Here is a 45,721-nt window from a genome sequence, read left to right on the forward strand (position 1 = left end):
CGGAATGTGGGCCAGAACATGGAGCGCATGATGCCGCTCTACGAGGCTAAAATGATTCATCACTTTGACCATCGGTTCTCCACATACGAAAGCGCTACTGAAGCACAGCTCAACAAAGGAAAGGCGTCTCGCGTAACGCCCGACCAGCACGCCAACCCTGACCGCGTTGTGCTCCCACGTTACTGGGTTGAGGAAAAAGAGATTAACGACCGGCTCGACAGCCGCTGGGACAGCGACTGGCTGCTCGGCTGGCGCGACATCACCCGTAGTTCCGACGAACGAACCATGATCGCAACTGCGCTACCGCGTGTCGCGGTAGGCCACAACTTGCCGCTGATTATGCCAAAAAAACAAGGCCCGCTACTACACGCCAACCTCAGCAGCTTCGTACTTGACTATGTCGCTCGACAGAAGTTCGCTGGTACGTCTTTTACATATTTCATCCTCAAACAGCTACCAGTGATTCCACCAGAACGATACGGCCAACCGGTCGAATGGCTGAGAGGCGACTCTTTGGCAAACTGGATCAAAAAGCGGATGCTAGAGCTCACATATACAGCCTGGGACATGGAGTCGTTCGCTCGTAACCTTGGCGACGATGGACCGCCATTTGTATGGAACGAGGAGCGTCGCTTCTCGATACGCACTGAGCTTGACGCCGCATACTTCCATCTCTACGGCGTGGAACGCGACGAAGCCGTTTACATCATGGATAGCTTCCGAGCATTTCGGAACAACGACCCAGTTCGGTTCATGCACACCAGGGCGACAATTCTTGAGACCTACGACGCGATGGCGAATGCTGCAGCATCACGCAAGCTGTACCGAACTCCCCTAGACCCGCCCCCCGGTCGAGGACCGCGCCACCCAGAGCACTGATCCAAGCTGACATAGTCCGGGAGTCTGACCGTGAGCAATCCCCCCCACCGGCAGCAGAGCCTTTCTGATCGCCACATTTCGGCGCTAGTCGAGGTCTTGCGCGTGTTACCGAAAGGCAACTGGACGACCTACGGTGAGATCGCGAAGCTTCTTAACACGTCAGCGATCGTCGTCGGCCGCTATATGACCGATTCAAGGATCCCCAATCCATACCGCGTGCTTAATACGCGAGGAGAGATCGCCACGGGCTTTCACTGGGGTGAACACGCTCGTAGCGATGCTCCCCAAGATTTGCTGGAGCGTGAGGGGGTTGCCTTCAGTGCAGAAGGCCGCGCCGCCAAGGATCAGCGGGTGAGCGCAGCGCAGCTTCGCGATCTTCTTGGAGACCGACACGATGAGGTCCTTGGCCCAGTGGCGCGACGTACACCCGCAGACAGACGCCGCCGTCCAGTGATCCGGATCCAGCCCCTTCCTAATGACGACGGCGTAGCCGCAATGGAACAGGCCATCAAAGGTCGTGCCGATCTTCGTAAGCATGAGTACGGGACGAACGGCAGGTTACTCTTTGCCGCCGAGCTCATCCTCGACATCTCCGACATTCACACGGTCGCTGCCGAGGCGCTGATAGACGGCGGCGAGGACAAGTCATGTGATTTTCTGTATGTAGACCCTGACGCCGGACTTGTGGTCTTGGCCCAAGGGTACGAGGCCGAGCAGACCAACAAGGATCGAGCCCCACAGAAAAAGGCCGCGAGTCTCCATCAGGCCGCAGCCTGGATATTCACCCACGATATCGCGCAGGTGCCTCAGCGGATACGCCCTGCTGTCGAGCAGGTCCGCCAGGAAATTACTGACGGCATGATCCGGGAAGTCCGCATTTGGTACGTCCACAATTTACCGGAGTCGAAGCACGTCGCCGACGAGCTCGCGGCCGTCGAGACTCTGGTGTCGACTGTGCTCGATTCCGCGAAGACGGAGGTCGATGTACGGGCCGAAGAGATCGGGCGAAACACCTTAGCGGCGTGGTACAGGACATCCGTGACGCCAATCCTCGTGACCGAGGAATTTGGTGTGGACGTGGAATTTTATTTAGAAACTGATGGCCCTAAATGGAAAGCGCACTCGGTAACAGTCCCCGCGAGCTGGCTGCAAGGCAAGTACTGGGAATACGGCGACCGGTTGTTCTCGGCTAATGTTCGCGGGTTTCTCGGCAAACGCAAGAAGGTCAATGCGGATATCAGGCGCACCTTGAAGCATGAGCCATACAACTTCTGGATATTCAATAACGGAGTAACCGCGCTTGTTAACGACGCGAAATACGACCCCAATGCGAAACGGCTCCTCATCAGCGGGTTGTCCATTGTTAACGGAGCACAGACCACAGGCGCCCTAGGAGAGTTTGAGGACTCGAACGCGCTAGCGGACGCGTGGATCCCAATGCGGTTCATCACCTGCGCGGACCGTACTACGGTCCGCGATATCATCCGTTTCACTAACCAACAGAACCCGACGGAACCATCGGATTTCCGCAGCAATGATGCGGTACAGCGCCGCCTGGTCAAGGAATTCGACGAACTTGGGGTGACCGGCTACACCGGCGGCCGACGTGGGATCGAGCCGCGACGAACTAGCGACCTTGATGTCGAGACCACATCAGCGGCCAAAGCGCTCGTAGCGTTCCATGGCCAGCCAGGAATCGCACTCCACTCGCGGGGTCGCATTTGGGAGGATGACGCGCTCTACGGGCGGCTCTTCTCAAGTGCAACCAGCGCATCACACATCCTATTTTGCTGGGGGCTGTTGCGCGCGGTCGAGCAGCATAAAGGATCGCTGCTCGGGAAATCGTTGAATGAGCTGCCCACCGGCAAACAGAATCAGCGGGAATTCTTCAATCGGCGAGGCTCGATTCCGCTTATGGTCACCGCCGTGGGTGACTGCATGGAGGACCTACTTGATCGCAAAATAACACATTCATTCCGCCTCAAATTTCATACACATCTATCCGCCGCTGAAGTGATCGGCGCCTGGCGACCCGTCGTAGCGAAGCTAGCACCGTTCGCGCATCATGAACTCGGCCGCGTACTTGATAAGGGCGCACTACCGCGCGACTTCGACAGCAAGGATCTGTTGAAGGGGTGGAGTATGCGGGTACAGCCGATCGCAGGCGATTGGAAAGACTTACGCGATGCGCTGCGCAATCAAATCGTCGGCTGGCGCTGAGTTCTCGTGTCTACCTCAGTATGGGGCTGAGCTGGAGATTGCCACACCCTCAAGTCACTGATACACATCAGGCTACTGAGCCGATCATAAGTTTTGGTACGTGCTGGGTGGCGGTGGGAGATCGAGTTCTGGCGGGCGCATGCTGGGGGTATGGCCAGAAAAGGTCGCAGAGCGACGTTCGAGGAGAAGGTCTTCGTCCTCCGGTTGCTGGAGGGGGGCATGTCACCGGATCGGGTGGCCGATGCGCTGGGGGTGGGTGTCGACGTCGTTCGAACCGTGACCCCCTATCGCCAGATGAAAGCTGACCCCTGTCGTGTACTTGATTGTTACTGGTCGTTGCTGGGATTGGCCGCTGGCACGCGGCCGAGGTCACGGTTTTTGAGGCGGTAGCTGTCTCCCTTCAGACTGATGACTTCGGCGTGGTGGACCAAGCGGTCGATCATGGCGGCGGCCACGACATCGTCGCCGAACACCTCTCCCCAGCGTCCGAAGGGCTTGTTGCTGGTGACGACCAAACTGGCCCGCTCATAGCGACTGGAGACCAGCTGGAAGAACAGGTTGGCCGCTTCGGGTTCGAAGGGGATGTAGCCGACCTCGTCCACGATCAGCACCGGGATCCGCGACAGTTTGATGAGCTCACCCTGCAGCGTGCCGGCGGCATGAGCATCAGCCAGCCGGGCCACCCATTGGGCAGCGGTGGCGAAAGCGACCCGGTGGCCGGCCTGACAGGCCCGGATTCCCAGGCCGATGGACAGATGGGTCTTGCCGGTGCCGGGCGGGCCGAGGAAGACCACGTTGTCCTTGGCGGTGACGAAGTCCAGCGTGCCCAGATGCGCGATGACCTCGCGTTTGAGAGAGCGCTGGTGGTCGTAGTCGAAGTCCTCCAACGCCTTGCGGGCCGGGAAGCGGGCAAAACGGATCCGGGCCTCGCCGCCGTGTGATTCCCGGGCGGCAACCTCGCGTTGCAGGCAGGCGGCCAAGAACTCCTCGTGCGTCCACGATTCGGTCCTGGCCCGCTCGGCCAGCCGGTCGACGGAGGCCGCCAGGGACGGGGCCTTGAGTACCCGGGTCAGATAAGCCAGCTCGGCCGCGACGTTGCGACCGCTGGTCGCGGTGGCGCTCGTGCCGGTCGCGGCCATCACGCCACCCCCTCGATGCCGAGCAGCGCGTCGTAGTCACTCAGCCGGCGCTGCTCGACCTCAACCTCAGCGGGGGCCTCGGCTGTGGCCAGGGTCGTGGCAGTGCGCAGGCAGGTGCGGCGCATCTCAGCGGCCACCTGCGCATGCAGCGCATCGGTGATGGTCTGATGCGGCGCCCAGCACCGCCGGTGGCGGGCCACCACCTGCCCGCCGCAGGTCACCGTGACCTCCTCCAAGGAGGCGACCACCTCCACCAGACGGCCGATCACCGACGGGTGCACCGAGTAGTCACACGAGGCGATTCGCACGTAATGATCACGCGCCAGCCGGGTCGAGGTGCGCCAGCCCACGGCCGGAGCCACCGGCGGCAACGCCACCATCGCCGCCAGATCGGCGTGCAGCCGATCCAGCGGCCGGCACTGGATGCGCCGGTGATGGCGGTCGTTGGCCACCGGCAGCCAGTCGGCCAGCTGGGCGTTGAAGTCCTGGGGTGAGGAAAACTCCCTGCCGGGCAGAAACGAGGTCTCCAGATAGCCGTTGGCCCGCTCGACCAGCCCCTTGGCCTCGGGATCACCCGGACGGCACTGCGCGATGCGCACCCCCAGCGCTCCGCGAAAGGCGTTGGCGTCCGCGGTGAGCTGCGGTTTGCCGCCCCGCCACTGGCCGATCGCGGACTCGTTGTCCCACACCAGCGTCTTGGGCACCGCACCCAGCCCCGACAGCAGCGCCCAGTGCCCGGCGAACAGGTCCCCTGCGGTGCGTGAGGGCAGCATCCGGGCCGTCATCCACCGCGAGTATCCGCTGACGATGACCAGCACCGGCGGGCTGGCCAGGTGTCCGGCTCCCACCGGCACCTTCACCGGCGGGAACCACAGATCACATTGGGCCAGCTCACCGGCCTGATAGGTGGTCCGCGACGCCGGATCGACCGGCTTGAACTGCGGCCGCAGCACCCGGATCCGGTCTTTGAGGACCGTGAGCGAGCGCTCCCAGCCGATCCGCTCGGCAATCACCGTCGCGGGCATGGTCGGAAACTCTGCCAGCAGCGATCGGATCTGCGGCTCGGCCGCGTCCACGATCGATCCCTTGCTCGGCCGCTCGTACTTCGGCGGGCTGTCGGCCGCCAGCGCCCGTTTCACGGTGTTCTTCGAAATGCCCAGATGCCGAGCGATCGCCTTGATCGGCATTGTCTCGGCTCGATGCAACCGGCGGATCTCCGCCCAGTCCTCCACCTTGATCACCCTCCAGAGTGACTACAAGGGGGTCACTATTCGGCCGTCGCCAGGGGGTCACCGTTCGCGCGTCGTCAACACCTGCTCGGAGGCAGTCCCATCCTCGATACATCTCGCCGTCTCGATCGCCCATGCAGAGAACTTGAATGACCTGCACAATTTGGCAAGGACAATAGAATCGGCCAGCTCAGGATGCAGGGTCCGGTCTCGGGGAATCACGTCGGCAACCGTCTCGTGGACTAGCCAAAGCTTGTTCGGCGAGCCGAGCGTGCCTGCGCCAGTCAGCGTTGTGGGCGACGTGCAGAGGTCTTTCTTGTGGCTGGCGTTGAGTTCGGTCCTGCACGCATCTAGGGCGGCCGCGAACCGTTGCTGGCGCGGGAGGTCGTGCAGTGCGTCGGGGAAGCCCGGGTAATAGAGTGCCACCTCGGTGGCTGTATCGACCTTGGTCGCCAGTTCCCTTGCACTCGCGCCAGCGCAGCGCAGGCGGACCAGCGAGTTGACGGTGAACGCCTTGCCTCCCAGTTTGGTCGCCATCGCCTGGGCGTCTGGCCGCGAGGCGAAGCTGGAGTGCAGGAGGCCCTCCGCGTCTAAGGTGTCGGCAGCGAAGGTCGCGAGCGCAGGGCTGACCGGGATCGCCAACGACCCGACTGTGGTGCACACTGGTCGCTTTGCGCGGCCTGTTGTCGCTTGGGTCGGCCAGCACGGCTCGTTACGAAGCAGTCGATCAATCTCCTCGCTTAGAACAGGAACTGTGGACGAGTCGGCAGACTGCGGGTTGAAGGCGAGGAAAGCCTCGGCGCCGAATTCAGCGAACAGGCGCTCGGGGAGCAGTCGAACGGCGAACGCGGCGGATTGCTGGAGAAGCCAGGCGTTCCAGTCGCTGTTTTGGGGATCGACAAGCTGGCTGCGGTCCTCGGTCATCTCGAACGGGGCGCTGATGCTGAATACGAATCCCGTCCGCGACCGCTTGGCACCGATCGGGTAGTAGAAAATCCCGGACGTACGCAGGTCCAAGCGACCGCGCCGAGTCCGGACTGAGACGCCCAATCGGATCCGGCCTCCTGAAACCCGGAAGTAGCCGGGCACATTCGGCCTGGGGAGCCCGGCTGGCGGCATCAGGACATGCTGATACTCCATCTCAGTGATCGTTTCAGGCGCGTGGCCTAGCGACAGGCCGTGCTCCTGCAGCCGGGCAGTCCGCCTTATCAGATTTGGGCCCGACGACCCGGCGCGGGCAGACTGCCGCCACCGCAACTCGTGCCCAAGACGTACGGAGCGAAGCACTACAGCCTGCAGATTTTTCCCTCGCCCGGGATGCGCCAACTTGATGAGCGTAGGCGCGAGCTCGCCAGCAATGGTTTTCAGCGCCTCGGCCTCACGACGCTCGTCAAAGGCCCGCAGTGACCCATCGTCAACCTGACGATACGGGACCACAAGGGTCACCCCTGGCTGGGCTCGCGATTCCGGATGGGCCAGCGGTGCAGCCAGCGCTCCTTCTGAGCGATCAAGGATCGTGTACCAACCCCCGGACATGATGTGGATACGGTCCCCGAACAAGAACAGAGATCGGAGACCGAAGTTCTTCGACCCGATGCCGTTGGTCTTCGGCTCGACACGGTCAGCTGCACCCGGTACCAGACCGTGGCCGAGCATTACGCTCAGTCGTTTCCACCCCGCACGGTCGATGGTCTTCCCGCTGCCACGGACGATGACAGCATCCGAGCCGAACTCGATTACCAGTTCGGCTCCTCCTGCGTCGTACTCGTTCTGCACCAGCTCCCGCAGAACGTCCGCCGCGGTATGGCTGCGCGCGAACTCGGTGAGCACGCTCGCACCGACGCGGAACCGGAAGTCGAGGTCCGCAGAGTTAGCGGGGATTGGGGATTGATCAGGCACGTCTGTTTCCATCAAACCGCTCCAGGGATGAGGATGATGATGCCAGGCCTGCTGGCAGAAACGGTCACCCGACCATCCTGGGACACTGCATGTCGTTTCGGAGATCGCCCTGGATTGCGGGGACAATCATGGAATCACGCTCCGCTCTACGGCCGTACTGGTAGAGCGCTACCAGGGCCGCCAACGCGACGATCCAGCGCGCGTTCCTGATTCTCAGGAATAAGACTTCGTACCCTATACGACGGCGGAGGACTCGCCGTCGCTACCTGATCGCCGGGTCAAGCCGCTCCGCCGCGGCGTCCTGAACGTCGAGATCCTCCGCCGGGTCGTCACGAAGCAGAGCGAGCCTTTCCAGGGTTACATCGTGGAGCGGCGTCAGCGTGGCAGCCAATCGGCGCGTCATACTCTCGCAGTCCCATAATCCTTCCTCCGCGTACGGTGCCGCGGAGGAAGGATCGATCCGATGGATCGCTTCGAGGATCTGTCTTCGCAGTGAGGAGATCCGCGTGGTCCGCCAGGCCTCCCCCAGGATTGGCAAGCTGTCCAGAACCGGAAGCCTGGTCAGCGCGTCCACGAGGGCGAACAGCGAGCGCGGCCACTTGTCGTTCTGGACAATTGCCGTGACCCCATCCACGAGTGCTGGCGCGTCGCCGAGGGTGCCGTGCTTGGCCAGGATGCGGTAGCCGTGCTCCATGCCAATGTTGGGCTTGGCGACCCATGCGCGGGCCATGGGTAGGAGCTTCTCCCCGAGGCTATCGATCACGGTCGTCGTGATTGAGCTGTGGGTGATGGGGTTCTTGCTGTACAGCTGTTGCACCAGCCGAAGGGCACGCAGGTCGCCTCGGTTCCCCAACTCCACGAGCGCGCCGTTCACCGCGGGGCCGGTCCCCGTCGCTATGCCGTACAACTCCTCATCGGAGAGGTGTTCCAGCGAAGGCCTTGGCCGGTGCCGAAACTGCCGGCGATGTGCTTGCTCGTTCTCATATGCCTGCGCGATACGAGGCCGAGCCTGGATCCAGGCTCGCATGGCGTCGTTATCTGGTGACCCCAGGATGTCGGGGATCGACTCGTCATTGTCGATCTCGCTGAGCAGCATCTCATCGAGCCCCTCCATCAGGGTCGGGTCACCGAGGAAGAACAACGCGCCCAGCGCTTCCTCCCAGTTGGCGCCCTTGCATACATAGCGATGCAGGTGCTCTCCGGCGCGCCGATACCCGAGCTGTACCAGCGTCATCAGCACGTCGATCGCGAGAGAAGTCGGCTCACACCCGTTGCCGGTCGCCTCCGTCTCGAAGAGATGAGTAACGATCGGGTCGAAAGGCAGACCCAGGTCCACGACGAGCCGCGCGTAGTAGAGGCCACGAGATTCCATGGAGTCACCTCGTGGATCTCGACTGATGCAGTCGTAGACGAGGTCTCCGGCGCCGCTCTCCTTCAGCGCCTGATGTACGGCTCCGCCCAGTCCGCGCTGTAGCCGGCCGTGGAGGCTGTCGGCAGACTCCATGATCTCGTAGGTCACGTTGGTGAAGATTGCATATTTCGAGGGAAATTACGAGACCAGATCGGCGGCATTCCGTATGCCTGTAGTTTCCCGGGTCCGGGACGACCAGCTCGCGGTAGCCGGAGTCGATGATCCGCTGTCGGAGCCAGTCCGCGATGACCTTTGGCCACATTTGAGGGCACCCGAGAGCAACTGACCAGATTCCGCCGCGGATCCTCAGCCCGCCGAGAAGAGCGTGATGGGCTGCATCGACTTGTCGACGAGCCATGGGCCGACGGTCAGCACCCGAGGATCGAGCGAGGCAGAGTACTGATGCCAGGAGTCGGGTGAGTCCCTCAGGTCGAAGGCCCAGCTAAAGCGGGTTGCCGTGAGAAGCGCATCAAAGCACTCGCCAATCGCGTCAGCCACGACGACCGGGTCGTCTAGCGCCGAAAACGACAGGTCAACGTTCGAGGGACCATCAAAGCAAGCGAATACGATGTGATCTTGTGCCCGAGAACCCTGGATGTGCCAGTCCTTCCAAAACTGCACGGTATCCGCACCGCCGCGCACGCTGAAGGTCGCGTGCCAGAAGTATCCCTCCCGGCCGGTTACAGCAGTGCCCTTCTCGTACTGATTCGCCCAGGGGCGGCGGGAAAAGTGGAGGCGGAACGAGGTGTCATATTGGTTCTCAGCATGCTTAATCAGCCGCTGTGCTGTTGGGTGCGCCTCGCGCACCCAAGCATCAACGATCGGATCCGCTAGATCGGGCTTCGGCCAGTAGCAGTCGTTGAAAGACGTCACAGCCCGAAATGTTCCTTTCTCGAGGTCGCGGAGCATCTGCTCGACGCGGGCAAGATCATCAGTGTGCGGCCGGCGGCAGTGGCCGATACGGTGCCGGATCTGGCGCAGTTCTTGGGTCCGGCCCATCCACGCGGACTTCTCGATCAACGAGCCCTTGAAGAGCTCCCACTTCGCGTCGACGAGGCTGAATAGGTCAGCCAGGTCGAGGTAGGCGAGGATCAGCTCCGCATCGGGACTGGTCATGTAAGCCAGCTTCGCCTCGTTCTCAGCGAACCGTCGGGCTTTATCGGGGATCTCGTCCAGCCACTTGCTGCCGTACTTCGCGCGAAGCTCGACGTAGGCCAGGGAGCGCAGCCAGGTCTCGAACTGCCACCAGCGGGCATGCAGAGCTGATGCCTCGGAGGGTACGTAGTTACGCCATGCGCTAGCGAGGGCGTTCTGTGTCGCTGCTGGAAGCCCGTCCCATGGACGCTCTCTGGTCATGCGACGAACATAGCGATGACGGCACCGATCGACCTTCCATTTCAGCAGTCACGGCATTCAATGCTGGTGGAAGTTGAGGGCTCGCAGCACGGCTTCGCTGTCCACGATGATCCGCGATACCTGAACCCGCAAAGCCAGGTGTGCCAGGCGTTCGTGATTCGAACAGCGGGTCACGTCCAGTGGGGTGATGTACACACCGCCTTAGACGGCAGATGCTCCCAGAAGGAGACCTGTGAGAAGTTCACCAGCCGCCGCCCCGGTTATCCTGGCGCGTTCGGCCCTACCCAGTCAGCGCCGTAGTTCAAGATATGCGGCGCGGACGGCGTTTATGGTGCGCTGCCACCATGACCGGCGTGGCCTGATTGGAAGAGGTTTGGCCAGTGCCGCCCGTACGGTTACGCAGTCGCGCCGCACGGTGTCCTCAGACGTGATCAGAACGAGCAATGCATACGCGCGGAGCACGAGCGCGGCGGTGTGCCGATCGGTTTCGTCCATGAAACCGTGAGCGATGAAGTTCCGAACGTTGGCTCCGTCTGACAGAAGAAATGTACGGAGGAAGCGTTCCCAATCCGGATCGAAGCCGTTAGCGGTGAGGTGATCGAGGAAAACTCCCAGCCCAGGGAACTGCCCAGCTGCGTCTCCGACTGCCGTGCGATAGACGGGCTCGTTCAGTTCTAGGAGCAAGGCACGGGCTGCCGCCTCGATCTTGGGTGCTGCAAGATGGGCGCTGGCGGCGTATTCGCCTATCCAGTACAACCGTAAAGCCTGGGCGAGCGTCCGCGCTAGCGCAGGATGAGTGTCGGGGTAATTATCATCGATGAAAGTTTCTAGATCTTTGAGCTCGGGTACGCTGAATCGCGCCCGGGTTAGGTCGAGCGCTTTCGCGAGAAGGGTTCCGTAGATGCCGACACTTGTAGACTCAATCCGGACGAGTTCCTGCTTATACGCCTCATCATCGCCGGTGACGACTTTCCTCGGAAGGTCATTTCCGCTATAGAGCGTAACTCTCGCGATACGGAAAACAATAGATTCGTTCAATGCTGCCTTAGCAGCGGCCTCATTGCTGACATGATTTCCGCTGGGTGAGTCGGTGGAAAACCACTCTACCAGTGCATCCCGCCAGCCCTGAGCATATCGGTAGCTATGCATGAAGCGGTTGACGAAAAAAGCCGGGTATTCAATCTCCGTTTTGATCGTGCTCCATTTGACGGGCGGCGCGGCCTGTAGTCGGGAGACCGCTACCCGCTCAAGGTCGGATATCCCCAGCTGACGCGCCGTCGACGCCGCCTCGTTGAGATGGAATCGGATGGTAAGACCGTCAATGGCCTTGTCCGCCTCGGCGAGCAAAGCCTTTATCTCAACTCGGCTCGCGTGCTCGGCGCGCGCAGGATCACCTGCCGAACGCTTTCGTATCAGTGCAGCCAGATTTTTGATGACGAGCGGCTCGGTATAGGTGAGCAATGCTCGATCCAGGAGAGCGTTTGCTCGAAGGGCTACCGATGGCGCGTTACCCTTCCGTTGCGGTGCGGTCAGCGCCTCCAGCAACGGGACAGCCGCATAGGAATCTTCGACACGAAGCACCAGGTCATCGGCCATGTCCACCATGGCTGATGCTATTTTCGCCTCAAGGACAGTGGAGCCGACCGAGCGCACCAAAGTCCACGCCCGCAACAAACCAAGGCTCTGTTCTCTGCGTTGCAGACTACCGCCAACGGCGGCGAGGTAGGCGCGCGCGGCTCGTTCCGCGCTGTCTCGGCCGTTCTTCGCTATGCGCAAGGTAAACACAATGTCAGCGCAGCGTGCCTTTGCCACTGGATGCGATACCACATCCGCCAGGTCGGCCCACAGCAGTCGCACTTCTTCATCAGCATCACGCAACGCGCGCGGGTAAAACGAATGGCCATCAAGAGGGCTCAACGAAGCTCCAGGCTGCGCGGAACCACTATCGTCGATCTCCAATAGATAGGAGAAAGTGTACTGTAACTCCCGCACGGCTACCGGGTCCAAGGGAGGCACACACGTAGCGGCAAGCTGACGTATACGAAGACTCACCTTCAGGAGGTGAACTACTCCCTCACATGCTTGATCGACAAGCCGCGCCAACTCGGCGACACAGGCGGGATCATGCCGGTACGGCATGATCCCTGGGGACTCCTCGATAGCTTCGACCTCCATTGCCGCACAGTCAATCAGATGCGATACCTTCGTCGCCTGCCCTTTAAACGCTGCAGCGCCGCTTCCAGTGCTAATGACGGTCGGGTGGCCACAGGTGCAGACCCCGCCTTACATAACCACATACCACCGGCTTGTACCTACCGCCCGATCAGGCTTAGACCCCGTTGACGAGGCGTCTGCCCCTGCCTACGGATCACAAGTTAGGGGTTTGAGTCTTCCTGGACACGCATAGCTAAACAGCTCGCGAACGATATTCGAGGTCAAGGCGCACATGCGGTAGCGACTTCGAACCGCCCTTTGGATTACTGTAATGACATTACTACCAATGAAAAATTCTTACGACTGTTTGCGAACAGCACCACTGGTGAACCACTGGACCAGAGTGACGGCCGCGTGCAGGGCAGTCTGCGCGGCCTCCTGAGTGGCAGGCTTCATCGACGGGCCAGCATGCCGGTCTCTCTGCCCGTGCCACAGCAGACCGATCAGCGCAATCACGGCTTCGAGCGAGGCGGGCTGGCCTGACTTGTCGTCGATGGCTAAGTTCCACTTCGCTTGGGTGCTTTTCATGTGCGCGAGTGCCTTGCCCAGCGTCGCTATGCCGTCGTTCGGGATAGTCATAGGGATGACCACCGCTTCAACGGCCTTGACAGCCTCACTGTAGGCCACAGTTGGATCGGGTTGAGGTCCATATGCCGCCCCCCATGCCTTCCGCAGATGTTGGGCGGCATCACTGGGCGCGTCCTTGATGACGGAAAGAGCGGCCGCGGTAACCATCACGTCGACCCGCCGGGTAAGCCCATCTAGGGTGTCGTTGACCCGCCACGCTGAGCCGCCTTCTTTGAGCATGGTGTTCAGGTCCATCACTAGAGCTACCCAGTAGTTGAACACTATGCCTTCGACGCCGGGAGGGCGCTCGTCAATGCGCCACTTGCCCAGATCCAATGTGGCGTCGATCGCCTCAAGGAGGTCTTCGCCGGTAAGGCTTACAATCTTCTTGCCACCCTCCGTTGAGACGATGTCCCGTCGACGGAGTCGTAAGCGCAACATCTTTTCGACGTCGTATTCTTCGCTGGAGAAGAGCATTTTTGCGAGCCATTGTTGAAGCGGCTCCAGCAGGTAATCTGGGGTGCTTTCAACTAACGTGCGTTCGCCGGCCTGTGCAGCTACGCGCTCCCTAAGCGGACGCCAGGAGGCAGTCATGTCCGTCACCTTAACAAATATAAAGGACATCCGAATCGATGTCTGACTCGATTGAGACGGCAAGCGAAAGCGAGACCTCTACTGCTCCTGAGGTTTGTCGATGGTTCACGGCGAGAACATTTCCTATCCGAAGATAAATAAGCCGTAAGTCGACGACCTGCAGCCTCACAGGTACAACGAGGACACAGTACCGAGAAGCGGCCAGAGACGACAGGACATAATGAGAAATGGGCCAGCAACCCAGGGGAGTGATCATTATAGACGTCCAACTGTTGGTCGATGCAGCACAGCAAGTGCGGGATATGCGCGGGATGATCTTGCAAATGATTCAGGTTACGTGAGGCGTTTGCGCAGTTCAGGCCGCACAGTCCGTCCGTACCGCCGCCGCTCTCCTAAAGCGGGTGTCGAATGTTCGAATCATTCCGGGGCACTCTTCTAACCTTGCGATCTGCCCCTTGACCTGAGAGTTCTTTCCTGAAGCGGCATACGCCCCTGTGAAGCATGGGGCATCTTGATAGGAAGCTTATCGGGATGCTCCTTGTCATGATCCCGTACGCGATTCGCTCGTCGATCTCGTACCTCATCCGCTTCAAGCATCTCGCACTCAGACGCGCACGTCCGCGGTGTGAGCGTGCCCACGGCTGCCCCCCACCTCCACCTTGAGCGCCGTCCTGGCCCTGCGCACGCTGCGGTCGCTTTTCTTGATCGACTTCACCGGCCAGGGCAGTGTGATCTTCACCTCGTCAACGGTCCTGGACGGGTCGGAGAGCGCGAGCCGTACCCGCTCACCTGCGCGGTGGACCAGCAGGGTGCAGGGGCCGTCGACGGTGAGCGGTCCGTCGGGGGTCTCGACGGTTCCCGCGCGCCAGAAGACGGCGGCGATCATGCCGTCGCGCGCGATGGCCTGTACCGCGGCGGAGTTGGCGAGGATGTCGATCCGCCCGTCGTAGGCCTCCATCTGGGTGATGGAGGCGTCGGGCAGTACGGCGTAGGCGTAGCGCGCCTTGCGGGGGTCGACGCCGTGGTCGATGAGGATCGTCGTGTAGTGCCTGGTGACAGGGGACGCGTCACCCCCGGTGGTGGCGCCCTTGTCGATGTCCCGCCAGCGGCCGGTGCGCTTCGTGCGGATCACCTTCGCGTCGGCGCCATCGAGCAGCGCGTAGCCGGCCACACCGTCCAGGTGGATCCAGCCCTCGCCCCGGGTCAGCGGCGGATGCCCGTCGTGGGTGTTGCGGTTCTCCACGACGGTCTCGATGCGGCGGCCGTCGGAGGCGGTGATGCCGGCGCCGAGGGCGATCACCGCGTCGTCGAGCAGGAACCACGCCTTCCTGGCCCGCAGCGAGGACCCACCGGCGACGAGTCTCATCGCGGCCACGCCGTACTCGCCGTCGAGCGCCACGCCGCCCGCCCACGGGGTGGGAGGCAGACGACGGTGCTCGTGCGGGAGGTCGGCGCGCCTGCGGGTGTCGACCGTCGTGCCCGGCAGCCGGTACGGGTCGATCGTGGGCCACAGGTCGTCGTTCCAGTGGGTGAGGTCGCCGGTGTAGAGGTAGGTCATGCCGTCGCCGGTGTACCAGCCGTGCAGGTTCTCCCGGTTGATGGCCTCGGCGGCGCCGATGCGCCGCGAGCTCATCGCGATCGCGTACGCCCAGGTGGGGCGGCGGTGCACGACCCGGTCCATGTCGGCGAAGACGTACGTGCCCGTCGTGCGCGGGCCGACCGGCACCGACGGGTCGGACAGCAGGGCGGTGGCCCTCGCGATGCTCGCCGGCGGTGCGAGCGTGCCGTAGGGGACGGCCTGGTTGCGGGTGAGCCAGCCCTTGACCAGCGGTCGCCAGCGCCGGGCGTGATGCTCGGGTGCCGTCTCCAGCAGGGTGAGGACGGCCTCGACCGCCTTCTGTCCCGAGTGGTGGTCGCGGTGGCCCTGCACGGAGATCTGCCGGCCGCGTACGCAGTCCATCATCAGCCCGTCGAAGACGAACGGCACGAAGGAGCGGTCCACGAGGTCGTAGACGTTGTCGATCCCGGTGATCTCCCACGGTGACCCGGAGAGCATGGCGATCAGCTTGGCCACGCTCTCCAGGTAGTCCACGCCGTAGCTGCCGTTGTAGGGGTACACGTCGTGCTGGATGAACGATCCGTCGCGGTAGAAGCCGTCGCCCGGGCCTCGTGTCGGCCGCAGCAGGTCGGAGACGGCGTTCCTGGCCCGCCTGACGAGGCGGGCGTCGTGGGTGAGCACTCCGCGCATCGCCACCGCCATGGCCTTGCCCGCGCGGTTGGCGCCGGTCTCGACGACGCCGGGGTGGCTGACGCGGCGCTCCGGGTCGGGGCACCAGCGGCGCAGGGGGCGCAGCCAGCGCTCGACGCGGTCCGGGGGCAGGCCGTCGTACAGCAGGGCGCATGTGTCGGTCAGCGCGCGGGGGACGCCGATCTCCCACCAGAACCAGTTGCTGCCCCGCCGGTCGAGCCCTTCGTGGTACGCGTGCTCGTAGAGGAAGTCCAGTGCCCTGACGGCGGTCCGGGCGACCTGGCCGTCGTGGTGCATGGCGGTGCCCGGGGTGGCCCAGGCCAGTGCCAGGGTGCGCATGCGGTTGTAGGAGCGGTTGAAGTTGCCCGTCCGGGGGTTCGACAGCGGCAGGTCGGGCCACAGGCTCGGGCGGCCGGCGGCGGGTCTCAGCTTGCGCAGCACCGCGTTGGCCGACCCCTCGAGCGCCTGTGCTCTGTCGGTGTACGTCCTGTCGGTACGAGCGGGGTCGTACGACCCGCCGGCCAGCAGGTTCACCCACCGCTCACGCGCGGCGTCGAACGTGGTGGCGCCGATCGCCTCGGCCGGTCGCTCCCACAGGGCGAGACCGGCCACTGCCGCGGCGCTCAGCAGCGCGGACCGCCGGCTGAGGGGGTGGGTCATAAAGGCTCTTCCGGCGTAGGACAAATATCAGACGAAAAGATCCTAAGTCGACATGCGGATGGATGGTCCGGCTCTTCTGCCGGTGAGTGGGCGTACGGACGTCGCTTTCCACACGAACGGGCTCTCGGACGGGCACAGCACATCCCGGCCCCGCACGCAAGATCCCGTCCGGCACGCTCGGCTCGGCGAGCGGAGAACCGATGCGCCGAACGGCACCTGGGAACCGACGAGGCCCCGCGGCAGGGTTGAGGCATGGCAGGCACAGCACTCTTCCCGGATTGCTGGAGCACGCCTCACCCGTACGCCCCAAGGAGTCATTGACGTGAGAACCACAGCAGTCCGGTCAGGGATCACCGCCGTCGCCCTGTCGCTGGCCACCGTCGCGACGATCGGCACGTCGGCCTCGGCCGCATCGTCCCCGTTAGGCGAAGAGCCCAAGTGGCGCGTGTCCGGCACGGCGAAGATCTACTTCGAGCCGGCGGCCGCCGACGACATCACCTTCACCATCGCCGCGCGCGGCGTCTTCACGGAGGCGAGGGGCACCGTCAAGGTCGCCCATTACAGCCCCGACGGCAACGGCGGGGGATTCGAGGCGGACGTGGACTGCCTCGTGGCGGGCGGACCGGTCGCGACGGTGACCGCCGTCATCACCACCTCCACCTCGTTCCCGGTCGGTGAGAGGATCGCGGTCAGCGTGTACGACAGCGGGACGGACAGGTCCGGCCGCAGTCATGATCGGATCGGCTGGAGCTGGTCGGTGCCGACCGGCGAGGTGCAGCCCTGCATGGCTCCCGCGACGTTCGGCGCCGTCACAGGGGGCGGGTTCACCGTGGTCGCCAAGGGCTGGCCCAAGCCTCCCGCGCAGACCGGCACGGGGAAGTAGCACCGCCGTCGGCGGTTCCTGTCGTCAGGCGCGTCTGCGTGCCGTGAGGAGAAGGTACTCCCACTCCATCGCCGTTCCTCCCTCGCCTCGCTGGTGGCGTCGGGCCAGTTCGGTGAGGGCGTCGTCCAGGGCGGCGGCCCGGTGGGGGTCCCCGGCCATCCCCCGGTAGACGGCGACGGTCGGGCCGTAGTTGGCCTTGAAGTAGTCGAGGAACGCGCCGGGGTGGGCGAACCGGTCGACCGTGACCGTCTGCCTGCGTACGACGACATCGGTGACCGCGTCCCCGAGCAGCGCGCGGACGTGGTCCTCGTCGCCCCACAGCGGAGGGGGCTGCGCGCCGGGCGGGGGCGGGGGCGCGTACGGCTTCATCGTCGCGAACATCTGGCCGACGAACCCCTCCGGCGTCCAGTTGAGCAGGCCGATCGTGCCGCCCGGGCGGCAGACCCGGACCAGCTCGCCGGCGGCGGCCCGGTGGTGGGGGGCGAACATGACGCCGAGACAGGACAGGACCGTGTCGAACTCGCCGTCGGCGTACGGCAGGGCCTCCGCGTCGTCCTGCCGCCACTCGATCTCCGCGCCGCGCCGCGCGGCCAGGGCCCGTCCCGCCTCCAGCAGTTCCGGGGTCAGATCGCCGGCCACCACGCTCGCCCCGGCCAGCGCCGCGGGAATGGCGGCGTTGCCGGACCCGGCGGCCACGTCCAGCACCCGGTCCCCGCGTCCCACCCCGCACGCCTCGACCAGGATCGCGCCCAGCTCGGGGATGATCTCGGTGGCGACCGCGGGATAGTCGCCCATCGCCCACATCGCGCGGTGCCTGGCCTTCAGCGCACGGTCGGCTTCCAGCGCGTCGCTTTGTACGTTCATCGTGCTTCTCCCTCATCGCCGCGGTGGCCTGGAATCGACGGTAAGGAGGGACGGGTCCGCCATCCAGTACACGATCTGTACCGGCACCCGCCGAGCCCCGGTCCGCTGTCTCCGACGCTCACGGCGGCGGAGCTTAGACTCGGGGCGTGGGCTCCTCGTATCACCAGTTCTGCCCGGTCGCCAAGGCCGTCGAACTGCTCGACGAACGCTGGACGCTGCTCGTCATCCGCGAACTGGTGTGCGGGACCGAGCGTTTCAACGAGCTGCGTCGCGGCCTGCCGCGCATGTCCCCCACGCTGCTGTCCCGACGGCTGCACCGGCTCACGCACGCCGGAATCGTGGAGAGGCGCGTCGAGGACAACGACGTGCGCTACGTCCTGACCCAGGCCGGCCACGAGCTGCGGCCGGTGGTCGAGGCGCTCGCCGCCTGGGGCGTCCGCTGGGTCGGGGAGCTGGGCGACGAGGACCTGGACCCGAAGCTGCTGCTGTGGGACATGCACCGCAACGTCGACCGGGCCGCCGTTCCGGACGGGCGGACGGTCGTCGAGTTCCTCTTCCCGGACGTGCCGCCCGGCAGCCGCCACTGGTGGATCGTGATCACACGTGACGAGGTCGACGTCTGCGACACCGACCCCGGCCACGCCGTGACCGTGACGGTGACCGCCGGTCTGCGCAGCCTGGTCGAGGTCTGGCGCGGCGACCTGAGCTGGCCGGACGCGCTGCGGGCCCACGCGGTCGAGGTACGGGGCCCCGAGGCGCTACGCCGCGCCGTGCCCCGGTGGTTCACCCTCCCGGACTGGGCCTCCGTGCCCCGGCCCGCCTGACACGCGAACGTCCCAGGCCGCCGGTCGACGGTGTAAATCGATCTTCATCGGTCAAGGTCCGACGGCCTTCGAAGGTGATGGCGGAGGCATTCAAGACGGCTCTCCACCGCATGGGACACGGGACGGCGGTCAGAGGTAGAGGACCACCAGGACGGTGAGGACGATGCCCAGCACCGTGAACTCCGGCGTTCTGGGCCGCCGGACGGCCTCCTCGCGTGAGGAGATCACCAGGACGGTGATGACGGCCACCGCCGCCAGCAGGTGCAGGCCGTACCAGAGGGGGATGGGCAGTTTCCCGAGGACGGTCCCGGACAGCAGGTCGTCGGCGGATCCGTAGCCGGCCAGTGCGGCGAGCGCCCCCAGGCACAGCGCCGCGAAGGCGTACCGGAAGCGGCCGAGCAGGGCCCAGAGGATCGTTCCTCCGACGAGCAGGACCGAGGAGGTGTGGTGCAGGGTCCGGACGAACACGAATTCGTACATGTCGAAGCTGAGTCTCAGGAGCGAGTCGGTGGCGGCGCTCATGGGGACGCCGTGCAAGGGGGTGTAGGAACCGGTGTAGGACACCGTCTCGCCGTTGGGCACGTAGAAGAAAGCCAGGAAGCCTCCGGTGAGCAGGAGGATGACGAAGCAGTAGATCAGCATCTCGCCCAGCAGTTGCCTCGCGCGTTCCATTCGGCATATCTCACCACAATGGCCATTTCCCGGCCTGGGATTACAGGGAAAAAGGCAGCCACAAACCGTATGGGCGGCGATGACCGTTACAAGAGTCGGCCGGAGGCGGTGACCGTCACAGGAGGCGGGCGAGGGTGGTGGCCGTCTCGTCCATTCGTTCGTCGGGGATGGCGTCGCCCGTACGGCCCAGTAGGTCGAAGACCCCGCGTCCGCGCAGTTCGCGTGGCAGGTCGACCATGCGCGGCACGATGTGGAAGTGCACGTGGTGGAAGCCCTCCAGTTCGGCGAACTGCACCACGTACGTCTTGGCGCAGCCGGTCACCTCGTGCAGCGCCCGCGACAGGCGGACCTGCCAGGTGCCGAGCCCGGACGCCTCCGCGTCGGTCAGGTCGGCGATCGCCGTGACGTGGCGGCGCGGGACCAGCACCAGCCATCCCGGCAGGGCCGTGCCGATCGCGTGGGCCACCCGCCAGTGCTCGTCGAACGCGATCCTCTCCCGCGACGGCAGCGCGCCGAAGCGCGCCTCCCGCTCGCAGGTGTAGCAGTCCGCAGGCGTCGTCATGAGATCCGATGGTACGGACCGTGACCGTGACCGTGACCAAGGCCGGGAACGGGGCCAGAGCTGGACCGGTCGCGTTCCGGCCGGGCCGAGGTCAGAGGCCGGTGGTCAGCGGTAGCGGGCCAGTTCCCACGGGTCGTGAGCGCTGATGAGCGAGACCTCGTCGCCGTGGTCGCGGACGAGTTCGCGCAACCGGGCCTGGGTGCCGAGCCGGAGGTCGCGGTGGACCTCCGAACTGGTCTGCACGAGGTCGAGCATGGGGTGGGGGTGGGGGTTCTCGTCGAGTTCCCGGTGGTAGTAGTAGGCGTCACCGCAGTGCAGGAGCCAGCGGTCGCCGTCGCGTACGGCGACTCCGGTGTGGCCGGCGGTGTGGCCGCCGAGCGGGACCAGCCGGATCTCCGATGACAGGCCTCTGGGCTGGGCGGAGGTGAACCCGAACCACTCCTCGCCCCGCTCGGGCGTGCAGGCGACCCACTTGGGGCCGTGTGCCCAGTGGGCCGGGCGGTAGCGGAAGCTGGGTGCCTCGGCGGTCGCCGCTTCGCGTTCGGCGGCGAGGACGTGGACCTGGGCGTCCGGGAAGTCGGGCAGGCCGCCGCAGTGGTCCACGTCGAGGTGGGTCACGATGATGTGGCGTACGTCGGCGGGTGAGTGTCCCAGCCGGGTGATCTGGCGGACGGCGGTCTCCTCCTCGGCGAGCAAGGGCTGGGCCATCGCGACCCAGTCGGAGCCGAGGGTGCCGTCCGGGTCGCGGACGTTGCCGAGGCCGAGGCCGGTCTCGATGAGGACCAGTCCGTCGGAGTCGGTCTCGACCAGCAGGCAGTGGTTGACGGCGTGGGCGGGAGCCGGGCCGTCGTAGGTGGCTTCGATCCGCCGTACGGAACCGCAGTTGAGGTGATGGATGTTCACGGCGGCTAGTCTGCGACCTGAAGCGTGGTTCAAGTCAAGGAGGCGTCGTGGTGGAGTCCCTGCTGGACATCGGCGAGGTGGCCGAGCGTTCCGGGCTGGCGCCTTCGGCGCTGCGGTTCTACGAGAAGAGAGGCCTCATCGCCTCGTCGGGCCGTAACGGCCTGCGCCGCACCTACCGGCCCGACGTTCTCGACCGCCTCGCGCTCATCGCCTGCGCCCGCGGCGCCGGGTTCACGATCGCCGAGATCAGCAGGTTCCTGGTGGCCACGCCCGACGACACCGGGCTGCGCGTGCGGATGGCGGAGAAGGCGCGGGAGCTGGAGGAGGACATCGCCCGGCTCACCCTGATGCGCGACGGTCTCCACCACGCCTCGACGTGCACGCACGAGCCGCTCGTGGAGTGCCCCGACTTCAAGCGCACGTTCAAAGGCCTCCCGATCCCCGCACCGTCCTTCGGCCGTTGAAAGGACCCGGGCGGGTGAGCGCGTCGCCCGGCGGCAGGGGCGCGGGCGGGGTGACGAGGCGATCCGGCCTCACCGCAGCGCGTTCTCCGCTCGCAGGTGCGGCGGTCCGCAGGCGTCGTCGCGAGGTCTGACGGTACGGACCGGACTGGCCCGGCCCGATCTCAGGGGAGATCGGGCCGGGCTGTTTCGCGGGGTCCCGGGTCTCACCGGTGGTCGTGGGCGGACCCGGCCGGGCCGGTTCGTGGACGTCCGGGGCTCATCGGTGGTCGTGCAGGCGGGCGCGGAGCAGGTTGGGGTCGGTGGCCGTGGTGTAGGCGGCGCTGAGGACGTACACGTCCTTCCCGCGCAGCGCCACCGAGGTGGGGTTCTGCAGTCCGTCGCCGGCGTCCAGGACGGTGGTGACGGTGCCGTCGGCGCGGACGCGGACGACCGTGTTGGGGGCGTTGAGGGCGGCGAGGACCTCGTCGCCGCGGCCGGTGAAGGCGAAGTCGTCGATGCCCTTCATGCCCGACGCCTTGACCTGCGGCGCTCCCGCACGGTTCCCGGAGCGGATCGGGATGCGCAGGAGGGTGCCGCGGTCGAGGTTGCTCACCCACAGCGCGCCGCGGTGGACCTTCGCGCCGTTGGCTCCCAGGAAGCCGGTCGAGGAGAGTTCGGGAGCGGTGGACCACGCGGTGGGCGTACCGCCGGTGACGGGGACGGTCCACACGGTGCCGAGTACCGAGTCGGTGATGTAGAGGCGTTCGCCGCGCCCGTCCAGGGCCAGCCCGTTGGGCAGGCCGTTCGCGGGCAGGGCGGCGATGCGCTTGGGGGCCCGGCCGGGGCGCATCCGCCACAGGCCCGTCAGGTCGGCCGTGCCGGTCGCGTACAGCACGTACACCGTGCCGTCGGAGGTACGGACGATACCGGTGGCCAGGGGGAAACCGAGGACCGGCGTGCCGGCTCCGCCGTCGGCGGGTGCGGGCAGGGTCGCCAGGATGCTTGTCGTGCCCCGGGGGGTGACCTGGGCCACCTGGCGGCTGGCGGCGAAGGTGACGTTCGCCGTTCCGTCGGGCAGCAGGGCGATGTTCTCCGGCATCTGGCCCGCGGAGAAATCGAAGTGGGTGGCGACCCGCACGTTCGTCAGCGGCCCGTCGGTGGACGTCACGCCGGCCGGGGTGGACGTCGCACCCGCCGGGGCGGCCGCCGTAAGGGTGGCGGCGGCCATCAGAACGGCAGAGGCGGTGATCTTGATGCTTCGCTTGGACATGGTTCCTTCACTGTTTTCTGGCATGCGGCGGCCGCGGCGCGGCGCCGGTATCGGGAGGTGCTGTGGTCGAAGGGGCGTCGTGGTCGGAGGACGCCGTGGTCGAGGTGGCCGAGAGATCGCCCGGGTCGGGGGCGTCCCGGTCGGAAGGCGCCTTGGGGAGAAGGAGAGGGACCGGTCTCGTGGCGTGGTCAGGCCGACGGATGAGAGGCGCAGGTCACGTGACGGTGCAGGTCAGGCGCGGGGGCGGGTCAGGTGATGATGCGAGTCGGGGTAGGGGCGGGTCAGGTGGTGGTGCGGGTGTCGGTGTCGTGGCGCGGCCGGGTCGTTTCCGGGCTCGTGGTGACGTCGGAGGAACGCGCGGTGACGTGGGAGAGAAGGGTCAGGGCCGTCGCGGACGGAGACCCCGGATCCGCCGTGGCCACCACCAGGACCGGGCCGTCTCCCTCCGGGCTCCGCAGCGTCTGCTGGGTGACCGTCAGCGTTCCGACCGTGGGGTGGCGCATCTCGTAGTCGGCGACGTCGCAGGCCAGGACCCGGTGGTCGGCCCACATCGCGGCGAACTCCGGGCTGTTCATGGTCAGCTCGCCGATCAGTCCGGCCAGCAGCGGATCGTCCGGGTGGTGCCCGGCCGTCAGGCGCAGGTTGCCCACCACCGCCCTGGCCTTGGCGGGCCAGTCGGCGTACAGCTCGCGGGTGTGGGCGTCGAGGAACACCAGCCTGGCCATGTTCGGCCGTCGCGCCGGGACGTCCGGGGCGTCCGGGTCGAGATGACCGGCGAACAGCCCGTGGCCCTGGCGGTTCCAGGCCAGGACGTCGGTGCGGCGGCCGAGCACGATGGCGGGTGCGTTCTCGAAGGCCGCCAGCAGTGCCCTGGTCGCCGGGCCGACGCGTTCGGCGGGCGGCCTCTTGGGGGAGGATCCACCGCGTCTCGGCGTACGGGCCAGGGCGTGCAGGTGGGCACGCTCGGATCCGTCCAGGCGCAGGGCGTTCGCTATGGCGTCGAGCACCTCGCGCGAGGCGTTGCGTGACTGGCCCTGTTCCAGGCGGGTGTAGTACGGCGCGCTGATGCCCGCGAGCATCGCGAGCTCCTCGCGCCGCAGCCCGGGCACCCGGCGCCGCTCGCCGTAGGTCGGCAGTCCGACGTCCTCCGGCCGCAGGAGGCCCCGGCGTGCCTGGAGGAAGTCGGCGAGTCGCCCGTGCTCGTTCATGGGTCCAGTATGTGCACGGCCGGCGATCCGTGCCTCACCCCGTCGGGGTAGGGATCGGCGGGGGTGAAACGTCCTTCGACGGATCGTGGGGGCGACCTGGTCGGGCACCACCGGGCACCGCGCGAACCGCCGGCGTGGGCGCACTCGCCAGGAAGAGCGGAAGACAGATCATGAAATGTCCCCGGACGCCGATAGCGTGAGCGGCATGAGCAGCGACGAGATCATCGATTCCCCCACGGGCTGGGTCGCCAAGCACCTCCGCACCTACGTCGAGTCGAACGGCGCGAAGGGCCACCTCTACCACGGCAGGCCCACGCTGCTGCTGACCACCGTCGGGCGCAGGTCCGGGCTGAAGAGGCGAACCCCGTTGATCTACGGTCGCGACGGCGACGCGTACGTGATCGTCGCCTCCAACGGCGGGGCCGACGACCACCCGCTGTGGTACCACAACCTCCTGGCCCATCCGCGGGTCGAGGTGCAGGTGGAGGCCGAGGTGTTCGCCGCCGTCGCGCGGACCGCGACCGCCGAGGAGAAGCCCGCCCTGTGGGATCAGATGGTGGGGATCCACGGCGAGTACGCCGACTACGAGCGCAAGACCGCGCGCGACATCCCGGTGGTGATCCTCGACCATGCCTGAGGTGCTGACCCGGCGCGCGCTCAACCGGGCGACCCTGGCGCGGCAGTCGCTGCTGGAACGGTCGGCGCTGCCGGTGCCGGAGATGGTCGAGCGGGTCGCCGGGCTCCAGGCGCAGACACCGCACACGTGGTACGTCGGCCTGTGGTCCCGGATCCGGGACTTCGACCCCGAGCGGGCCGCCGGTCTGCTGGAGGACCGGACGCTGGTGAGGATCGCCCTGATGCGGTCGACCATCCACCTGGTCACCGCGCGCGACTGCCTGCGGTGGCGTCCGCTGGTCGAACCGGTCATCGGGCGCGTCACCAAGGGCGCGTTCGGCAGGCACCTGCGGGACCTCGACCTCGACGCGGTCGCCGCCGCGGGCCGCGCGCTCGTGGAGGAGCGGCCGCTGACCTTCGGCGCGCTCGGCAAGGAGCTCGCCGCGCTGTTCCCCGGCCGCGACGCCGCGGCCCTCGCCCAGGTCGTACGGGCCAGGGTCGCCCTGGTCCAGGTCCCGCCCCGCGGCATGTGGGGCCGGAGCGGCCCGATCGCCCACACCAGCGCCGAGCACTGGCTCGGCGCGCCGCAGGAGGCGGCCCCCTCCGTCGAGGACTTCGTGACCCGCTACCTGGCCGCGTTCGGGCCCGCCGGCGTCATGGACGTGCAGGCCCACTGCGGGCTCACCCGGCTGCGCGAGGTGATGGAGCCGATGGATCTGCGGACCTTCCGCGACGAGCGGGGCGGGGAGCTGTACGACCTGCCGGACGCGCCGCGGCCCGCCGAGGACACCCCGGCCCCGGTCAGGTTCCTGTACGACTACGACAACGCGCTGCTCTCCTTCGCCGACCGTACCCGCATGGGCACGCTCGATCCCGAGCAGGTCACGCGCGCCTGGCCCGAGCACGGCCCGGTCCCCGGGCCGGTCCTCGTCGACGGGACCGTCGCGGCCACCTGGGCGACCGCCCGCGAACGCGGCACCACGACCCTCACCGTCACCCCGTTCGCGCCCCTTACTGCCCGCCACCGCGACGAGGTCGAGGCGGAGGGCGGGCGTCTCCTGCGCTTCCTCGCCCCCGCCGACACCCACGCCGTCCGCGTCACCGCCCCCTGGTGAGCGGGCCTCACCGCCCTGCCCTCGTACGGTTCTGTGCGATGGGCCGGGTCCGGTGTCCATACGTCCGGTCGGCCCTCGGCCCTCGACCTGTTCGGGTCGCCGTTTCCGGCCACCCGGGAAAGAGGGTGCGCCCGCCGGCGCTCACGACTTCAGTTTGATCCTCTTCCTCGACGCCCCCGGGTACACGACGACCAGGTGCTCCTCCCCCATGTCGCCGACCCGCACGTGGACGCGGAGCCGGTAGCGGCCCTTCCCCGCGATCGCGAGGTTCGGCATCGGGGCGCCCGCGCCCACGTCTCCGCCGTCCTTCTCCGGCACGGTGAGCCGACCGCTGCGGCTGACGATCGGCACCTCGGTGACCCGGTCCCACCCGGCCGTCCGCCGTGGCGGCGCGGCGCGGAATGCCTTCACCGTGAGGCACAGATCGATGACGTCCTCATGGTGCCCGACGAGCACCACGCTGCCGGCCGTCCCGATGAGGGTGTTGTCGTCGTAGAGCTCGTCGATCGCCCGCTCCGCCGCTTCCTCGCCCGTTTCGTCCTCGGGGTCGTGGACCATGTAGCCGTGATCGCCGTCGGCGAACAGGAAGTACTTGGCGGTGGCCTGGGCGACGCCCTTCGTCCGGGGCCAGGGGTCGCGACACTCCGCGTTCTTCTCGGCGATGTAGGCGGTATTCGCCGCCTCCCTCTCCTCGGCCGACCGCAGCAGGTCGGGCTGGGTCGCACCGATGATCTTCGGGCAGATGTAGACGAGGTCCCACGGGTCCGCGCCCCAGGTGGATCGCTCGCTCCCGGCCCGCGTCAGGATCGCCGTCTGCTCGTCGCCGTCCTTCGCACGGCACAGCGCCCGCCCGGACGCGAGGATCTGCTGGTCCGACAGGCTGTCGGGGAACATGGGCGGGACGCCGCCGTCCGTGTTCCGCGCCCGGCACAAGAAAGCGGCGTCGCGTTCCGCGGGTTTCAGGTCGCCGAAGGCGGGCCGGTCGTAGCAGTCCGTCGACCAGCCGGTGTAGGTGAGGTGCGGGGTCTGCTCCGGAGGGATCAACGCGATGATCGGCAGTACGACCACGGTCGCCGTCGCGACGCGGATCGCGCGCCGCCGCACGAGCGGGAGGTCCACCGGACGGCCTTCGGCGGGAGCGGGCATCTCACGGGCGGTCGCCGCGATCCACACGGTGCTGACGAGCCCTAACGCGTCCATCATGACCAGCAGCGCCAGATCGCCGTCGGAGACCCATCCCAGGAGGGTGTTGAACGGGATCACCAGCGCGAGGAAGCCCGCCGACGACCACCCGGCGATCAGCGTGCCGCGGCTCCACCGGCCGTCGCGCCGCTGTCCGACGACCGTGATGACGGTCGCCGCCACCCCGCACAGCATCAGGCCCAGTTCGACGATGTCGCCCGATCCGAACTCGGGGAGGTCGAGTTGATCGAGCAGTTCGTCGGCCGTCCCGGCCAGCCCTACCGCGAACATCACTCCGGCCGCCGCGCGCAGCGTGCGGGACCGCCAGCGGATGACGAGCAGGTAGAGGACGTCGATCGCGATCCACAGCACGAGCTGCGATGCCAGGTGGACCTCGTAGGGAAGCAGCGTGATCAGGTACCACGGCACGAGGGTGTACACCACCGCCAGATACAGCAGCCGGCGCAGCGCCTTCTCCCGGCGATCCAGCGGTCCCGATATGGGGGCACGCAGGATCAGCCAAAGGAACACGGCCTTCACCTAGGCGGCCACGAGCAGCGCCACGGTCGTCAGGGTGTCGAACTCTCCGCTTTCGTAGAACCCGGCATAGGTCGGCGGCGACCATTCGACGGCCGCCCAAAGCCAGCCGTCACCCAGCACCAGGCCCGCGGCCGCCGCCGCAAGGAGCAGACCTACCGATCCGACCCTGATAATCCGCCATAAACCATCGGAAAGCACGGGAAGTGATCTTAGTGCGACACCGCCGCATGGGCGGAGCCATGATCGAAGGGCGATGCCCTCACCCGTGGAGCTCGCGCAGGGGCGTGGTGGGCAGGGCGATCCAGCCCTCGGTGCGTGCGGGGCCGGTCTGCTCCCCCGCCGGGACGGTCGCCAGACCCAGGAGCGCCGCGCGGGCGGTGAGGGCGGCGATGACGGCGTCCGTGGCGTCGTCGGAGGCGCGGCAGACGCGCTCGTACGGGCCGAGGTCGAGCCAGGGCGCCGCCTCCCGCAGCCCGTCCACCAGGTCCCCGAGGGCCGCGAGGTTGGCGGAACGCTTGTAGCCGCGGAAGGGAAGTCCCCACCGTTTGAGCGACGCCGCGGGGTAGACCTCCACCACGACGCCGTCGCCCCGGCGGTCGGCCGGGCGGCCCCGGCGGGTGAGTTCGGCCAGCAGGGCCGCGCAGCGCATGGCGGTGTGGCCGATGCGGTCGGCGGAGACGCTCAGCGGGGTGAGGCCGGTCAGGTCGTGGACCACCCGGTCGGTCACCCGGAGGGCGAGGTTCCTGCGCCAGTCCCGTCCGGCGACGCCGCCGGGCACCTGGACGTGCCCGGCGCGGTGGGCGACGACGAAGTCGACGAACGCGTCCGGCCAGCCGATGGGACAGTCGACACCGGCCTTGTCCGCTCCCATGATCGCCTCGACGATCACGTCGTCGTCCGCCTGGATCTCGATCCGGGTGACGCGGGCACCGTCCTCGGACCAGTCGAGCCATGCCACGGCCGTCCTGACCGCCTCCGCCGCGAGATCGACCCCAACCGTGAGCATCCCCTCACGATAGATCGGCCCGCTCGCCGGGACGGCCCGGGAACTCGGAAGGAGCGGGAAGGCCGGGGCAGGTGTTCCGGCGGCGTTGGCGGTAGGCGAGGGTGGCCACGCCCAGCGCGACCCCCCACGGCACCCACAGCAGGCCGGGCGCGGCGGAGCCGTTGATCCCTCCGCCGAGGATCGCCCACCGCCACACCGCCAGCCCGGCCACCGTCACCGCGACCGTCACCACCGTCGCCGGGATCACGGCCATCGTCACCGGCACCCGGCGTCCGCCCAGGTAGGGCACCCATCGCGGGAAGGTCTCACCCCAGCTCATGGCCAGGCCGGTCGTCAGCAGCGCGCCGCCGACCGCGCCGATCGTCAGGCTGTACGCCAGGATCGGGCTGACGTCCTTGGACTGGAAGTCGGCGGCCAGCGCCCGGACGAACGCCTCGTCCACCCCGAGCGGGATGCCCAGGTTCCAGGCCGCCCGCTGCAGCGCGTACGGCAGCGGGGCCAGCACCGCCACGACGGTGGCCCACCGGCCGATCCGCGTCCAGCGCCGCCGCTCACCGGGGTCGGCGGGCGGGCGTCCGCAGGCGGGGCACGGCGAGCGGCGCAGCAGCTGTGCCGCGGTGGCGGCGAGCAGGAGGCCCCCGGCCACGCACAGCGCCTGGTTGAGCACCGGCCAGTCGACCAGTCCCACGTTCCCGAACAGCGAGTAGGCGAGGTTCTGCAGGATGCGGACGTCCGGGACCACCAGCAGCAGGGGCGTCGCGAGGACGAACAGCACGGCGGCGAGCGGACGGCGCGGCAGGCGCCGTCCCCACGGCATGACCGCCGCCAGCGTGGCCGCGAGCCCCGCCGCGCATCCGGCGGCGACGACGGCGCCGGTGGGACCCGGCGTCGCGGCGGCCAGCCGGCTCCCCATGTCCCCGCCGTTGACGTCGGAGGCACCGAACGGGAAACCCGCTCCGCCGGACGCCCAGTACGCGCCCAGGAACCCGTAGACGAGGCACCACAGCGACGCCGCCCAGGCGACGAGTCTCAACGTCCGGTGCGGTGTGGACGGTGTCGGGTGGGACATCACGGCTCCTCGGTTCGGCCCGCCCCGGCGGGGCGGTCACGGGTCGAGCATCGCGACCGGTGCGGGCCGGTGGATATCCCCCGATCGGCAGACGCGGCGGGCGCCGGGCGTGACCTAGGGTGAGGCTCGTGCCGACCGTCCCGACCATCCCGACCACCGCCGACCAGGCACGACAGGGTGCCGGCCGCCCCGCAGTACGGGCGGGGACGACGGCCGGTGTGACGGTGGCGGTGCTGGTGGCGGCCGCGGTGCTGCGCCCGGACGCCGGGTGGCCGCACGTGCTGCCCTCGGTGGTGGCGCTGGTCACGCTGGGCGCGATCGCGGCCGGCCGGCCCCGTACCGGAAGGTTCGCCGCCGTCGCCTCCGGCGCGGTGGCGCTGGTCTCGCTGGCCGCCACCGCGATCTGGCTCGCGGGCCCGTCCAGGGCCGGTGGCGGCCCCTGGCCCCTGCTGCACACCCTGGCGCTGATGGTCCTCGTCGCGCTGACCTGCCGCTGGGCACCCGTCGCGCACGCCGTGGTGGCAAGCACGCTCGCGGTGCTCGCCATGGCGCTCCTGGGCATCCCGATCACCGGCCTGGCGGCGGCGAGCGGGTGGGAGCTCGTCGCGATCTGCGCGTTCTGGTCGCTGGCCGCGTTCGTCGGCGCGGGAGCGGGCGGGTACCTGCGCTGGCTCGACGCCCACCGGGTCCGGGCGGTGCGTCACGCCCGGCGGGCACAGCGCCTGCGGCTGGCCACCGACCTGCACGACTTCGTCGCCCACGACGTCAGCGCCATGGTCATCCAGGCGCAGGCCGCGCAGGTGCTGCTGCGTACCGATCCCGAGGAGGCGGCCCGGATGTTGCAGCGGATCGAGTCCGACGGCACCCACGCGCTGGCCTCCATGGACGGCACCATCCGGGTGCTGCGCGAGCTGGAGGACGGTGAGGAGAGAGGCTCGGGATCCCGTACGACGTCGCCCGGGGTGGCCGAGCTGCCCGAGCTGGTCCGGCGGTACGCCGGTTCGGGCACGGGCCCGATCGAGCTGGAGACCGACCCCGGGCTCGACGCGGCCCTGAACCGTCAGGTGGGCACGACCGTGTACCGGGTGGTGGTCGAGTCGCTGACCAACGTTCGCCGCCACGCCGTCCCGGGCGCGGCGGTCGTCGTGACGCTCCGCCGGTCCCCGGAGGGGGTGTCGCTGACGGTCGTCGACCGGCCCCCGGACACGGAACGGGGACGCCGCGAATTCGACGGCCCGCAGGACGCCCGTGAACCCGCCGCTCGCCGGCGCAGCGGGATCGGGCTGGCCGGGCTGGCGGAGCGGGTCGAGGCGCTCGGCGGCACGTTCACCGCCGGTCTCCTGCCGCCGGACGGCTGGCAGGTGCGGGCGTGGTTTCCCACCGGTGCCGCGGGCCTCCCCGACATGAACGGGGACACCGACGTGAACGGGGACACCGACGTGACGGAGGCGACGACGTCAACGGAGACGATGTGAACAGGGACGGCGCCGGGATCATCCGGGTGCTCGTCGCCGACGACGAGGAGCGCGTCAGGTTCGGGTTCCGTACGATCCTGAACTCGGCGCCGGACATCGACGTCGTCGGGCAGGCCGCCGACGGTGTCGAGGCGCTGGAGCTGACCAGGAGGCTGCGGCCGGACGTGGTGATCGCCGACATCCGGATGCCGCGGATGGACGGGCTGGAGCTGACCCGCGTGCTGTGCGCGCCCGAGGCGCCCGTCGTGACGCGGGTCGTCGTGGTCACCACCTTCGACCTGGACGCCTACGTGCACACCGCGCTGCGCCACGGCGCGTGCGGTTTCCTGCTCAAGCACTCGGGGACCGCGCTGCTGATCGAGGCCGTCCGTGCCGCGATGCTGGGCGACTCGCTGATCAGCCCCTCGGTGACGGTACGGCTGCTGCGGCAGCTGTCCGGTGTACGGGACACGCCGCAGGCCCCGTCACCGCTCACCGGCCGGGAGCTCGACATCGTGTCGCTGGTCGCCGATGGGCGGACCAACCCGGAGATCGGCGCCGAGCTCTACATCACCCCGGGCACCGTCAAGACCCACCTGGCCCACATCCAGCGCAAACTGGGCGTCCGCAACCGGGTCGGCATCGCCGCCTGGGCATGGGAGACCGGCCACCACCGACCGGGGGGCTGAGCCACCGGCGGAGATCTGTTCCCTTGGTCGCCGTCGAGGGCGGCCCGGCTCTCCCTCGGGTACGTTGAGCCGAATGAGGGATCAGCACGCGGAGATCGCACCGAACCATGAGACGTGGCAGGACCTTCCAGAGCACGGGACGTCGTGGACGTGGGCGGGCCGGTCGCGGGGCAGGGCGCCGGGCGCCTCGTTCGCCGCTCTCGCCGTCGCCCTGACCACCGCGCTCTCCGGCTGCGCCGCGTCGCAGGGCGCCACCGCGTCCGCGGCGGGCGACCGGGCGGCGGACGCGGCCGCGGAACCGGCGCGGACGAACGGACCGACGCCGGCGGATCCGGCCGCGACGGACCCCGCCGCCCCGGGACGGGCCGCGACGGCCCCGGCCGGCGACGGAGCGGCGACGCCTCCGGGGGAGCAGGCCGCCGGGCAGGTGCCCGCCCCGCCCGCGCCGGACGTGGCGATCCCCGCCGACCCTGCGCGCCTGGCCCGTTCCCTGACCACCACCACCGCGCGGCTGCGGACCGCCGTCGACGCGTGGGTGCGCGAGGGCGACCCCGGCAAGGGGAACCCTCCCGAGCAGGTGGTGCTGCTGGCCCTGCACGAGCAGCGCATCTATCGCTACCTGGTCCGCAACCGGGAGGTCGCCGCCCGTACCTTCGCCAGGTTGCCCAAGGCGCTGGCCGCGACGGCGAGGGACAACGTGACGGCCGGGCGGAACCTGCTCTCGCTGGTCAAGCCCATCAGCGGCGCGGCGAAGTTCCGCGTCCAGCCTGCCAAGCCCGCCGACTTCCTGCTCGCCCAGTTCAAGCACGCCGAGCGCCGGTTCAAGGTGGACTGGGAGGTGCTGGCGGCGGTGATGTTCGTCGAGACCAAGTTCGGCCGCGTGCGGTCGCCGAGCCACACCGGTGCCAAGGGGCCGATGCAGTTCATGCCGCGCACCTGGGACGCGTACGGGATGAACGGGAACATCCAGGACACCCGGGACGCGCTGCTCGCCGCGGCCAACTACCTGCGCGCCTCGGGGGCGCCGCGCGACTACCGGCGCGCCCTGTACGCGTACAACCACTCCTACGCCTACGTCGACGCGGTGCAGCTGTACGCGCGCCAGATCAAGCGGGACGTCAGGAACTACTACGCCTACTACAACTGGCAGGTGTTCGTGGTCACCACCCGCGGCGACCGCCGCCTCACCGGTCCCTGACGGAACCGGCCCTTGACGGAAGCGGTCCCTGACGGAGCCGTCCCCCGTGTGACACCCTGCCGGGGAGGAGCCGCCCGGAACGTTCTGACCGGAAGCGGGAGTCTGGGCGCCTCGGAAGGCTGGGAGGACGGATGCTGGCCGAGCAGTTCGGTTACCGGGTGATGCCGGGGGTCGCCCTCGACACCCCCGGCGTACAGGAGATCCTGCGGGGCCGGGAGCGGCCGCTGCGCCTGGGGGCCGCCCTGCTCGCCGTCGAGGCGGTGCTGCTGACGGCCGCGGTCGTGAGCTGGGAACCGGGGTCGGCCGTCGCCGTGATCCTCGTGATCGTCCTTCTGCTGACCGCCGCTCCGCTCCTGCTGTGGCGCCGGGCCCGGCGCCTGGAACGGGCGGTCATGGCCACGTACGGATGGCAGGTGTGGCCGTGCGCCTCCGAGAGCGTGAAGGTGGTCGCCGCGGAGGGGCAGCGGCACCGGGGGCGGCGGTGGGCGCGGCAGGACCGGGTCGTGCTGCTGCGGCCGGACGGCCAGGCCCAGTGCGCGTTCCTCCCTCCCGACGAGGGGAGGCGACCGGACGGGGAGGTCTGGTTCGCCGGTGACACCCGGTTCGGCGGGATGCTCGCGATGCCCGGCGGCCTGCCCTTCCGCTACGTCGTCCGCGCCAAGCCGGGCGGCGCCAGGGGCACCCCCGAGGAGGACCGCGCCGCCCGGGCCGCCGGCCTGATGCCCCGGTCCTGGCGCCCGCGCGGCTGACTCCTCCGACGGGGAAGAGGCACCGGGCCGACGCCTCCCTCGGGGAAGAAACACCGGGCGGCACCAGGCTGACGCCTCCGGGGGGAAGAGACACCGAGTTGACGCCTCCGGTGGGGAAGCGGTGCCGGGCGGTCGCCGGAGCCGCGATCAGGTGCCCTCCGTCGTCGGCCCCATCATCCCGGCCAGGCGCTCCACCTCCGGATGACCGTCGCCGAGCACCAGGCGCTTGATGGACAGCGCCTCCCGGTAGCGCCGTTCCGCCTCCTCGGCGCGCCCCTGGAGCGCGTCCAGGTGCGCCAGGTTCACCTGGCACACGGCGACCTCGTAGTGGCCGGCCCCCAGGCGGTCGCGGAAGATGTCCAGGGCACGGCGCAGCGCGTCCCCGGCCTCGGCGTGCCTGCCCTCGGCCGCGAGCACCGAGCCGAGCACCGCCAGGTCCCCGGCGACCTGCGGGTGGGCCGGGCCGAGCACCCCGCGCCGGATCTCGATCGCGGCCCTGGCGTGCTCCTCCCCTCCCACGGCGCCCCGGGCGTGCGCGAGGCCCGCGAGGTTGTGCAGGGCGTCCGCCTCCATCAGGGGATTCCCGCCGTGCCGCTTCAGGCGCGACAGCGCCTGCCGGTACCAGATGGCGGCCTCCTCGTGGCGGCCGGTCTCCTTGCCCAGCACCCCCAGGCCCAGCCGGACGGTCGCCTGCCGTACGTGGTCGGTCTCCTCCAGCAGGGCGAGCGCGTCGCACAGGCGGATCTCGGCCTCGTCGTAGCGGGCGTTCCTGCGGGCGACGTCACCCATGAGGACGAGCGCGTCGGAGAGCGCGCGATCACGCGACGTCCCGGTGGGGACCCGCTCCAGCGACTCCGCCGCCTGCCGCGCGCACCGGTACGCCTCCGCGTACCGGGTGAGACCGTGCCACAGCGTCGCCAGCTCGACCAGGAGCGGGACCCGCCCGGCGGGGTCCACCCGCCGGACCGTCTCGTCCGCCCGCCGGGCCCACCGCTCCCCCTCGGTGTACCAGCCGCGTCCGCAACAGTAGGTCCCGCGGAGCAGGCGCCGCCGGGTGAGCCTGATACGGCGGCGCCCGACGAACCGCGTGAACCGATCAGGCGGCGTCAAGAGGCGGCTCGCAGTGGTTGGCGATGCGGATGGCCTCCGCCGTCGCCGTGCCGCTCATCAGAACGACGAGGAACGGTACGGCCAGCGCCGTCGCCATGGTCCCCAGGCGTCTCATCATGCGCATGAACACTCCTTCTGTCGTGGTGGTGTCAGGCGTCATCGTGGATCCACGGTCTTGCGGATCGCTTGGGAACGGCTGCCATCACACGACGGCGGAGCGGCCGGCGGGCGTGCGGGCGTGCGTGCGTCACAAGGAACGACCGGCGGGTCCTCCCGTCCCGGGGGCGCCCACGGCGGGGGACGGGGTCACTCCGCGTCCTCCAGTTCGACCATCAGGTGGGTGACCAGCCGGTCAGGTGGCGTGGTCGCGGGGTCGGAGACGTACACCTCGCGCAGCGGGCCCCGGGGGGTGTGCCCGCGCTCTCCCGCCCAGGAGAGCAGCGCGTGCGCGGTGAGGGAGATCTGGTCGTACGGCCCGACGTGGGTGACCGAGGCGAACGACCCGCCCGGCAGGACGTCCCGGGACGTCCCAAGGACGTCCCGGGACGTCTCGGCCGCGACGGCCACGGGCACCTCCCCCGTGAGGTCGAGCGGGAACAGCCCGACCAGCAGCCCCTCGGGCGCCCCCACGGCCGCCATCAGCCGGGCCATGCACGCCGAGGTGACGGCGCCGATGCTCTCCGGGGACGCGACGTCCCGTACGACGACCACCCGGCGGGCGGGCTCGCGGACGACGGTCACCTCCGGCCGGGGCAGGCCCTCGGCGAGGATGCGCTGCAGCGCGGTGACGTTGCGCTCGCGGCGTGCCAGGTCCTCCCGCATCCGGTCGCGCACCCCGTCCAGCACGCCGGACTCGCCGGCCAGCACCCGCCCGATCGACGCCAGGGGCACGTCGAGGGAGCGGAGCAGACCGATCAGCATCGCGGCGCGTGCCTGCCCGGGCAGGTAGTAGCGGTAGCCGGTGTCCGGATCGACCCGGTCCGGGGCCAGCAGGCCCAGCTCGTCGTAGTGCCGCAGCTGCTTGACGCTGAGTCGGCACAGCCGCGCGAAGCGCCCGATCGGCAGGTGTCCCTCGTTCACGTCACCAGCATGGACGCTCCCACGGCGGGAGAGGCCCGCCGGACCGGTGGAACTTCGCCGCGTGCCCGGGGAGCGATCGGCGCGGAGGGCTCACCGGGGCCTACTCGTACGGCTTCAGGGCCTGCTTCAGCGCCGTGAGCTCACGCGACACGACGAGCCCCGGGGTGGCGACGACGTCGGCGACGCTCCGGTGGTTGCCCCGCATGCAGGCCGGGTCGTCCGGCTTGACGATCGTCCAGATGGCAGGCCCGGTGAGCTCGAAAAGTCCCTTGAGCCCTCCGGCGTCGACGACGGCGAACGGCCCCTGTTCCAGGTCGCGGCCGTCCTTCTGGTGCAGGACGACGCTCACCACGCCGATCCAGGGGGCCGAGCCCTCGCCGGTGACGTGTGGTCCGATGCCGAGGGTGAACCGGTCGTGCCGCCCGGACGGTATGACGAAGTTCATCGGCCTGGTGACGGTGAAGGGTGCCTGCGTGCCCTCGGGAAAACCGATCTCGTAGTCGAAGGCGACCTTCAGCGGCCCTCCGAGGGGATAGCAGGAGCGGAGGCGTTCCGATCGCTGGATCTTCACCGTGACATCGGCGATCATCGCCTCCCCGTTTCCCCGGTTCCGGAGGACCAGGTCGATGCGAGGTCCCCGGAGTCCCTTGACCGCCACGTCGGGCGAGCCCGGAGATCGCTCACGGCCCGTGATGTCCTCGGCCACGTACGGACGCGCGGAGGCGACCTCCAGCAGGGGGCGCCGCTCCGACTCGTTCCCCGCGACCTCGGCCTGACGTTCGGAACTCTCGGCCTGACGTTCGGCGCTCTTCGCCGACGACCAGGCGAAGTACAGGGCGAACAGGCTGATGACGAGGGCCGTGACGGCCAGGATCGTCGCCGGTGACGTCCAGTCGTCCCCGGGGTCCCGGGAGGGGGCGGGGGTCCCCGCCCCGGCGACGGCCCCCGGCGCGGGAGGCACAGGAGGTACGGGGGACGCGGAGAGCCGAGGAGGCGGAGAGGGCGCGGGAGGCGGTGCGGGAGCGGGGGTCGTGGAGGGCGGCGCCGAGGGGGGACGGAAGAACGTCCGGCGGGCGAGGAGCCGCATCAACCGGCGCAGCCGGTCGAGCCGTCTCATCGCCGCACCTGCTCACCGCCGGCCGGGTCAAGGGCGTGGATCGCTCCCCCGCCCGGCTCTCCCACGTCGGGGGCACAGACGTAGAGGAGGTGTCGCCCCAGCACGAGCGAGGAGCCCGAGGGAACTCCCGTCCTCCACAGCGTGGCTCCGGTGTCCAGGTCGAGAGCCACGACGCGGTCACGGTTCCCCGTCAGCGTCACGTACGCCCTCCCCTCGCCGGTGACGGCCTCCTGGGTGTCCTCCCTCCGGCGGGTTCGCCAGCGCTCCCCACCCGATCCGGCGTCGAGACCGACCATCTCGTAGTACCCCTTCCGGTCCGCGACGGTGATCGCCAGGACGACCACGTCGCCGGCGTTCCACACCCCCGGGTAGCAGTCGCGCGGCTGGCGGAAGGTCCACATCGTCTCTCCCGTGCCGGTACGCAGCGCCTGGACGTTCCTGTCGTTCGTCACGATCGCGTGGGTGGCGGTCAGGGATTCGAGCCGCGTGCCCGCCCGGTCGAAGGCCCGCGACCAGACGGTCCTCCCGTCGGGAACGGAGTGCCCGCTCAACCGCAGGCCACGGACGCCGGACAGGGGGTTCAGCGAGGCGGAGGCGATCATCGGGCCGGGGGTGGGCAGCAGGTCGACGGTCGCCCGGGGGAAGTCGTGGGACCACACCTCGCCGCCGTCGAGGAGGCGGTGGGCGGAGATCCTGTCGCGTCGCTCCGGGCCGTGGCGGTACGCCGTCACCACCAGGCCGTCACGCAGGACCAGATCGTTGGACGCGTAGAGCGGCAGGGTCCACCTCTCCCCTCCCGTGAGGGCGTCCAGGACGTGCAGGGAGGTGTCGGTGGCGTACACCAGTGCCGTCCCGTCGAGCGCGATGCCCAGCACGGGGCCGGGCGCCGGCCTGCTCCAGCGCGGACGGCCGTCGGCGGCGGAGAGCGCGACGACCTCGCCCGCCGTCCGGCCGCGATGCGACCCGACGAAGATCGATCCTTTTCCGTCCACCGGTGCTTCCGTGACGAGAACGTCCGAGGCGCCGCCGGGGCGGCGGGGCGTGAACGTCCAGTGCCGCCGCCCGGTGGCCGCGTCCAGCGCCAGGACGTCACCGGCTTCGTCGGCGACGTACATCCGGTCTCCGGAGAGCGTCAGGCTTTTGTTCACCTGGTAGGGACGCGCGGTCACCGGCCAGGCCGCCGTGCCCGCCGGCGAGGTCGCGGGGGTGGCTCCCGGGGTCCCCGGAGCTGCGGGTGAGGCGCGTTCGACGGTGTGCTTCCAGACCAGCAGCCCCGCGCCTCCGGCCAGCGCGCCACACCCGGCCAGGAGGGCACGTCGTGAGAGGGAACGCCCCGCGGAACCTCGCGAGCCCTGTGATGCGTCGGCCACACCCAGAGTATTCACAATAAAAACGATTCAGAGATGACAAGAATACTTTTTCCAGGAAACTTCAGCCCTCACATTGGATTATTTGATCGTCTATTGCATACATAATCGCCTTCGCAACAAACGTCCTATTTATCTAGCCTTAGACTACTTTGCGGGAAAATGCAGGCGAATGCTCGTCGCACGACCCCCTCCCGGCTGGAGTCCCCGCCGACCGGAACGCGCGCGTGCCGCGTCCCACGCCGACGCGCCCGGCCCCCGTGGACAGGGACCGGGCGCGTCGAACCGTGAGAAAGCGGAAGCCTCAGCAGCCCCGGGCGGCGAAGGCCATGAACTGGTTGGCCTCCTGCCGGTCGAAGTTGTCGTCGGCGCCGACCACCAGCGTGCACTCGCCGGTGCGCAGGCGCGGACCCCAGGACATGCCCTCCAGGTTCTGCACGGGCGGCCGTACCGTGCTGAGGTCGGAGACCAGGCGCTTGACGACCGGACGGTAGGGGCGGCCGCCGACCAGGCTGTCCCTGTTCAGCACGTTCGTGGCGCCACCCAGGTCGACCTCGTACAGCTTGACCTTGTAGCCGACGCCCTCGATCCAGGAACGCTCCAGGGCGAGGTAGCGGCGGTCGTCGATCGCCAGGATCTCGGACACGCCGCTGTCGGACTTGCCGGTCGCCGGGACCGGCGCGGCGGGCAGCCGGTCGATCGGGTAGGCGTACTGCGCGCGCGGCCGGCCGTCACGGCTCCACACGGTGATGCGGGTCGCGGCCCCGCGCTGGACGGTGGGCAGCGGGCCGTCCTCGAAGCGCGGCCCCTCGGCGACGGCGACGATGGAGCTCTCGGTGGTGGTCAGGCCCTCGAACCCGAAGTTGCGCCGGGGGCCGTTGGTGGTGGCGGTCATCTTCAGATTGCGGGGCATGGCCAGCTCGCCGCGGTGGCGGCCCCGGGAGTCGGTCCAGCGGACGAACTGGTCGGAGACCGGAACGGCCGGGTTCGCCTCGTCCGGCCGGTCGCCCTCGTGCGCCCAGATCAGCCGTCGGCTCCACCGGTCGTAGCGGATCGTCTCGGGGTCGGCGGAGCGGGGACGGCCGTAGGCCGGGTAGGTGCCCCCGCCGGGGCGCTGCAGGGTGGTGACCCCGGTGAGGTTCACCCCGGTGAACGCGCCGGTGGCCGGGTCGATGGCCAGGCGGCCGGTGTAGAAGCGGGCCGGGTTGTAGCGCCACCGGTCGTCGGAGATGAAGTACCACGTCCCGGTGCGCGGGTCGCGGTCGATCCCGGACAGGCCGCCGACGGTGGTCCCGGAGAACCGCATCTTGTGCGGCAGGCGCTGCTCACCGAGGAAACGGGTGATCCGGAACTCCCTGGCGGGTGCCGCCGCCGTCGTCCCCGTGGAAGCGGCCGTCGCGGCCGTCGACGACTGCGTACCGACGGCCGCGAAGCCGACCGCCGTCATGAGCGCGACGGCGATCGCCGTCATTCTGCGCGAATTGGCCATATGACTTTCCTCATCCCAGAAATCATCCCTAGAGGGCTGGCTGGAATATGAGACCGCGGATCACGGGAAACATCCACCGGAATCGGTATTCGGAATGGCGTTGTCCACTTAATGCCACGCGACGCCGGGCATTTTTCACGTCTTTTCCGGCATGGAATCGCGGACCCCGACAATGACCTTCAAAGCAGGTCGGCCTGGACTCCCGGGGCGAGACCTCGCGGCGCGGTCCCCGGGCCCCGGCCGGGCGGGGAGTACCCTCGAAAGGGACGCCGACAACTCCGCCGGGTCTACTCCACTTGGACGGCGAATCATGGCGGACACCGAACCCGTATGCGAGCTGCACCTGCGGATCGCCGGGCAGTCCCACGACCTGATGCTGCGCCTGCACGACCACCGGCCCACCGAGGACGAGGTGGCGGGCTGGATGCGGGACGGCGCGGTGACCCGGCTCCAGGTCACCGAGACGGCCGGCCGCTCCCCCCACACCATGCTGGTGAACTTCGGCAGCGTGGTCTTCGCCTGGCTCTGCCCCTACCAGTCCGGCCGGGGGGTGAGCGTTTGACCCCGGAGGAAGGTCCCGGCCGGACGGACGCCCCCATGAGAGTGGCCCTGCTCGGGCCGGTCGCCTGGCGCACGCCGCCCCGGCACTACGGCCCCTGGGAGCTGGTCACGGGCCTGCTCGCCGAGGGGCTGGTCGCCCGGGGCGTCGACGTGACGCTCTTCGCCACCCTGGACTCGATCACCTCCGCGTCGCTCGACGGGGTCTGCCCGGCCGGATACGCCGAGGACCCGTCGATGGACGGGAGGGTCTGGGAGGCCATGCACGTCGCGCACGCGCTGGGCCGCTCCGGCGAGTTCGACCTCGTGCACAACCACCTCGACTGGCTGCCGCTGGCCTTCGCCGCGCACTGCCGCGCCCCGATGCTCACCACCGTCCACGGCTTCTCCGGGGCGGGCATCCTGCCCGCCTACGCCCGTGCCCGGTCGGCGTACGTCTCCATCTCCGGCTCCGACCGCTCCGCCGAGCTGGACTACGTCGCCACCGTCCACCACGGCGTGGATCTCACGCTGCTGCCGTTCGACCCGCGCGGCGGTCCCGGCCTGGTCGTCCTCGGCCGCGTCCACCCCGACAAGGGCACCGCGACCGCGATCGAGATCGCCCGCAGGGCCGGTCTGCCGCTGACCATCTGCGGGATCGTCCAGGACCGGCGCTACTTCGACGAGGAGGTCGCCCCGCACGTCGACGGCGAGCGGGTGAGGTTCCTCGGCTCGGTCGGGCCGGAACGGCGGGCGGAGGTCCTGGGGGGCAGCGCGGCGCTGCTGCACCCCATCGCGTTCGACGAGCCCTTCGGCCTGTCGGTGGTCGAGGCGATGGCCTGCGGCACCCCCGTCGTCGCCTACCGGCGCGGGTCGATGCCGGAGGTGGTGGACCACGGGGTGACGGGCCTGCTGGCCGACGGCGTCGAGGAGGCGGTCGCCGCGGTGGCGCGCGTCGGCGCGATCGACCGGGCGGGTTGCCGTTCCCAGGCCGAACGCAGGTTCGGCGTTGACCGGATGGTGGACGACTATTTACAGGTATATCGCAGCATGCTGGGCCGCAAACAGGGCATGGATACAGTCGAAGTGACGCAGAGCCCGCCATCGACGTGGGATCGCGGCAGCCGGGCCCCGTGAGGACGGCCCTCGGCATCGGGCTTCGAACTCCATCCGTCATCACGCCGGCCGATGGACGTCTCCACCGCGTGAGGCCGCGTCCGCGATCCGGAGCGGCCGATGACCGGAGGTATGACAGTTGGTCCGCACCTATGGTTTTCTCAGCACCCATCCGCCCACCCAGTGTGGGCTGGCCACCTTCAACTCGGCGCTGGCCGCCCACATGGGCGGGAACGGCTCCCGGGGCGGGATCGTCCGCGTCGTCACCGACTCCGACGACGCGCGCCCCGCGCCCGGGGTCGTGCACACCTGGAGACCCGGCCAGGACGAGGGCTGGCGGGCGGCGACCTCCGCCCTGGAACGTTTCGACGTCGCGGTCGTCCAGCACGAGTACGGCATCTACCCCGGCCGGGACGGCCAGGACGTGCTGCCGCTGCTGCGCGCCCTGTCCGTGCCCAGCATCGTGGTCCTGCACACCGTCCTGACCCGTCCGACCCCGCGCCAGCGAAGCCTGCTGGAGGAGGTCGTGGACGCCGCGGGCGCGGTGGTCACGATGACCGGCACCGCCCGTGACCGGCTGCTGGGCGGCTACCACGTGGACGCGCGCAAGGTCTCGGTGATCCCGCACGGGGCCGCCGAGCACATGCACGTCCTGGCCGTGCGCCGGCCGCGCCCGCACCTGCTCACCTGGGGGCTGATCGGCCCCGGCAAGGGCATCGAGTGGGCGCTGCGGGCGCTGTCGATGCTGGGCGACCTCTCGCCCTCGCCGACGTACACGGTGGCGGGCAGGACCCATCCCAAGGTGCTGGAGCAGTACGGCGAGGCCTACCGCGACGGGCTGGAGGAGCTGGGCGAGCGGCTGGGCGTGTCGGAGGCCGTGCGGTACGACCCGGTCTACCGCGACCAGACCACGCTGATCCGGCTGATCCGCTCGGCCGACGTGATCGTGCTGCCGTACGACTCGCAGGAGCAGGTCACCTCCGGGGTGCTCATCGAGGCGGTGGCGGCCGGCGTGCCGATCGTCGCCACGTCCTTCCCGCACGCGGTGGAGCTGCTCGGCGACGGTCCCGGCCTGCTCGTGCCGCACGAGGACCCGGTGGCGCTCGCCGCGGCGGTGCGCCGGATCCTGACCGAGCCGGGCCTGGCCGAGGAGCTCAGGAACCGGGCGCGCGTCCTGGCGCCGACCCTGCTCTGGCCCGCCGTGGCGGCCCGGTACGAGAACCTCGCCCGGAGCCTGCTCTTCGAACGACCGGCCGCCGCGGCGGTGGCGCTGCCGTGACCCCCGCTCCCCCCGTCCCCCCCGGCACCTCCGAGGCACCCCTCGCCCCGGACGCCGCCGGGCGTCCCGCCACGCCCGAAGCCGCCTCCCCTGTGACACCCGCGGCGCCCCCGCCCCCCTCCGCGACGTCCTCTCCCCCGGTCGCCGGTCCCGACTTCCGGCACCTGGAGCGGCTCAGCGACGACACCGGCCTGTTCGAGCACGCCCGAAACGCCGTCGTCCGCCGCCAGCACGGCTACTGCACCGACGACGTGGCCCGCGGGCTCGTCGTCACCAGCCGCGAGCGCGCGCCCTCCCCCGGGGTGCACCGGCTCGCCGAGTGCTACCTGGCCTTCCTCACCCACGCGCAGGACGACACCGGCGCGTTCCGCAACCGGCTCTCGCACGACCGGCGCTGGAGTGACGAGCCCGGACTGGGCGACTGGTGGGGACGGGCGCTGTGGGGACTGGGCACCGCCGCCGCCCGCAACCCCGCCGCGTGGATCCGCGACGAGGCCTTGATCACCTTCACGCTCGGCGCGTCCCGGCGGTCCTCGCACCCGCGGGCCATGGTGTTCGCCGGACTGGGCGCGGCCGAGGTGCTGCGCGTCCGGCCAGGCGACGGCCCGGCGACGGCCCTGCTGGCCGACGCCGCCCTCGCGGTCGGCCTTCCCCCCGAAGATCCCGGCGCCTCAGGCACCCCTGGCACCCCTGGCGACCCGGCCTGGCCGTGGCCCCAGCCGGAGCTGACCTACGCCAACGCGGCCCTGGCCGAGGTGCTCGTCAGCGCCGGCCACCTCCTGGGCGACGGCCGGACGCTCGCCGCCGGCCTGCGGATGCTGGCCTGGCTCGGTGAGACGCAGACCACGGCGGGCCGCTTCTCGGTGGTCCCGGTGACCGGATGGCGGCGGCACGGCCCCAGGGACCGCTACGACCAGCAGCCGATCGAGCTCGCCGCGCTCGCCGACGCCTTCGCCACGGCGGGCGACGTCACCGGCGACCCCGCCTGGCGGGCGGGCGTGTGGCGGGCCGTGGCGTGGTTCCGGGGCGCCAACGACCGCGGCGCGGTGATGTGGGACCCCGCGACCGGCGGCGGCTACGACGGCCTGACCCCGTACGGCCCCAACCTGAACCAGGGCGCGGAGTCGACCATCGCGCTGATCTCCACGATGCAGCACGCCGAACGCCTGCGCGAGGCCGGGCACTCCCCCGGGACCGAGCACCCGCCCGAGGCCGACCGGCCGCCGGAGGCCGGGTTCCCCCGGCAGGGCGGGCGGCCCCGGCGCGGTGAGCCCGCGCCGGGCCCCGAGGACCCCGGACGGCCCGGACGCCCCGGGCGTGCCGCGCGCACCGGGCTCGCCGGGCTCGCCGGTGAGCCGCCTCCCGGACGGGCCGGCGCGTCGTGACCGTCCGGGACCTGGCCACCCGGCTCGGCCCGACCCTCGCGCCCGACCCTCGCAGGGTGGTCGTCAAGCTGTTCGTCCCCGGTGAGGACGCGGCCCTGGTGCGCAGCCGTGCCGCGACCCTGATCGACCGCGTCGCGCTGCTGGGCCCCGAGGAGACCGCCGCGCTGCTACGGGAGACGCTGCGGCGGTTCGGCGACCGGCACGCCGACCTGGAGGCGACCTTCCTGCACCACTACGACCTGGTCCGCCACCGCGTCCCCGGTGACGTCGAGCTGGGACCGGCCACCCGCCTGCTCGTCGGCGCCTACTTCAGCCACGAGTACGCCGTGGAGGGCGCCGCGCTGTGCAATCCCTCGATGGTGGTCCACCCCGACCAGTCGGGCCTGCTCCCCGGGCAGCTACGGGCGGTGATCAGCACGCGGCAGATCGGCGAGGGCCACCTGTCGTCCATCGGCTTCGCCACGGTGCTGCTCGGTCCCGGCGCGGCCCTGACCGTGGCCGACCGCTCGGGGCCGCTGATCCTGGGCTCCCGGCGTCCCACCCCGCACCGGCGCGACCTGCTCGCCGCGGCCCTCGCCGACGAGGACCGGGACAACGAGGTCTCCGCGACCGTCCTGGGATCGCTGCCGGACCTGTTCGGCGACGACGACTTCGAACGGGCGATCATGGGGCTTCCCGCGGACCTGCTGGCCCGTACCACCACCCAGGGGATGCTGGAGGAGATGCGCCGGGCGACCGCCTCCGACTACGCGGTCACCTTCCCCGAGGACGTGCCCGTGGAGCGGCGGGTGCTGTGGCCGGCCAGCTCCGCCGAGAGCAACGGGATGGAGGACGCCCGTTTCGTGAGGGTCGTCGAGGAGGACGGCACGGCCTCGTACCGCGCCACCTACACCGCCTACGACGGGCGGCACATCCGCTCGCAGCTCCTGGTCAGCGACGACCTGCGCAGCTTCGAGGTGACCCCGCTACGCGGGCCCGGCGCCGCCAACAAGGGGGTGGCGCTGTTCCCGCGCCCGGTGGGCGGGCAGCGGCTGGCGCTGTGCCGTTCCGACGGCGAGACCGTCGGCCTGACCTCCCTCGACGAGCAGAGCAGGTGGCGGCGGCCGATCCCGCTGCACTCCCCCCGCCAGAGCTGGGAGCTGATCCAGGTGGGCAACTGCGGTTCCCCGCTGGAGACCGAGGCCGGCTGGCTGGTCCTGACCCACGGGGTCGGCCCGATGCGCCGCTACGCCATCGGCGCGCTCCTGCTCGACCTGGACGAGCCGCACCGCGTCGTCGCCGAACTGCCGGGCACGCTGCTCACCCCGGGCGAGAACGAGCGGGAGGGGTACGTGCCCAACGTGGTGTACTCCTGCGGCGGGATGCTGCACGCGGACGCCCTGTGGCTGCCGTACGGGGCGAGCGACGCCCGGATCGGGTTCGCCCACGTCCCCCTGGCCTCGCTCCTGGAGGCGATGCGCCCCCTGCCCGGAGACCTCTGAGGCGGGGGGGGGGGGGGGGGGGGGGGGGCCCGCGGGGGGGGGGGGGGGGGGGGGGGGGGGGGGGGGGGGGGGGGGGGGGGGGGGGGGGGGGGGCCCGT

The 45,721-nt window shown here is 69.2% G+C and carries 40 protein-coding genes (1 of these 40 only partly in view); 16 read left to right on the forward strand and 24 right to left on the reverse strand.

Annotation, left to right across the window (positions count from 1 at the left end):
- Both ACLQ2R_RS30545 and ACLQ2R_RS30550 read left to right on the forward strand, forming a co-directional pair.
- Positions 1–879, forward strand: the end of a protein-coding gene (locus ACLQ2R_RS30545) for an Eco57I restriction-modification methylase domain-containing protein (RefSeq protein WP_425964448.1). It extends 3,225 nt beyond the left edge of the window; only the last 879 of its 4,104 coding nucleotides appear in the window; its start codon lies off the left edge, out of view; the stop codon is at positions 877–879.
- Between the two features lie 30 nt (positions 880–909).
- On the forward strand, positions 910–3,099 hold the full coding sequence (locus tag ACLQ2R_RS30550) for an AIPR family protein (RefSeq protein WP_386310551.1): 2,190 nt from the start codon (positions 910–912) through the stop codon (positions 3,097–3,099).
- 326 nt (positions 3,100–3,425) lie between these two features.
- Here the strand turns inward: ACLQ2R_RS30550 and istB are convergent, their stop codons facing one another.
- From istB to ACLQ2R_RS30590, 8 genes are all read right to left on the reverse strand, one after another.
- Positions 3,426–4,238 (reverse strand): IS21-like element helper ATPase IstB, encoded by an 813-nt coding sequence (gene istB / locus ACLQ2R_RS30555; protein ID WP_425964450.1) that lies wholly within the window; start codon positions 4,236–4,238, stop codon positions 3,426–3,428.
- Positions 4,238–5,479, reverse strand: a complete 1,242-nt coding sequence (gene istA / locus ACLQ2R_RS30560; protein ID WP_425964451.1) for an IS21 family transposase — start codon at positions 5,477–5,479, stop codon at positions 4,238–4,240. The genes istB and istA overlap by 1 nt, the downstream gene beginning before the upstream one ends.
- Before the next feature lie 48 nt (positions 5,480–5,527).
- Entirely contained in the window at positions 5,528–7,378 is a 1,851-nt protein-coding gene (locus tag ACLQ2R_RS30565; protein ID WP_425964453.1) for a hypothetical protein, read from the reverse strand.
- Between the two features lie 250 nt (positions 7,379–7,628).
- Positions 7,629–8,885 carry a hypothetical protein gene (locus tag ACLQ2R_RS30570; RefSeq protein ID WP_425964454.1) on the reverse strand — a complete coding sequence of 419 codons (1,257 nt, stop codon included), beginning with the start codon at positions 8,883–8,885 and terminating at the stop codon, positions 7,629–7,631.
- 198 nt (positions 8,886–9,083) lie between these two features.
- Positions 9,084–10,133 (reverse strand): Swt1 family HEPN domain-containing protein, encoded by a 1,050-nt coding sequence (locus ACLQ2R_RS30575; protein WP_425964456.1) that lies wholly within the window; start codon positions 10,131–10,133, stop codon positions 9,084–9,086.
- A 288-nt stretch (positions 10,134–10,421) separates the two neighbouring features.
- Positions 10,422–12,092: a DUF7380 domain-containing protein gene (locus ACLQ2R_RS30580; protein WP_425964457.1), complete on the reverse strand. Its 1,671-nt coding sequence runs from the start codon at positions 12,090–12,092 to the stop codon at positions 10,422–10,424.
- 552 nt (positions 12,093–12,644) lie between these two features.
- A complete protein-coding gene (locus ACLQ2R_RS30585) occupies positions 12,645–13,508 on the reverse strand; it encodes a hypothetical protein (RefSeq protein WP_425964459.1) in 864 nt (287 codons plus the stop codon).
- 604 nt (positions 13,509–14,112) lie between these two features.
- The gene (locus tag ACLQ2R_RS30590) at positions 14,113–16,416 is read right to left on the reverse strand and encodes a polysaccharide lyase 8 family protein (protein ID WP_425964461.1); all 2,304 of its coding nucleotides are present in this window, start codon (positions 16,414–16,416) and stop codon (positions 14,113–14,115) included.
- A gap of 322 nt (positions 16,417–16,738) precedes the next feature.
- On the opposite strand from ACLQ2R_RS30590, the gene ACLQ2R_RS30595 reads away from it, so the two are divergent.
- Positions 16,739–17,299 carry a hypothetical protein gene (locus ACLQ2R_RS30595; RefSeq protein WP_425964462.1) on the forward strand — a complete coding sequence of 187 codons (561 nt, stop codon included), beginning with the start codon at positions 16,739–16,741 and terminating at the stop codon, positions 17,297–17,299.
- Between the two features lie 24 nt (positions 17,300–17,323).
- Here ACLQ2R_RS30595 and ACLQ2R_RS30600 read toward each other — a convergent pair whose 3' ends face one another.
- Positions 17,324–18,163 carry a class I SAM-dependent methyltransferase gene (locus ACLQ2R_RS30600; RefSeq protein ID WP_425964464.1) on the reverse strand — a complete coding sequence of 280 codons (840 nt, stop codon included), beginning with the start codon at positions 18,161–18,163 and terminating at the stop codon, positions 17,324–17,326.
- A 146-nt stretch (positions 18,164–18,309) separates the two neighbouring features.
- On the opposite strand from ACLQ2R_RS30600, the gene ACLQ2R_RS30605 reads away from it, so the two are divergent.
- Positions 18,310–18,987, forward strand: coding sequence for a winged helix-turn-helix transcriptional regulator (locus ACLQ2R_RS30605; RefSeq protein WP_425964466.1), 678 nt, complete (start codon positions 18,310–18,312; stop codon positions 18,985–18,987).
- Between the two features lie 129 nt (positions 18,988–19,116).
- Here ACLQ2R_RS30605 and ACLQ2R_RS30610 read toward each other — a convergent pair whose 3' ends face one another.
- The 3 genes from ACLQ2R_RS30610 to ACLQ2R_RS30620 form a co-directional block, all read right to left on the reverse strand.
- Entirely contained in the window at positions 19,117–19,659 is a 543-nt protein-coding gene (locus ACLQ2R_RS30610; protein WP_425964468.1) for a hypothetical protein, read from the reverse strand.
- Positions 19,660–19,774: 115 nt separating this feature from the next.
- Positions 19,775–20,221: an HIT family protein gene (locus ACLQ2R_RS30615; protein WP_425964470.1), complete on the reverse strand. Its 447-nt coding sequence runs from the start codon at positions 20,219–20,221 to the stop codon at positions 19,775–19,777.
- A 105-nt stretch (positions 20,222–20,326) separates the two neighbouring features.
- Entirely contained in the window at positions 20,327–21,124 is a 798-nt protein-coding gene (locus tag ACLQ2R_RS30620) for an MBL fold metallo-hydrolase (protein WP_425964472.1), read from the reverse strand.
- 47 nt (positions 21,125–21,171) lie between these two features.
- Here ACLQ2R_RS30620 and ACLQ2R_RS30625 point away from each other — a divergent pair, with 47 nt between their 5' ends.
- Positions 21,172–21,588 carry a MerR family transcriptional regulator gene (locus ACLQ2R_RS30625; RefSeq protein WP_425964474.1) on the forward strand — a complete coding sequence of 139 codons (417 nt, stop codon included), beginning with the start codon at positions 21,172–21,174 and terminating at the stop codon, positions 21,586–21,588.
- Between the two features lie 256 nt (positions 21,589–21,844).
- Here the strand turns inward: ACLQ2R_RS30625 and ACLQ2R_RS30630 are convergent, their stop codons facing one another.
- Together ACLQ2R_RS30630 and ACLQ2R_RS30635 are read right to left on the reverse strand one after the other, a co-directional pair.
- On the reverse strand, positions 21,845–22,837 hold the full coding sequence (locus ACLQ2R_RS30630) for a hypothetical protein (RefSeq protein WP_425964476.1): 993 nt from the start codon (positions 22,835–22,837) through the stop codon (positions 21,845–21,847).
- 281 nt (positions 22,838–23,118) lie between these two features.
- Complete coding sequence (locus tag ACLQ2R_RS30635) at positions 23,119–24,045, reverse strand: helix-turn-helix domain-containing protein (protein WP_425964478.1); 927 nt, start codon at positions 24,043–24,045, stop codon at positions 23,119–23,121.
- Between the two features lie 205 nt (positions 24,046–24,250).
- Here ACLQ2R_RS30635 and ACLQ2R_RS30640 point away from each other — a divergent pair, with 205 nt between their 5' ends.
- Together ACLQ2R_RS30640 and ACLQ2R_RS30645 are read left to right on the forward strand one after the other, a co-directional pair.
- Positions 24,251–24,682: a nitroreductase family deazaflavin-dependent oxidoreductase gene (locus tag ACLQ2R_RS30640; RefSeq protein ID WP_425964480.1), complete on the forward strand. Its 432-nt coding sequence runs from the start codon at positions 24,251–24,253 to the stop codon at positions 24,680–24,682.
- Complete coding sequence (locus ACLQ2R_RS30645) at positions 24,675–25,775, forward strand: winged helix DNA-binding domain-containing protein (RefSeq protein ID WP_425964482.1); 1,101 nt, start codon at positions 24,675–24,677, stop codon at positions 25,773–25,775. The genes ACLQ2R_RS30640 and ACLQ2R_RS30645 overlap by 8 nt, the downstream gene beginning before the upstream one ends.
- A gap of 141 nt (positions 25,776–25,916) precedes the next feature.
- Here the strand turns inward: ACLQ2R_RS30645 and ACLQ2R_RS30650 are convergent, their stop codons facing one another.
- The 4 genes from ACLQ2R_RS30650 to ACLQ2R_RS30665 form a co-directional block, all read right to left on the reverse strand.
- Positions 25,917–27,488, reverse strand: a complete 1,572-nt coding sequence (locus ACLQ2R_RS30650) for a hypothetical protein (protein WP_425964484.1) — start codon at positions 27,486–27,488, stop codon at positions 25,917–25,919.
- A gap of 9 nt (positions 27,489–27,497) precedes the next feature.
- Complete coding sequence (locus ACLQ2R_RS30655) at positions 27,498–27,695, reverse strand: hypothetical protein (RefSeq protein WP_425964486.1); 198 nt, start codon at positions 27,693–27,695, stop codon at positions 27,498–27,500.
- A gap of 61 nt (positions 27,696–27,756) precedes the next feature.
- A complete protein-coding gene (locus ACLQ2R_RS30660) occupies positions 27,757–28,503 on the reverse strand; it encodes a DUF429 domain-containing protein (protein WP_425964488.1) in 747 nt (248 codons plus the stop codon).
- 4 nt (positions 28,504–28,507) lie between these two features.
- The gene (locus ACLQ2R_RS30665) at positions 28,508–29,572 is read right to left on the reverse strand and encodes a hypothetical protein (protein ID WP_425964490.1); all 1,065 of its coding nucleotides are present in this window, start codon (positions 29,570–29,572) and stop codon (positions 28,508–28,510) included.
- Positions 29,573–29,700: 128 nt separating this feature from the next.
- On the opposite strand from ACLQ2R_RS30665, the gene ACLQ2R_RS30670 reads away from it, so the two are divergent.
- The 4 genes from ACLQ2R_RS30670 (at position 29,701) to ACLQ2R_RS30685 (ending at position 33,662) form a co-directional block, all read left to right on the forward strand.
- On the forward strand, positions 29,701–31,047 hold the full coding sequence (locus tag ACLQ2R_RS30670; RefSeq protein ID WP_425964492.1) for a sensor histidine kinase: 1,347 nt from the start codon (positions 29,701–29,703) through the stop codon (positions 31,045–31,047).
- Positions 31,044–31,715, forward strand: a complete 672-nt coding sequence (locus ACLQ2R_RS30675; protein ID WP_425964493.1) for a response regulator — start codon at positions 31,044–31,046, stop codon at positions 31,713–31,715. Before ACLQ2R_RS30670 ends, ACLQ2R_RS30675 begins: the two co-directional genes overlap by 4 nt.
- A 73-nt stretch (positions 31,716–31,788) precedes the next feature.
- The gene (locus tag ACLQ2R_RS30680; protein ID WP_425964495.1) at positions 31,789–32,913 is read left to right on the forward strand and encodes a transglycosylase SLT domain-containing protein; all 1,125 of its coding nucleotides are present in this window, start codon (positions 31,789–31,791) and stop codon (positions 32,911–32,913) included.
- A 131-nt stretch (positions 32,914–33,044) separates the two neighbouring features.
- Positions 33,045–33,662, forward strand: coding sequence for a hypothetical protein (locus tag ACLQ2R_RS30685; protein ID WP_425964497.1), 618 nt, complete (start codon positions 33,045–33,047; stop codon positions 33,660–33,662).
- Positions 33,663–33,809: 147 nt separating this feature from the next.
- Here ACLQ2R_RS30685 and ACLQ2R_RS30690 read toward each other — a convergent pair whose 3' ends face one another.
- The 6 genes from ACLQ2R_RS30690 to ACLQ2R_RS30715 form a co-directional block, all read right to left on the reverse strand.
- On the reverse strand, positions 33,810–34,772 hold the full coding sequence (locus tag ACLQ2R_RS30690; RefSeq protein WP_425964499.1) for a tetratricopeptide repeat protein: 963 nt from the start codon (positions 34,770–34,772) through the stop codon (positions 33,810–33,812).
- Positions 34,759–34,896, reverse strand: coding sequence for a hypothetical protein (locus tag ACLQ2R_RS30695; RefSeq protein ID WP_425964500.1), 138 nt, complete (start codon positions 34,894–34,896; stop codon positions 34,759–34,761). Before ACLQ2R_RS30695 ends, ACLQ2R_RS30690 begins: the two co-directional genes overlap by 14 nt.
- 182 nt (positions 34,897–35,078) lie before the next feature.
- Entirely contained in the window at positions 35,079–35,852 is a 774-nt protein-coding gene (locus ACLQ2R_RS30700; protein ID WP_425964501.1) for a MerR family transcriptional regulator, read from the reverse strand.
- Positions 35,853–35,952: 100 nt separating this feature from the next.
- Positions 35,953–36,969: a hypothetical protein gene (locus ACLQ2R_RS30705; protein ID WP_425964502.1), complete on the reverse strand. Its 1,017-nt coding sequence runs from the start codon at positions 36,967–36,969 to the stop codon at positions 35,953–35,955.
- Entirely contained in the window at positions 36,966–38,339 is a 1,374-nt protein-coding gene (locus ACLQ2R_RS30710) for a PQQ-binding-like beta-propeller repeat protein (RefSeq protein ID WP_425964503.1), read from the reverse strand. Before ACLQ2R_RS30710 ends, ACLQ2R_RS30705 begins: the two co-directional genes overlap by 4 nt.
- 301 nt (positions 38,340–38,640) lie before the next feature.
- Positions 38,641–39,825, reverse strand: coding sequence for an esterase-like activity of phytase family protein (locus ACLQ2R_RS30715; RefSeq protein WP_425964505.1), 1,185 nt, complete (start codon positions 39,823–39,825; stop codon positions 38,641–38,643).
- A 310-nt stretch (positions 39,826–40,135) separates the two neighbouring features.
- Here ACLQ2R_RS30715 and ACLQ2R_RS30720 point away from each other — a divergent pair, with 310 nt between their 5' ends.
- The 5 genes from ACLQ2R_RS30720 (at position 40,136) to ACLQ2R_RS30740 (ending at position 45,623) form a co-directional block, all read left to right on the forward strand.
- On the forward strand, positions 40,136–40,387 hold the full coding sequence (locus ACLQ2R_RS30720; protein WP_425964507.1) for a hypothetical protein: 252 nt from the start codon (positions 40,136–40,138) through the stop codon (positions 40,385–40,387).
- A 35-nt stretch (positions 40,388–40,422) separates the two neighbouring features.
- Positions 40,423–41,499 (forward strand): glycosyltransferase family 4 protein, encoded by a 1,077-nt coding sequence (locus ACLQ2R_RS30725; protein WP_425964509.1) that lies wholly within the window; start codon positions 40,423–40,425, stop codon positions 41,497–41,499.
- Positions 41,500–41,617: 118 nt separating this feature from the next.
- Entirely contained in the window at positions 41,618–42,757 is a 1,140-nt protein-coding gene (locus tag ACLQ2R_RS30730) for a glycosyltransferase (protein WP_425964511.1), read from the forward strand.
- Complete coding sequence (locus tag ACLQ2R_RS30735) at positions 42,754–44,142, forward strand: glycosyltransferase (protein ID WP_425964513.1); 1,389 nt, start codon at positions 42,754–42,756, stop codon at positions 44,140–44,142. The genes ACLQ2R_RS30730 and ACLQ2R_RS30735 overlap by 4 nt, the downstream gene beginning before the upstream one ends.
- A complete protein-coding gene (locus ACLQ2R_RS30740; RefSeq protein WP_425964514.1) occupies positions 44,139–45,623 on the forward strand; it encodes a glycoside hydrolase family 130 protein in 1,485 nt (494 codons plus the stop codon). Before ACLQ2R_RS30735 ends, ACLQ2R_RS30740 begins: the two co-directional genes overlap by 4 nt.
- Positions 45,624–45,721 lie beyond the last annotated feature (98 nt).

The sequence above is a fragment of the Streptosporangium sp. DT93 genome (genome assembly GCF_049844535.1).
GTDB lineage: Bacteria > Actinomycetota > Actinomycetes > Streptosporangiales > Streptosporangiaceae > Streptosporangium.

What these genes read in the sequence shown, in the direction of transcription:
- istB (WP_425964450.1), bottom strand. Translation starts at nt 4,238, where the DNA reads ATGGCCGCGACCGGCACGAGCGCCACCGCGACCAGCGGTCGCAACGTC.
- ACLQ2R_RS30590 (WP_425964461.1), bottom strand. Translation starts at nt 16,416, where the DNA reads ATGACCCACCCCCTCAGCCGGCGGTCCGCGCTGCTGAGCGCCGCGGCA.
- ACLQ2R_RS30705 (WP_425964502.1), bottom strand. Translation starts at nt 36,969, where the DNA reads ATGAGACGGCTCGACCGGCTGCGCCGGTTGATGCGGCTCCTCGCCCGC.
- ACLQ2R_RS30600 (WP_425964464.1), bottom strand. Translation starts at nt 18,163, where the DNA reads ATGAACGTACAAAGCGACGCGCTGGAAGCCGACCGTGCGCTGAAGGCC.
- ACLQ2R_RS30630 (WP_425964476.1), bottom strand. Translation starts at nt 22,837, where the DNA reads ATGTCCAAGCGAAGCATCAAGATCACCGCCTCTGCCGTTCTGATGGCC.
- ACLQ2R_RS30665 (WP_425964490.1), bottom strand. Translation starts at nt 29,572, where the DNA reads ATGTCCCACCCGACACCGTCCACACCGCACCGGACGTTGAGACTCGTC.
- ACLQ2R_RS30660 (WP_425964488.1), bottom strand. Translation starts at nt 28,503, where the DNA reads ATGCTCACGGTTGGGGTCGATCTCGCGGCGGAGGCGGTCAGGACGGCC.
- ACLQ2R_RS30725 (WP_425964509.1), top strand. Translation starts at nt 40,423, where the DNA reads ATGAGAGTGGCCCTGCTCGGGCCGGTCGCCTGGCGCACGCCGCCCCGG.
- ACLQ2R_RS30680 (WP_425964495.1), top strand. Translation starts at nt 31,789, where the DNA reads ATGAGGGATCAGCACGCGGAGATCGCACCGAACCATGAGACGTGGCAG.
- ACLQ2R_RS30565 (WP_425964453.1), bottom strand. Translation starts at nt 7,378, where the DNA reads ATGGAAACAGACGTGCCTGATCAATCCCCAATCCCCGCTAACTCTGCG.
- ACLQ2R_RS30635 (WP_425964478.1), bottom strand. Translation starts at nt 24,045, where the DNA reads ATGAACGAGCACGGGCGACTCGCCGACTTCCTCCAGGCACGCCGGGGC.
- ACLQ2R_RS30615 (WP_425964470.1), bottom strand. Translation starts at nt 20,221, where the DNA reads ATGACGACGCCTGCGGACTGCTACACCTGCGAGCGGGAGGCGCGCTTC.
- ACLQ2R_RS30720 (WP_425964507.1), top strand. Translation starts at nt 40,136, where the DNA reads ATGGCGGACACCGAACCCGTATGCGAGCTGCACCTGCGGATCGCCGGG.
- ACLQ2R_RS30645 (WP_425964482.1), top strand. Translation starts at nt 24,675, where the DNA reads ATGCCTGAGGTGCTGACCCGGCGCGCGCTCAACCGGGCGACCCTGGCG.
- ACLQ2R_RS30575 (WP_425964456.1), bottom strand. Translation starts at nt 10,133, where the DNA reads ATGACCAGAGAGCGTCCATGGGACGGGCTTCCAGCAGCGACACAGAAC.
- ACLQ2R_RS30610 (WP_425964468.1), bottom strand. Translation starts at nt 19,659, where the DNA reads ATGGAACGCGCGAGGCAACTGCTGGGCGAGATGCTGATCTACTGCTTC.
- ACLQ2R_RS30640 (WP_425964480.1), top strand. Translation starts at nt 24,251, where the DNA reads ATGAGCAGCGACGAGATCATCGATTCCCCCACGGGCTGGGTCGCCAAG.
- ACLQ2R_RS30685 (WP_425964497.1), top strand. Translation starts at nt 33,045, where the DNA reads ATGCTGGCCGAGCAGTTCGGTTACCGGGTGATGCCGGGGGTCGCCCTC.
- ACLQ2R_RS30695 (WP_425964500.1), bottom strand. Translation starts at nt 34,896, where the DNA reads ATGCGCATGATGAGACGCCTGGGGACCATGGCGACGGCGCTGGCCGTA.
- ACLQ2R_RS30715 (WP_425964505.1), bottom strand. Translation starts at nt 39,825, where the DNA reads ATGGCCAATTCGCGCAGAATGACGGCGATCGCCGTCGCGCTCATGACG.
- ACLQ2R_RS30585 (WP_425964459.1), bottom strand. Translation starts at nt 13,508, where the DNA reads ATGACTGCCTCCTGGCGTCCGCTTAGGGAGCGCGTAGCTGCACAGGCC.